The sequence below is a fragment of the Streptomyces sp. NPDC048392 genome, assembly GCF_043200575.1.
Lineage (GTDB): Bacteria > Actinomycetota > Actinomycetes > Streptomycetales > Streptomycetaceae > Streptomyces.
This window is the reverse complement of sequence record NZ_JBICYB010000019.1, coordinates 1-56,074: the sequence shown is the minus strand read 5'-3', so window position 1 is coordinate 56,074 and position 56,074 is coordinate 1. Positions and strand designations below refer to the sequence as shown.

At 72.9% G+C, this 56,074-nt stretch carries 51 protein-coding genes and 3 pseudogenes (1 of these 54 cut by a window edge); 18 read left to right on the top strand and 36 right to left on the bottom strand.

Features of this window, described 5'->3' with window-relative positions:
- The 4 genes from ACGFYH_RS23920 to ACGFYH_RS23905 all read left to right on the top strand — a co-directional run.
- Positions 1-519, top strand: the 3' portion of a protein-coding gene (locus ACGFYH_RS23920) for a VOC family protein (RefSeq protein ID WP_393805198.1). Its footprint begins 279 nt before the window's first position; 519 of the gene's 798 nt are visible here — the last part of the coding sequence; its start codon lies off the left edge, out of view; it ends in the stop codon at positions 517-519.
- 30 nt (positions 520-549) lie between these two features.
- Positions 550-1,251 carry a ribonuclease H gene (locus tag ACGFYH_RS23915; protein ID WP_393805197.1) on the top strand — a complete coding sequence of 234 codons (702 nt, stop codon included), beginning with the start codon at positions 550-552 and terminating at the stop codon, positions 1,249-1,251.
- 98 nt (positions 1,252-1,349) lie between these two features.
- The gene (locus tag ACGFYH_RS23910) at positions 1,350-2,609 is read left to right on the top strand and encodes an FAD-dependent monooxygenase (RefSeq protein WP_393805196.1); all 1,260 of its coding nucleotides are present in this window, start codon (positions 1,350-1,352) and stop codon (positions 2,607-2,609) included.
- Positions 2,610-2,621: 12 nt separating this feature from the next.
- On the top strand, positions 2,622-3,605 hold the full coding sequence (locus tag ACGFYH_RS23905; protein WP_393805195.1) for an aldo/keto reductase: 984 nt from the start codon (positions 2,622-2,624) through the stop codon (positions 3,603-3,605).
- Positions 3,606-3,629: 24 nt separating this feature from the next.
- Here the strand turns inward: ACGFYH_RS23905 and ACGFYH_RS23900 are convergent, their stop codons facing one another.
- The gene (locus ACGFYH_RS23900; RefSeq protein WP_393805194.1) at positions 3,630-3,974 is read right to left on the bottom strand and encodes a hypothetical protein; all 345 of its coding nucleotides are present in this window, start codon (positions 3,972-3,974) and stop codon (positions 3,630-3,632) included.
- 152 nt (positions 3,975-4,126) lie between these two features.
- Here ACGFYH_RS23900 and ACGFYH_RS23895 point away from each other — a divergent pair, with 152 nt between their 5' ends.
- Entirely contained in the window at positions 4,127-4,630 is a 504-nt protein-coding gene (locus tag ACGFYH_RS23895; protein WP_393805193.1) for a DUF6328 family protein, read from the top strand.
- 96 nt (positions 4,631-4,726) lie between these two features.
- Here ACGFYH_RS23895 and ACGFYH_RS23890 read toward each other — a convergent pair whose 3' ends face one another.
- The 9 genes and pseudogenes from ACGFYH_RS23890 to ACGFYH_RS23850 form a co-directional block, all read right to left on the bottom strand.
- On the bottom strand, positions 4,727-5,155 hold the full coding sequence (locus tag ACGFYH_RS23890) for an SsgA family sporulation/cell division regulator (protein WP_393805192.1): 429 nt from the start codon (positions 5,153-5,155) through the stop codon (positions 4,727-4,729).
- 92 nt (positions 5,156-5,247) lie between these two features.
- Entirely contained in the window at positions 5,248-6,225 is a 978-nt protein-coding gene (locus ACGFYH_RS23885) for an LLM class F420-dependent oxidoreductase (RefSeq protein WP_393805191.1), read from the bottom strand.
- 68 nt (positions 6,226-6,293) lie between these two features.
- A pseudogene (locus ACGFYH_RS23880) lies at positions 6,294-7,882 on the bottom strand (serine/threonine-protein kinase).
- 186 nt (positions 7,883-8,068) lie between these two features.
- A complete protein-coding gene (locus ACGFYH_RS23875; protein WP_393805190.1) occupies positions 8,069-9,028 on the bottom strand; it encodes a threonine/serine dehydratase in 960 nt (319 codons plus the stop codon).
- Positions 9,029-9,147: 119 nt separating this feature from the next.
- The gene (locus ACGFYH_RS23870; protein WP_393805189.1) at positions 9,148-9,825 is read right to left on the bottom strand and encodes an AIM24 family protein; all 678 of its coding nucleotides are present in this window, start codon (positions 9,823-9,825) and stop codon (positions 9,148-9,150) included.
- Between the two features lie 58 nt (positions 9,826-9,883).
- Positions 9,884-10,324 (bottom strand): annotated as a pseudogene (locus tag ACGFYH_RS23865) (CAP domain-containing protein); the annotation flags it as partial.
- Positions 10,325-10,518: 194 nt separating this feature from the next.
- Positions 10,519-10,872, bottom strand: a complete 354-nt coding sequence (locus ACGFYH_RS23860; protein ID WP_393805188.1) for a UBP-type zinc finger domain-containing protein — start codon at positions 10,870-10,872, stop codon at positions 10,519-10,521.
- Positions 10,869-12,356 carry an ATP-binding protein gene (locus tag ACGFYH_RS23855; protein ID WP_393805265.1) on the bottom strand — a complete coding sequence of 496 codons (1,488 nt, stop codon included), beginning with the start codon at positions 12,354-12,356 and terminating at the stop codon, positions 10,869-10,871. Before ACGFYH_RS23855 ends, ACGFYH_RS23860 begins: the two co-directional genes overlap by 4 nt.
- Positions 12,357-12,367: 11 nt before the next feature.
- Positions 12,368-14,044, bottom strand: coding sequence for an FAD-dependent oxidoreductase (locus tag ACGFYH_RS23850; RefSeq protein WP_393805187.1), 1,677 nt, complete (start codon positions 14,042-14,044; stop codon positions 12,368-12,370).
- 210 nt (positions 14,045-14,254) lie between these two features.
- Between ACGFYH_RS23850 and ACGFYH_RS23845 the strand changes: the two genes are divergently transcribed.
- Entirely contained in the window at positions 14,255-15,127 is an 873-nt protein-coding gene (locus ACGFYH_RS23845) for a universal stress protein (protein WP_393805186.1), read from the top strand.
- A 16-nt stretch (positions 15,128-15,143) separates the two neighbouring features.
- Here ACGFYH_RS23845 and ACGFYH_RS23840 read toward each other — a convergent pair whose 3' ends face one another.
- From ACGFYH_RS23840 to ACGFYH_RS23830, 3 genes are all read right to left on the bottom strand, one after another.
- Positions 15,144-16,376, bottom strand: coding sequence for a DUF4032 domain-containing protein (locus ACGFYH_RS23840; RefSeq protein ID WP_393805185.1), 1,233 nt, complete (start codon positions 16,374-16,376; stop codon positions 15,144-15,146).
- Between the two features lie 9 nt (positions 16,377-16,385).
- A complete protein-coding gene (locus ACGFYH_RS23835; RefSeq protein ID WP_393805184.1) occupies positions 16,386-17,132 on the bottom strand; it encodes an MBL fold metallo-hydrolase in 747 nt (248 codons plus the stop codon).
- Positions 17,133-17,207: 75 nt separating this feature from the next.
- Positions 17,208-17,837, bottom strand: a complete 630-nt coding sequence (locus ACGFYH_RS23830) for an alpha-ketoglutarate-dependent dioxygenase AlkB (protein ID WP_393805183.1) — start codon at positions 17,835-17,837, stop codon at positions 17,208-17,210.
- Between the two features lie 110 nt (positions 17,838-17,947).
- Here ACGFYH_RS23830 and ACGFYH_RS23825 point away from each other — a divergent pair, with 110 nt between their 5' ends.
- Positions 17,948-18,577, top strand: a complete 630-nt coding sequence (locus tag ACGFYH_RS23825) for a TetR/AcrR family transcriptional regulator (protein ID WP_393805264.1) — start codon at positions 17,948-17,950, stop codon at positions 18,575-18,577.
- 23 nt (positions 18,578-18,600) lie between these two features.
- Entirely contained in the window at positions 18,601-20,274 is a 1,674-nt protein-coding gene (locus tag ACGFYH_RS23820) for an FAD-binding dehydrogenase (RefSeq protein WP_393805263.1), read from the top strand.
- Positions 20,275-20,297: 23 nt separating this feature from the next.
- Here the strand turns inward: ACGFYH_RS23820 and ACGFYH_RS23815 are convergent, their stop codons facing one another.
- The 3 genes from ACGFYH_RS23815 to ACGFYH_RS23805 all read right to left on the bottom strand — a co-directional run bounded on the left by ACGFYH_RS23815 (position 20,298) and on the right by ACGFYH_RS23805 (position 22,045).
- Positions 20,298-20,660, bottom strand: coding sequence for a DUF488 domain-containing protein (locus ACGFYH_RS23815; RefSeq protein ID WP_393805182.1), 363 nt, complete (start codon positions 20,658-20,660; stop codon positions 20,298-20,300).
- Between the two features lie 75 nt (positions 20,661-20,735).
- Entirely contained in the window at positions 20,736-20,987 is a 252-nt protein-coding gene (locus ACGFYH_RS23810; RefSeq protein WP_393805181.1) for a WhiB family transcriptional regulator, read from the bottom strand.
- 137 nt (positions 20,988-21,124) lie between these two features.
- Complete coding sequence (locus ACGFYH_RS23805; protein ID WP_393805262.1) at positions 21,125-22,045, bottom strand: LysR family transcriptional regulator ArgP; 921 nt, start codon at positions 22,043-22,045, stop codon at positions 21,125-21,127.
- Positions 22,046-22,114: 69 nt separating this feature from the next.
- On the opposite strand from ACGFYH_RS23805, the gene ACGFYH_RS23800 reads away from it, so the two are divergent.
- Both ACGFYH_RS23800 and ACGFYH_RS23795 read left to right on the top strand, forming a co-directional pair.
- Positions 22,115-22,729, top strand: a complete 615-nt coding sequence (locus tag ACGFYH_RS23800) for a LysE/ArgO family amino acid transporter (protein WP_393805180.1) — start codon at positions 22,115-22,117, stop codon at positions 22,727-22,729.
- A 123-nt stretch (positions 22,730-22,852) separates the two neighbouring features.
- Entirely contained in the window at positions 22,853-24,163 is a 1,311-nt protein-coding gene (locus ACGFYH_RS23795; protein WP_393805179.1) for an MFS transporter, read from the top strand.
- A 6-nt stretch (positions 24,164-24,169) separates the two neighbouring features.
- On the opposite strand, the pseudogene ACGFYH_RS23790 reads toward ACGFYH_RS23795, so the two are convergent.
- The 3 genes and pseudogenes from ACGFYH_RS23790 to ACGFYH_RS23780 all read right to left on the bottom strand — a co-directional run bounded on the left by ACGFYH_RS23790 (position 24,170) and on the right by ACGFYH_RS23780 (position 25,605).
- Positions 24,170-24,625: pseudogene (locus ACGFYH_RS23790) on the bottom strand (Crp/Fnr family transcriptional regulator).
- Complete coding sequence (locus ACGFYH_RS23785; protein ID WP_393805178.1) at positions 24,576-25,154, bottom strand: hypothetical protein; 579 nt, start codon at positions 25,152-25,154, stop codon at positions 24,576-24,578. Before ACGFYH_RS23785 ends, ACGFYH_RS23790 begins: the two are co-directional and overlap by 50 nt.
- Positions 25,155-25,389: 235 nt before the next feature.
- Entirely contained in the window at positions 25,390-25,605 is a 216-nt protein-coding gene (locus tag ACGFYH_RS23780) for a hypothetical protein (protein ID WP_393805177.1), read from the bottom strand.
- A 156-nt stretch (positions 25,606-25,761) separates the two neighbouring features.
- Here ACGFYH_RS23780 and ACGFYH_RS23775 point away from each other — a divergent pair, with 156 nt between their 5' ends.
- From ACGFYH_RS23775 to ACGFYH_RS23755, 5 genes are all read left to right on the top strand, one after another.
- Positions 25,762-26,223 carry an ATP-binding protein gene (locus tag ACGFYH_RS23775; RefSeq protein ID WP_393805176.1) on the top strand — a complete coding sequence of 154 codons (462 nt, stop codon included), beginning with the start codon at positions 25,762-25,764 and terminating at the stop codon, positions 26,221-26,223.
- Between the two features lie 186 nt (positions 26,224-26,409).
- Entirely contained in the window at positions 26,410-27,282 is an 873-nt protein-coding gene (locus ACGFYH_RS23770) for a SigB/SigF/SigG family RNA polymerase sigma factor (protein ID WP_393805175.1), read from the top strand.
- Between the two features lie 47 nt (positions 27,283-27,329).
- Positions 27,330-27,575: a DUF5133 domain-containing protein gene (locus tag ACGFYH_RS23765; RefSeq protein ID WP_393805174.1), complete on the top strand. Its 246-nt coding sequence runs from the start codon at positions 27,330-27,332 to the stop codon at positions 27,573-27,575.
- A gap of 179 nt (positions 27,576-27,754) precedes the next feature.
- Positions 27,755-28,588: a DUF1206 domain-containing protein gene (locus tag ACGFYH_RS23760; protein ID WP_393805173.1), complete on the top strand. Its 834-nt coding sequence runs from the start codon at positions 27,755-27,757 to the stop codon at positions 28,586-28,588.
- Between the two features lie 28 nt (positions 28,589-28,616).
- Complete coding sequence (locus ACGFYH_RS23755; protein WP_393805172.1) at positions 28,617-29,051, top strand: hypothetical protein; 435 nt, start codon at positions 28,617-28,619, stop codon at positions 29,049-29,051.
- A gap of 23 nt (positions 29,052-29,074) precedes the next feature.
- Here the strand turns inward: ACGFYH_RS23755 and ACGFYH_RS23750 are convergent, their stop codons facing one another.
- The 10 genes from ACGFYH_RS23750 to ACGFYH_RS23705 form a co-directional block, all read right to left on the bottom strand.
- The gene (locus tag ACGFYH_RS23750) at positions 29,075-31,318 is read right to left on the bottom strand and encodes an FUSC family protein (protein ID WP_393805171.1); all 2,244 of its coding nucleotides are present in this window, start codon (positions 31,316-31,318) and stop codon (positions 29,075-29,077) included.
- Positions 31,319-31,427: 109 nt separating this feature from the next.
- The gene (locus tag ACGFYH_RS23745) at positions 31,428-32,804 is read right to left on the bottom strand and encodes an NAD(P)/FAD-dependent oxidoreductase (protein ID WP_393805170.1); all 1,377 of its coding nucleotides are present in this window, start codon (positions 32,802-32,804) and stop codon (positions 31,428-31,430) included.
- 245 nt (positions 32,805-33,049) lie between these two features.
- Positions 33,050-34,783, bottom strand: coding sequence for a PP2C family protein-serine/threonine phosphatase (locus tag ACGFYH_RS23740; RefSeq protein WP_393805169.1), 1,734 nt, complete (start codon positions 34,781-34,783; stop codon positions 33,050-33,052).
- Complete coding sequence (locus tag ACGFYH_RS23735; protein WP_393805168.1) at positions 34,780-35,844, bottom strand: ATP-binding SpoIIE family protein phosphatase; 1,065 nt, start codon at positions 35,842-35,844, stop codon at positions 34,780-34,782. Before ACGFYH_RS23735 ends, ACGFYH_RS23740 begins: the two co-directional genes overlap by 4 nt.
- A gap of 1 nt (position 35,845) precedes the next feature.
- Complete coding sequence (locus tag ACGFYH_RS23730) at positions 35,846-36,286, bottom strand: anti-sigma regulatory factor (RefSeq protein WP_393805167.1); 441 nt, start codon at positions 36,284-36,286, stop codon at positions 35,846-35,848.
- Entirely contained in the window at positions 36,286-36,717 is a 432-nt protein-coding gene (locus ACGFYH_RS23725; protein WP_393805166.1) for an STAS domain-containing protein, read from the bottom strand. The genes ACGFYH_RS23730 and ACGFYH_RS23725 overlap by 1 nt, the downstream gene beginning before the upstream one ends.
- Positions 36,714-37,613: an STAS domain-containing protein gene (locus ACGFYH_RS23720; protein ID WP_393805165.1), complete on the bottom strand. Its 900-nt coding sequence runs from the start codon at positions 37,611-37,613 to the stop codon at positions 36,714-36,716. The genes ACGFYH_RS23725 and ACGFYH_RS23720 overlap by 4 nt, the downstream gene beginning before the upstream one ends.
- Before the next feature lie 157 nt (positions 37,614-37,770).
- Positions 37,771-38,163: an STAS domain-containing protein gene (locus tag ACGFYH_RS23715; RefSeq protein WP_393805164.1), complete on the bottom strand. Its 393-nt coding sequence runs from the start codon at positions 38,161-38,163 to the stop codon at positions 37,771-37,773.
- A 119-nt stretch (positions 38,164-38,282) separates the two neighbouring features.
- Positions 38,283-40,781 (bottom strand): SpoIIE family protein phosphatase, encoded by a 2,499-nt coding sequence (locus ACGFYH_RS23710; RefSeq protein ID WP_393805261.1) that lies wholly within the window; start codon positions 40,779-40,781, stop codon positions 38,283-38,285.
- A 103-nt stretch (positions 40,782-40,884) separates the two neighbouring features.
- A complete protein-coding gene (locus ACGFYH_RS23705) occupies positions 40,885-44,880 on the bottom strand; it encodes a HAMP domain-containing protein (protein ID WP_393805163.1) in 3,996 nt (1,331 codons plus the stop codon).
- A 385-nt stretch (positions 44,881-45,265) separates the two neighbouring features.
- Here ACGFYH_RS23705 and ACGFYH_RS23700 point away from each other — a divergent pair, with 385 nt between their 5' ends.
- Together ACGFYH_RS23700 and ACGFYH_RS23695 are read left to right on the top strand one after the other, a co-directional pair.
- On the top strand, positions 45,266-45,631 hold the full coding sequence (locus ACGFYH_RS23700) for a PRC-barrel domain-containing protein (RefSeq protein ID WP_393805162.1): 366 nt from the start codon (positions 45,266-45,268) through the stop codon (positions 45,629-45,631).
- Between the two features lie 42 nt (positions 45,632-45,673).
- Positions 45,674-46,138 (top strand): ATP-binding protein, encoded by a 465-nt coding sequence (locus ACGFYH_RS23695; protein ID WP_393805161.1) that lies wholly within the window; start codon positions 45,674-45,676, stop codon positions 46,136-46,138.
- A gap of 9 nt (positions 46,139-46,147) precedes the next feature.
- Here ACGFYH_RS23695 and ACGFYH_RS23690 read toward each other — a convergent pair whose 3' ends face one another.
- The gene (locus ACGFYH_RS23690) at positions 46,148-46,582 is read right to left on the bottom strand and encodes an ATP-binding protein (protein WP_393805160.1); all 435 of its coding nucleotides are present in this window, start codon (positions 46,580-46,582) and stop codon (positions 46,148-46,150) included.
- 183 nt (positions 46,583-46,765) lie between these two features.
- Positions 46,766-48,676 carry an AMP-dependent synthetase/ligase gene (locus ACGFYH_RS23685; protein WP_393805159.1) on the bottom strand — a complete coding sequence of 637 codons (1,911 nt, stop codon included), beginning with the start codon at positions 48,674-48,676 and terminating at the stop codon, positions 46,766-46,768.
- Between the two features lie 163 nt (positions 48,677-48,839).
- Here ACGFYH_RS23685 and ACGFYH_RS23680 point away from each other — a divergent pair, with 163 nt between their 5' ends.
- Positions 48,840-49,073: a DUF6480 family protein gene (locus ACGFYH_RS23680; RefSeq protein ID WP_393805158.1), complete on the top strand. Its 234-nt coding sequence runs from the start codon at positions 48,840-48,842 to the stop codon at positions 49,071-49,073.
- 31 nt (positions 49,074-49,104) lie between these two features.
- Here ACGFYH_RS23680 and ACGFYH_RS23675 read toward each other — a convergent pair whose 3' ends face one another.
- The 5 genes from ACGFYH_RS23675 to ACGFYH_RS23655 form a co-directional block, all read right to left on the bottom strand.
- On the bottom strand, positions 49,105-50,196 hold the full coding sequence (locus tag ACGFYH_RS23675; protein ID WP_393805157.1) for a glutamate--cysteine ligase: 1,092 nt from the start codon (positions 50,194-50,196) through the stop codon (positions 49,105-49,107).
- A 112-nt stretch (positions 50,197-50,308) separates the two neighbouring features.
- Positions 50,309-52,531 (bottom strand): 1,4-alpha-glucan branching enzyme, encoded by a 2,223-nt coding sequence (glgB, locus tag ACGFYH_RS23670; protein ID WP_393805156.1) that lies wholly within the window; start codon positions 52,529-52,531, stop codon positions 50,309-50,311.
- A 3-nt stretch (positions 52,532-52,534) separates the two neighbouring features.
- Positions 52,535-53,896 carry a maltokinase gene (locus ACGFYH_RS23665; RefSeq protein ID WP_393805155.1) on the bottom strand — a complete coding sequence of 454 codons (1,362 nt, stop codon included), beginning with the start codon at positions 53,894-53,896 and terminating at the stop codon, positions 52,535-52,537.
- Between the two features lie 27 nt (positions 53,897-53,923).
- The gene (treS, locus tag ACGFYH_RS23660) at positions 53,924-55,642 is read right to left on the bottom strand and encodes a maltose alpha-D-glucosyltransferase (protein ID WP_393805154.1); all 1,719 of its coding nucleotides are present in this window, start codon (positions 55,640-55,642) and stop codon (positions 53,924-53,926) included.
- A partial coding sequence (locus ACGFYH_RS23655) for a DUF3459 domain-containing protein (RefSeq protein WP_393805153.1) occupies positions 55,639-56,074 on the bottom strand: 436 nt, incomplete at its 5' end. The genes ACGFYH_RS23655 and treS, both read right to left, overlap by 4 nt.

The window sequence follows — 56,074 nt, the reverse complement described above, 5'->3', positions numbered from 1 at the left end:
CTCCTCGATCCGATGCGGGTCGGCGACTTCGGCACCATGTGCCTGGCCCGGGACCCGAGCGGCGTCGTCTTCGGCGTCTGGCAGGGCGGCACCCACGAGGGCTTCGAGGCGACGGCCGTGCCCGGCGCCTACTGCTGGGCCGAGGTCTTCACCCGCGAGCCCGCGAAGTCGGACGCCTTCTTCCCCGCCGTCTTCTCCTACAGGTCCCAGCAGATGCGGGACGACCAGGTGGACTTCCGCCTCTTCGACCTCGGCGACCGCACCGTCCTGGGCCGCATGGCCATGACGGATGACTTCCCGCCCGAGGTTTCGCCCTACATCAACGTCTACTTCACCGTCGCCGACTGCGACGACGCCGTGGCCCGCGCCACGAAGCTCGGCGGCGTCCTGCGGTTCGGTCCGGTCACCACCCCGTTCGGCCGGTTCGCGGCGCTGAGCGATCCGCAGGGCGCCAGCTTCTCGGTGATCGACATCACGACCGCCGAAGGGGAGATGCCCGAGGTCACGGACGTGTCCTGAGACCTGTCCTGGCATCCCGCCGGGCATGGCATGATCGGGCGCATGCGTGAACGAGTTGTGGCCGCGTGCGACGGGGCTTCGAAGGGAAACCCGGGTCCGGCCGGCTGGGCCTGGGTGGTCGCCGACGCGTCGGAGCTCCCGGTCCGCTGGGAGGCCGGCCCGCTCGGCAAGGCCACCAACAACGTCGCCGAACTCACGGCGCTCGAGCGCCTGCTGGCGTCGACGGACCCCGACGTACCGCTCGAGGTCCGCATGGACTCGCAGTACGCCATGAAGGCCGTCACCACCTGGCTGCCCGGCTGGAAGCGCAACGGCTGGAAGACGGCCGCCGGCAAGCCGGTCGCCAACCAGGAGCTCGTCGTGCGCATCGACGAGCTGCTCGACGGCCGCTCGGTCGAGTTCCGCTACGTGCCCGCCCACCAGGTCGACGGCGACCGGCTCAACGACTTCGCCGACCGCGCCGCCAGCCAGGCGGCCGTCGTCCAGGACGCGGCGGGCAGCGGCCTCGGCTCCCCGGAGCCCCCGCCCGCACCGGACGTCCCGGCGGCCCGCAAGCCGTCGCGCCGGACGTCGGGCACGGCCCGCAAGAGCGGCGGCGCCCCGGCGCGCACCATCAAGGCGAAGTTTCCCGGACGCTGCCTGTGCGGCCGCTCCTACGCGGCCGGCGAGTCCATCGCCAAGAACGACCAGGGCTGGGGCCACCCGGAGTGCCGCACGGTGGCCGCCGGGTAACCCGCGCCGGCCCGCGGCCGCGCAGCACCGGCCCGCCACCCCTCTCTTGCTACTCTGCGTGTCCGAATGACCGCGACGAGTGCGTAACAGGGGTGTGTGTGAAGGTCGCCTGCGTCGGCGGTGGACCCGCCGGACTGTATCTGTCCATCCTGCTGAAGCGGCAGGACCCGTCCCACGACGTCACCGTGTACGAACGCGACCCGGAGGGCTCCACCTACGGCTGGGGCGTCACCTACTGGCGCGGCCTGCTCGACCGGCTGAAGGAGCACGACCCCGTGTCCGCGCGCGCCGTCGAGGAGCACTCCGTGCGCTGGCGGGACGGCGTCGCCCACGTCGGCGACCGCGCCACCCGGCACCACGGCGACGAGGGCTTCGGCATCGGCCGCCACCGCCTGCTCGCCATCCTCGCCGCACGCGCCCGCTCCCTGGGCGTACGCCTGGTGTTCGAGCACGAGATCACCGGCGCGAACCCGCCCGCCGCCGACCTCGTGGTGGCGGCCGACGGAGTCGGCAGCGCGCTGCGCGCCCACCACGCCGGCCACTTCGGCACCGAGATCAGAAGCGGCCGCAACCACTATGTGTGGCTCGGCACCACCAAGGTCTTCGACGCGTTCACCTTCGCCTTCGTCGAGACCCGCCACGGCTGGGTCTGGGCGTACGGCTACGGGTTCGGCCCCGAGGGCAGCACCTGCGTCGTCGAGTGCGCGCCCGAGACCTGGACCGGCCTGGGCCTGGACCGCGCCGACGAGGCCGAGGGGCTGGCCCTGCTGGAGCAGCTCTTCGCCGGCGTACTCGACGGACACCCGCTCACCGCGCGGTCCGCGGGCCGGGCCGGCGCTCAGTGGCCGACCTTCCGCACCCTCACCAACCGCTCCTGGTCCCGCGGCAACCTCGTCCTGCTCGGCGACGCCGCGCACACCACGCACTACTCCATCGGCGCCGGCACCACGCTCGCCCTGGAGGACGCCATGGCGCTGGCCGCCGCGCTGCGCGAGCGGGACACCCTCCCGGACGCCCTCGCCCACTACGAACGCGAACGCAGGGCAGCCCTGCTGCCGGCGCAGAGCGCGGCCCGGCACAGCGCCCAGTGGTACGAGAACCTGCCCCGCTACATCCACCTGCCGCCGGAGCGGATGTTCGCCCTGCTCGGCCAGCGCCACTCGCCGCTGCTGCCGTACGTCCCGCCGCAGCTGTACTACCGGATCGACCGGGCGGCCGGCCGGCTGGAGACGCTGCGCCGGCTCAAGCGCTGGCTGGGACCGAGGATCGCGCGCACGGTACAGGCACGCAGACTCGCCACCGGCGACGGACCCGGCCGCGCCGGGCGTCCCGACGCGGTGCCCGCGCACCGCGGATGACAGACTGACCGCATGGACGAGCGCACTTTCAACAGGTCGGACCAGCACGCGTCGGTGGTCGGCCTCGGCACCTGGCAACTGGGCGCCGACTGGGGAGACGTGAACGACAAGGAAGCCCTCGCGGTGCTGGAGGCGGCGGCCGAGTCGGGGGTGACCTTCTTCGACACGGCGGACGTCTACGGCGACGGCCGCAGCGAGCAGACCATCGCGACCTTCCTCGCGAGCAGGCCCGACCTGCACGTGCTGGTCGCCACCAAGATGGGCCGCCGGGTCGACCAGATCCCCGAGAACTACGTCCTGGACAACTTCCGGGAGTGGAACGACCGGTCCCGCCGCAACCTCGGCGTGGACCGTCTCGACCTGGTGCAGCTGCACTGCCCGCCGACGCCCGTCTACTCCACCGACGAGGTGTTCGACGCCCTGGACACCCTCGTCGAGGAGGAGCGCGTCGCCGCCTACGGTGTCAGCGTGGAGACCTGCGCGGAGGCGCTCACCGCGATCGCCCGGCCGAACGTGGCGAGCGTGCAGATCGTCCTCAACCCGTTCCGGATGAAGCCCCTGCGCGAGGTGCTGCCCGCGGCCCGACAGGCGGGCGTCGGCGTCATCGCCCGGGTGCCGCTGGCGTCCGGCCTGCTGTCCGGCAAGTACACCAGGGACACGGTCTTCGCCGCGAACGACCACCGGAACTTCAACCGGCACGGCGAAGCCTTCGACCAGGGCGAGACCTTCTCCGGCGTCGACTTCGCCACCGGCGTGGAGGCCGCCGCCGAGTTCGCCGCGCTCGCCCCCGGGGGATGCACTCCGGCCCAGCTGGCGCTGCGCTGGGTCGTCCAGCAGCCCGGTGTGACGACGGTGATCCCGGGTGCCCGGTCGCCCGAGCAGGCCCGCGCCAACACGGACGCCGCCCGGCTGCCGGAGCTTTCCGACGCCACCCTCACCGCGATCCGCGACCTCTACGACCGCCGGATCAAGGACCAGGTCGAGAGCCGCTGGTAGGCGCCGCGCTCCGCCGCACGGGTCTCACGGCACCAGGAGCAACTGCCGTTCCCGCTCCTGGTCGCCGGAGGCCGCGCCCTCGCCGCGCGCCGTGAAGGCGCGGGCCAGCGTCTCACTCGCCGCCTCGACGGCCTGCGGTGTGCCCTGAACGGTGACCGTCACCGGCGCGGACAGCGTCTCGCCCGCCGCCGGTGCGGCGGAGGCCTCCGGGGTGTCCGGGGAGTCGAAGGTCGCGGTGCGCACCGTCGCCCCCTCGTCGGAGGGCAGGCTGTCGGGAGCACCGAACACGCCCTCCAGTGCGCGGACGATCGCCCGCGCGTCGTCGATGCCGCCGCCGTCGAGCGTGACGGTGAGCTGAGTGTCGGACATTCCTGGCCTTCCTTGCCGCACGTCGGTCGGTCCCGGCCGTGTAACCGTCCGGCGCTCGGCCAAACCGGGCGACGCCGCCCCGGCCCGGCGCCTGAGTGCGGGGAACCAGGGAAGAGGGAAGAGGACGCAGGAGACGGTCACCGGGAGGAAAAGTGAGGGACGGGGATTCGGCCGAGGGCTCCGGCCGGCGCAGGGGCCGCAACGAGAGCGAGGAGGAGCGGGCGGACCGCATGTGGACGGAGCTCATCCAGGAGGTCCGCGTCGCGCAGATGGGCGTGCAGATCCTGTTCGGCTTCCTGCTCACGGTCGTGTTCCAGCCGAAGTACGAACACCTCTCGGACACCGACCAGACGATCTACCTGGTCACGGTGGTCCTCGGCGCCGTGACGACCGGCGCGCTGATCGGACCGGTGTCCCTGCACCGCCTCGTTTCCGGGCGGCGGGTGAAACCCCATGCGGTGCGGTGGGCGTCCCGGCTGACCGTGCTCGGCCTGGTGCTGCTGCTCGCCACGACGGCCTGCTCGCTCCTGCTGATCCTGCGCGTCGCGACCCACGACGGTTTCGTGCCCTACCTCGTCACCGGTGTGGTGCTCTGGTACCTGCTGTGCTGGTTCGGGATCCCGCTGTGGACCCGTCACCGTTACATGGCGCGCTGAGAGCCCCCGGCGCGCCATGTGGCGCCGGCGTCCCGTGTGCACCCGGCATGGGGGCCGTCGAGGGCGTTGTAGACCTTGGCGGCGTCGGTGCCGCCCTCAGTTCTCCGCCGTCAGCTCGGCGAGGAAGTCGTCGACGCACACCTCTTCCTCGCCGGGCCGCACCACCGAGCGGGTCTCGCGCAGGAAGGCCTCGACGGCGGCGGCCCACACGAACACCACGGCGCGATGGCGGCCACCGTCGCCGCGGTCGTCGCCCAGCAGTTCGATGCGCAGCTCGTCCCACGAGCCCCGCGACTCGGGCCGCAGCCGCACGTCGCCCACCCCGACCGGGCGGGTGAGTCCCTCGCCCACCATCTCCCGGTCCAGCGTCCAGCGGGCGAGCACCCGGCCGTCGTGGCTGAATACCACGGTGAGGGCGAACGGGTCCGCCGCGTCGTACGAGAGGTGGGCGAGTACGGGGAACCGGTCGTCGGTGTCGCCCGCCTGGAGCTGAACGACCAGGGTCTTGTGCACGACGGTGTTCACGAGGACCTCCACAGGACGGACGTAGAGCCCTCTAGTACCCCGCCCACCGGCAAGATGCTCAGTCGAACGGGTGATTCGCCCGTGGCCGGGTTTCAGTCGCTGCCGAACGCTTCCCGCAGCGCGGGCAGCAGGGTCTTCTCCGACCAGTCCAGGAAGGCGGGCTGCGACTCGCCGCCGATCTGTACCAGGGCGATCTCGCTGAACCCGGCGTCGACGTACGGGCGCACGGCCGCCACGAAGGCGTCCGGATCGTCGCCGCAGGGGATGGACTCGGCGACGTCGTCGGGCGTCACGAACTGGGTGGCCGCCTCGAACGAGTCGGGGTGCGGGAGTTCGGAGTTGACCTTCCAGCCGCTGCCGAACCAGCGGAACTGGGAGTGGGCCCGCTTGATCGCCGTGTCCCGGTCCGGGTCGTAGGAGACGGGCAGCTGACCCACGCGCGGCTTGCCCCGGCCGCCGTGCCGGTCGAAGGCTTCCAGCAGTCCAGCCTTCGGCTCGGTGGCGATCACCAGGTCGGCGAACTCGCCCGCCAGCTTGCAGGAGCGCTCTCCGGAGACGGCGACACCGATGGGCGGTGCGCTGTCCGGCAGGTCCCACAGCCGGGCCGACTCCACGTCGAAGTGCGCGCCCCGATGGTTCACATGGCCGCCCTCGAACAGCGCACGGATGATCTCCACGGCCTCCTGGAGCATCTCGTGCCGCACGTCGACGGACGGCCAGCCGCCCCCCACCACGTGCTCGTTGAGGTTCTCGCCCGAGCCGAGACCCAGCCGGAACCGTCCCTCGGACAGCAACTGAAGCGTCGCCGCCTTCTGCGCCACCACCGCCGGGTGGTAGCGGAACGACGGACACGTCACGTACGTCATCAGCGGGATGCGGGAGGTCGCCTGCGCCGCGGCGCCCAGCACGCTCCAGGCGTAGGGCGAGTGGCCCTGCGAGCGCAGCCAGGGGAAGTAGTGGTCCGAGGTCACCGAGAAGTCGAACCCCACCTCCTCGGCCCGCACCAGATGGCCGACGAGCTCACGCGGTCCGGCCTGCTCGGTCATCATGGTGTATCCGATGTGTGCCATGGCGGCCGAGTCCCCGCCCACCCGCAGTGAAAACAGGCGGAAACGGGACACAAGCGCAACAGAAGCGGTCACTCCGTGTCCTCTCGGAAGGTCCCGAGGAAGGCGGCGAGCGCCCGCTCGTTCGCGGTGTCGTCCCAGTCGCCGGCCGGTGTCGTCCAGCGCAGCGAGAAACTGCGTCCGCCGCCGAGCAGGAAGCCGCGGCCGAAGGTGCGCAACCGGGAGCGGCCGTCCCGGCCCAGCCACTCCATGTCGGCCGCCTCGCGCCCCCGGTAGGTGGTCGCGCGGATGTCGCCGATCCGCCGGTAGCCGCCCGAGCGCTCGAGCCCCGGCTCGACGTCGTCGCGCCAGACGGCCACCGGGTCCGCGCCCGCGCGGGTGCTGTAGGTGACCGCGAGGGTGCGCGGGTCGCCGGACGCGCCGAAGACCACCCGGTACGCGCCACCCGGCACGCGTGAGGTGTCCAGGCGTCGCCAGTCCCCGGGAAGGGCGACGGAGAAGCCCTCCGGCGCGTCGTAGCGGCGGAACCCGTGCGGGGGGCCCCGGCCGGGGCGGAGGAACCGGACGCCGAGGGCGAGGCGCTCGCGCTCGGCCGGGGAGCGGGGGAGGAGGGAGCGGGTCCGGTGGGCGGGACGGCGGGAGCGGAGGGGCGTTGCCGGGAGCCCGTGGCGGAGCCGCCGTCCGCGCCGGGGAGTCCGTCCGTGGCGGCGAGGACGGCGACCGTGACCGTGACGAGGGCCAGGGCGGTCCCGGCGGCCATCGTCCGCCACCGCCACCGGCCCGCGCCCGGGGCGGCGGCGTACGTGCCGCGCAACCGGGGGCGGGGCATCTCGCGCGCGGTCGAGTCCGGGTCCTCCGCCAGCGCCCGGGTGAGGGCCGCGCGCACCGCCGGGCGGGTCAGCCGCTCCCGAGAGTTCTTGCGCAGCAGCCCCTGCACGGCCTGGGCGAGTGGACCGGCGCGCACCGGCGTGCGCAGCGGCAGCCGGTCCACGCCCCTCAGCGTCGCCTCGGACCGGCCCCGGTCACGGAAGGGCGGACGGCCCTCGACCATCGTGTAGAGGATCGCGCCCAGCGTCCACAGATCGGCCGCGGGCCCGATCCGCTCGTCCCTGGCCTGCTCGGGCGAGGCGTACGAGGGCGCGGTCAGCCGCGGAGCGAGGGTGGCGCCGGCCAGGCCGAAGCCGGAGACGACGACGGATCCCTCCTCACGCACGAACACCTGCCCCGGGCTCAGCTCGCCGTGCGTGACACCGTGGCCGTGCGCCGCCTCCAGCACGGCGAGCAGTTCCAGACCGATGCGCGCCGCCCTGGCGTGGTCGAACGCGCCCTGCCGGTCGAGGAGGTCACCGAGCGGAACACCGCCGGCCCATTCGGTGACCGTCCACAGCATGCCGTCCGCCATCACCGCGTCGAGCACCGCGGCGATCCGCCCGGGGCACAGCGACGCCATGGTCTCGCTGGTGCGGATCACCCTGCCGGTGGCCCGGCGGGCGCCCTCGCCGGCCGGCAGCGCTGTCCGGGTGACCAGGCACGGCCGGCCCGTCGTGGCGTCCTCCCCGGACCAGCAGACACGGTTCGTCTCGCCGTGGACCACCTCGAGCAGGCGGTAGCGTCCGGCGACCAACTCGTGTGTGGAGACGTGCGCCCTGCCCATGGCCATCCCTCGTTCGCACCGCCGGCTCTCGGCTTGAGCACAAGTACGTCGAGGGGGCCGGGCCGCGTTCAGCGAACGCGGCTGCGCGCCCGCTTTCTGACCCATCTTCAAAAGCGGCGAACAGGCGTACGGCCAGGGGTGCGCGCGGGATGGCAGCTGTGCAGGCGCCCACCCGGGCCGGGAGGCCGGACGTCAGCGCAGTCCGAAGCGGTCCGCCCACGCCCTCATGTCGGCGATCGCCGCGTTGCCCCCGCACACCACCAGCCCGAGCCGGGCCTCGTCCCCCACCCGCTCCACCACACGCCGGGCCGCCGGCAACAGACAGCCGGCGGCCGGCTCGGTCCACACCTTCGCGTGCTCGGCGAGCGCGAGCGAACCCTCGACGGCCTCCCGGTCCGGCACCACGAGCACCTCGGTGACCAGCTCCGACACATGGTCGTACGTCACCTGCGAGACGGACGGTGCGCTGAGTGTGGTGACGACCGAGGACAGGGGCACCGCAAGCGGCCCGCCCGCCGCCAGCGCCCGGGACATCGCCTCGGCGCCCTCCGTCTCCACGCCCCAGACCCGCACGCCGGGCCGCAGCGTCCGCAGCGCCGCCGCCACACCGGCGATCAGACCACCGCCCCCGATGCTCACCAGCACGTCGGTGAGCTGCCCGGCGTCCTCGGCGAACTCCAGGCCCACCGTGCCCTGCCCCGCGATCACCACCGGGTCGTCGAAGGGGTGGACCAGCGTCAGACCCTCCTCCCGGAGCCGGGTGACGAGCGCGAAGGCCCCGTCCATGCCGTCGGTGAGCCGCACCAGCGCGCCCGCCTCCTCGGCGGTCTGCACGGAACGGGCCGGCGCCGTGCGCGGCATGACCACGGTGGCCTTCACGTCGAGGGCGGCGGCCATCACCGCCACCGCGATGCCGTGGTTGCCGCCGCTGACCGCCACGACCCCGGCGGCCCGCTCGGCCTCGGTCAGCGACAGCAGCTTCGCCGTCGCGCCACGCACCTTGAAGGAGCCGGTGCGCTGGAGCAGCTCCAGCTTCGCGGTGACCGGGACGCCGAGCAGCGCGGACAGCCCCGGGCTTGGCACGGTCGGGGTGCGTACGACATGTCCGGCGATCCGCTCGGCCGCGGCTTCGATCTCCGTGATCCCGATCAAGGCAGTCTTCCTTCCGGCGCGGGCGGTGATCCGCACCCCCACGCACCCTTTCGCGCGAAGCCTCCGAGGTCAACAAGCATGTCGGGGACGGCGCGCGCCGGGCCGCGGAGCCGGGTCGCTCAGTGCTGCTGCGTCTTGTGCGGCGTCGCCTCACTCGGCCGTACGACGACGAGGCCCTCTCCCTGGAGCAGCAGCTGGACCGCCTCGCCCGAACCGCCGCGCAGCATCGAGCCGATCGACTGGGAACGGTGCAGGGAGGTCTCGAGCCCCGCGGACCAGCCGACGATCGCGTCCGTGTCGACGTGGACCGGGTACCGTGGCGAGACCGGGATGACCAGCGGGTCGCCCTCGCACACCAGCCCCAGCCTGCCGTGCCCGGTGAAGACGCTGTTGAACAGTCCGCCGCCGGCGATGCCCGAGCCCTTCACGGTGGCGATGCGGTACGACAGGGACGCGTCGAAGCACAGGACGTTGCGGCCGTTGACCGTGAACTCGTCGCCGGGTTCGACCTCCACGATGAAACAGTTCTGGGCCTCGTTCGCGAACCAGGCCTCGCCCTGCCCGCGCACCGCCATCAGCGGCAGCCCCTCCCCGGTGACCGCGCGCTTGAGCATGCCGCCCACGCCCTGGCCCTTGCGCTCGAACTGGAGGCCGCCCCGGTAGGCGATCATCGCGCCCTGCCTGGCTAGCATCTCGCCGTTCACCGCGTAACGGATGCACTTGGAGTTCTCGACGGTCATGCCCGGCGCGGTCGCGGGCTGCACCATGTGTTCGCTGGAAAAGAGGTCACCCTTCATACCGGCATCCTGGCCCGGAGTGTCCCGTTCCGCCAGGATCCGGTGCCGGGGGCCGGGTTCAGCCGCCCAGGAGCTGCGTCCAGTACGTGCCCGCCCGGCCGCCGCCGGCCAGGCCGACGCCGATGTGGGTGAAGGCGGCGGTGAGGATGTTGGCGCGGTGCCCGGGGCTGTTCATCCAGCCCTCCACCACGTCGGCGGGGGAGTGCTGACCGCAGGCTGTGTTCTCGCCGACCGCGCTTTGGCCGGCACCCGCGGCGGCGGCCCGGTCCCGGGGCCCGCCCCCGTCGGGGTCGGTGTGCGAGTAGAAGTCGCGGGCCACCATGTCCGCGCTGTGGGCCTGGGCGGCGGCGGTCAGCCGGGCGTCGACGGCCAGGGCGGGCAGCCCGGCCCGGGCCCGCGCCCGGTTGGTGAGGCCGACGACCTCCGCCGTGGCGCGGGCCAGGCCCTCCGGGGTGAGCGGCACGGCCCACAGCACCGTCCAGTACGTGTCGGTTGCCCGGTTGCCCGGTTGCCCGCCTGCCCGGACCGGCCGCAGGGTGCCCCGGACCGACCGGTGGGGGATCGGCCGGCGGCCGGTCCCGGGTCCGGTAGGAGCCAGGCGGCGCCCGGTGTCCGGGCGGGGCGGTGCCCGGGGGTGTGTGGAGTGGTGCCCCCGGGGCCGTCCGGGCGCGCGTCCGAGCGGCCGGCGGGCGGTCAGCGACGCAGGGTGGCCGCCCAGTCCGCCGGGACCCGGCCCGCCGGACCCGGCGAGGGCTGGTCCTCCGGGTGGCTGCCGGGCGGCGCGAGGTCCGGGCCGGACTCACTCATCTCGTTCGTCGCGTAGTCCCAGTACCAGTCCTCGCCCGGCTCGAAGCTCTGCGCCACCGGATGCCCGGTGGAGCGGAAGTGGTCGGTCGCGTGCCGGCCCGGCGAGCTGTCGCAGCAGCCGACGTGACCGCAGCTCGCGCAGCGTCGCAGGTGGAACCACCAGCCGCCCGTCGCGTCGCACTCGGCGCAACCGGTGCCGCTGGGCGGAACGGTGGGGTCGATTCCGGTGTCGCTGGTCATACCGGCTCCTCGGTCGGATCGGTCGGGTCGGACGGATCGGTCGGATCGGTCGGGTCGGTCGGGTCGGGTAGCGCGGCGGTCAGCGGCAGGAGCACCTGGAACCGGGTGTCACCCGGCACGGACTCGACCTGGAGGCTGCCGTGGTGCTTGTTGACCACGATCCGCCAGGAGATGTCCAGGCCGAGCCCGGTGCCCTCGCCCACCGGCTTGGTGGTGAAGAACGGGTCGAAGATGCGCTCCCGGATCTCCGGGGCGATCCCGGGACCGGTGTCGCGGAACTCCACCAGGAGCCGGTCGTGATGGAGCGCGGTGCGCACGGTCAGCGTCCCCTCACCACCCGCGCCGTTCACCGCGGCGACCGCGTTGTCGATCAGGTTGGTCCACACCTGGTTCAGCTCCGCCGGATACGCCGGGATCTGCGGGACCGAACGGTCGTACTCCTTGACGACTGCGATCCGCGGGCCGATCTTCCCGGAGAGCATCAGCAGGGTGCTGTCGAGGAGTTCGTGGACGTCGACCGTCCGGTAGGGCGCCCGGTCGAGCTGCGCGTACTGCTTGGCCGCGTCCACCAGGTGCGAGACGCGGGCGGTGGAGTCCGCGATCTCGTTCATCAGCAGCTCGGTCTCGACCGTGTAGTTGAGCCAGCCGACGGCTCCCGGCAGGATCTCCTCGTCCACGGCGGCCGCGACCTGCTCCAGCCACTCGGTGTCCAGACCGGCCTGCACGAAGGTCGGCGCGAGCTGCCAGCCGTGCTCGATCCCGTGGTCCGCCAGCCAGTCGCCGAGGGCGTCCTCCCGGTCGGCGGCCTCCAGCGGGCTGAGCGAGGGCGCCTTGACGACCCGCTCCGCCGTACGCTCCTGTATCTCGATGAGTCCCGCGAGCGCGTCGCGGGAGAACGGGCCCTCGGCGATCACGGCGAGCTTGTGCCGCATCTTCGCCACCCGCTCCCGCAGCGTCGAGGTGGCCCGGACCGCGGCCGCCGCGGGGTTGTTCAGCTCGTGTGTGAGACCGGCGGACAGCGAGCCCAGCGCCAGCAGCCGCTCGCGCTGACCGATGGCGCGCTGGGTGTTCTCGGACCCGAAGAACAGCCCCTCCAGCAGATGCACCGCCATGGGGAACCACTCCCGCATGACGGCCGCGAACGTGTCCGCCGGAAGGACGAAGAACCGCGTCGGTCCGGTGACCCGCATGGAGTTGTTGTAGACCTGCGGCACCCGGTCACCGGCGTACGCCTGCATCGCGCCCGCGTACACACCGCGCTGCGAGGTGCGGTTGGTCTCCACGTCGTCCCCGCCGACCCGGCGGGACAGCACCACCGTTCCCTCCAGCAGCACGTAGAAGCACGTGGCGTCCTCGCCCTCGGTGTACACCGGGCCGGGCTCGAACAGTTCCACCCGGCCCTCGGCGCACAGCCGGCCCAGCTGCTCCGGCGTCAGCTTCTCGAACAGGAACAGCTTCCCGATCTCCTCGGGGCTGCACGGCATCGGCCGCCCGCTCACGACTGCTCCAGGTACCGGTGGACGAGCATGACGGCCATGGCTCCCTCTCCGACGGCGGACGCGACCCGCTTGGCGGACTCGGCGCGGGCGTCGCCCGCCACGAACACGCCCGGGACGCTGGTCTCCAGGTGATACGGCGGCCGGTCCAGCTCCCAGTCGGCCGGCGGCCGCCCGTCCGGGGTGAGGTCCGGCCCGGCGAGGATGAACCCGCGTTCGTCGCGCAGCACCGTGCCGTCCAGCCAGTCCGTGAGCGGGGCCGCGCCGATGAAGACGAACAGCCACTGCGCGTCGACGAGTTCGGTGCCGCCGCTCTCCGCGTCGCGCAGCGTCAGCCGCTCCAGGTGGCCGTCGCCGTGCGCGCTGTCGACGACCATGCCGCAGCGCACGCGGATGTTGGGCGTCTCCTCGATCTGCTGGATCAGGTAGTGCGACATCGACGCCGTCAGGGAACCGCCGCGCACCAGCAGCGTCACCGACTTGGCGCCGCGGGCCAGGTACATCGCCGCCTGCCCGGCCGAGTTGGCACCTCCGACGATGTACACGTCGTGGCCCTGGCAGGAGGCCGCCTCGGTCAGCGCCGAGCCGTAGAACACACCGCAGCCGGTCAGGTCGCCCGTGCCGGGCGCGGTCAGCTGCCGGTAGGAGACGCCGGTCGCCAGGATCACGCTGTGCGCGGCGATCGCCGAGCCGTCCGAGAACCGTACGGTCCGCGCCGCCCCGTTGGCCTCCAGACCCGTCACCTCGCGCGCGGTGAGGATCTCGGCGCCGAACTTCGCCGCCTGCCGCCGGGCCCGTTCGGTGAGCTGACCGCCGGAGACACCGTCGGGGAAGCCGAGGTAGTTCTCGATGCGGGAGCTCTGCCCCGCCTGGCCGCCGGTCGCCGACCGCTCCACCAGCACCGTCCGCAGCCCCTCCGAGGCCCCGTACACGGCCGCGCCGAGCCCGGCCGGGCCGCCGCCGATCACCACCAGGTCGTAGAAGCCGGCCGTCGGCGTGGTCGCCAGACCCACCCGCGCGGCCAGGTCGGGCGCCTCCGGCTCCACCAGCGGGGTCCCGTCCGGGGTGATCACCACCGGCAGCCGCCGTCCGTCCTGCCCGGCCGCCGACAGCAGCCGCCGCCCCTCCGGCTCGTCGGAGGAGTACCAGCGGTACGGCACCTGGTTGCGGGCCAGGAACTCCCGGACCTCCGAGGACCGTGCCGACCAGCGGTGCCCGACGACCTTGGTGCTGGGTACCGGCCGGTGATCGCCGGTGCGCCAGGCCTGGAGCAGGTCGTCCAGGACCGGGTACAGCTTCTCCTCGGGCGGGTCCCAGGGCTTGAGCAGGTAGTGGTCCAGATCGACGACGTTGATGGCGTCGATCGCCGCGTCGGTGTCGGCGTACGCCGTCAGCAGCACCCGCCGGGCGCCCGGGTACACGTCCAGGGCCTGTTCGAGGAACTCGATGCCGTTCATCTGAGGCATCCGGTAGTCGGCCAGGAGCACGGCCACGAGGTCGCCGCGCAGCTTCAGCTCGCGCAGCGCCCCCAGTGCCGACTCGCCGGACTCCGCCCGCACGATCCGGTACGTGGCGCCGTAGCGCCGCCGCAGGTCGCGGGCGACGGCGCGGGAGACCCCGGGATCGTCGTCCACGGTCATGATGACGGTCCGTGTCTCCCCGTCGGGCTGTGCCATGCGTCCCCCACGTCGAGCGGCCGGATTCACGGCACGGCGTCCCCGTCACCGCACCGGCCTGTGGCCCATCGTATGTTCGATCGCGGGTCCTCGCTCAGGCGGCGGGAGGGGTCGCCGGTGTCCGTCCGCTCCCCTCGCGGGGTCTTGGGGACCGCTTGGGGAAGACTGGGCTCCATGAACGACGTGACCGCGACACAGGGAGGGGCCCGCATGACGCGCCCGATCACGGCAGGGCTGGACGGTTCCGAGGAGAGTGCGGCCGCACTGGCCTGGGCCGCGAGGGAGGCGGTCCGCCGCGAAGCCCCGCTGCACGTGGTGCGCGTCTGGCGGGCCGAGCCTGACCCGGCCGGCGCGGGGGACCGGGACGCGCAGGAGCGGTGGATCCGGGGCTCGGTCGCCGAGTCGGTCAGGACCGTCACCGAGCGGCACCCGGAACTCACGGTGACCACGGACGTCAGCGAGGCCGACGACGCCGTCGCCGTGCTGCTCGCCGCCGCGGCCGACGCGCGGACGCTGGCGCTCGGCTCGCGCGGCCAGGGAGCGGTCGTCGGCTTCCTGCTCGGCTCCGTCGGCCAGCAGGTGATCGCCGAGGTGCCCCGGCCCGTCGTCCTCGTGCGGGCCGGGGACGAGGCCGCGGCGGAGGCCGCCGGCCGCGAGGTCGTCGTGGGCCAGCAGGGGGAGCCGGAGGACAGTGCCGACGTGATCGGGTTCGCCTTCGAGGCGGCCGCCGCGCGCGGCGCCACCGTGCGTGCCGTGCGGGCCTGGACCCTGCCGACGGTGTTCACCTACAGCCCGGGCTCGATGCGGCTCGCCGACGAGGCCGGCGGCCTGGAGCAGTACGAGAAGAAGGCCCTGGGCGAGGCGCTCGCACCGTGGCGCGAGCGCTTCCCCGATGTCGCGGTGATCGAGCACGTGGAGATGGGCAGCGCGGGACAGGTGCTGCTGGCGGTGGCCGCCGACGCCCAGCTCGTGGTCGTCGGCCGCCGCGCCCGCCGCACGGCCGTCGGCGCCCGGATCGGTTCGGTGGCGCACGGCGTGCTGCACCACGCGCAGTGCCCGGTGGCGGTGGTCCCGCACACGTGAGGACCCGGTACGCCGCTCAGTCCGCCGTCGGCTGAAGGGTCTCCCGGGCCTTCGGCAGGATGTTGACGATGTAGTCCTCGACGGCCTTGTCCAGGCCGATGTCGTGCTGGGACCGCTCGGACAGGTACCAGCGGTGCTCCAGCAGCTCGTGGTAGATCTCCGCCGGATCCATGGCGCCGCGCAGCTCCACCGGCACGGCGCGCACGGTGGGCCGGAAGACCTCGCGCACCCAGCGGTGGGCGAGGACCTCCGGGCGGGCGCCGAGGGGGTCGCCCGGTGCGTAGTCGTCCTGGGTGGCCATCCAGCTCTCCAGGTCGTTGAGCAGCCGGCGGGCCTGGTTCTCCTCGGCGTCCAGGCCGGTCAGGCGGAGCAGTTGGCGCTGGTGGTGACCGGCGTCGACGACCTTGGGGACGAAGGTGACCGTGTCGCCGTTGGAGGCGTGCTCGATCTGCATCTCCGCCACGTCGAAACCGAGGTCGTTGAGCCGCCGGATCCGGCGCTCGATGTAGTGGTACTTGCCCGCCGGATAGACGGACGTGCGGGTCAGCTCCTCCCACAGGCGCCGGTAGCGGGCGCAGATCTCCATGCCGAAGTCGACCGGGTCGACGGAGGGGTGCAGTGCCCCGGACGCCTCCAGGTCGAGCAGCTCGCCGCTGATGTTCACCCGGGCCAGGTCGAGGTCGTAGTCGCGCTGCCCGGGGCTGAGCCGGGGATGCAGTTCACCGGTCTCTGCGTCGACCAGGTAGGCGGCGTAGGCGCCCGCGTCGCGCCGGAAGAGCGTGTTGGACAGCGAGCAGTCCCCCCAGGCGAACCCGGCCAGGTGCAGCCGGACCAGCAGCACCGCGAGGGCGTCCATCAGACGGTGCATGGTCGCCGGGCGCAGCGTCGTCTCGAACATCGACCGGTACGGAAGCGAGCCGCCCAGGTGCCGGGTGACCAGCACCGGTTCCAGCGCGTCGCCGGAGGTGCCGGTACGGCCGGTGACCACGGCCAGCGCGTCCACCGCCGGGATGGCGAGCCGGTCCAGGTCGCGCAGCAGCTGGTACTCGCGCAGCGCGGGCCGCTCGGCCAGCTCCTTGACGGCGATCACCTCGTCCCCGGCGCGCGCGTAGCGGACCACGTGCCGGGAGATGCCGCGCGGCAGCGGCACGAGGTACTCCTCGGGCCACCGCTCCAGCGGCAGCTGCCACGGCAGTTCGAGCAGGAGCGCGGGATGCTCCGGATTGGTGGCGCTGAATTGCAAGGCCATGCCCCGACTCTAGAACGCCCGTTCCCGGGCCAGTGCCGCGGCGTCCTTCACCGGCCCGTGGTGGACGGGACCGTGTCCGGGCAGCAGGACGTCGCCCTCGAGACCGGCGAGGACGTCGAGCGAGGCGATCGCGCGCGCCCGGTCGTGGTGGAACAGGTCGGGCAGCAGCTGCGGTCCCCGGATCCGGGAGACGGCGTGCCCGCTCACCAGCGCGTCGCCCGAGATCACCACTCCGGCGTCGGGCAGGTGGTAGACGCAGTGGCCGTCGGTGTGGCCCGGGGTGTGCACCGGCACGGGGTGGCCGGGCAGGTCGAGGGGGCCGTCGGCCGGGAAGGGCGCGGGCGCGGTCACCGGGTGCTGTTCGGTGCCGCCGGCGCGCAGCACGTGCGCCATCCACGGCAGCACACCCGGGCGCCAGGCGTTGCGCAGCACCGTGCCGACCGACACCTGCTGGAGGAAGTCGCGCCGGGCGTGGGGCACCTCGTCCTCGTGCAGCAGGACCGGGGTGCCGTGGGCGGCGCGCAGGTACTCGGCCGAGCCCAGGTGGTCGTTGTGCGCGTGGGTGATCAGCACCGCCGCCACCGCCTCGGGCGCGCTCCCGACGGCGGCCAGGGAGTCGAGCAGCAGTCGGCGGTCGCCGGGGTAGCCGGTGTCGACGAGGGTCACCGCGCCGCCGTCGGCGAGGATGACCCAGTTGGTGCTGCCGCCGTGCACCAGGTAGGTGCCTTCGGCCACTTGCCGTACGTCCGCGCTCATGATCTCCCGCATTCCAGGTGGTTGCCCCGTGCGGGACAGCCAACCAGAAGCGGTGCGCGGACGGCCGCCCGGCCCTCAGCGCACGCCGTGCGGACGGAACTGGACGCTGATGCGGGGTCCGGCGGCCCGGGTGCTCTTGGGGACGCAGTGCTCCCAGGTGCGCTGACAGGAGCCGCCCATTACGATCAGGTCGCCGTGGCCCAGGGGGCGGCGCACGGTCTCGCCGCCCCCGCCCGCCGGGCGCAGCAGCAGGTCGCGGGGCGCGCCGACCGAGAGGATGGCGACCATCGTGTCCCGGCTCGCGCCGCGCCCGGTCCGGTCGCCGTGCCAGGCGACGCTGTCCCGGCCGTCGCGGTAGTGGCACAGCCCCGCGGTGGTGAAGGGCTCGCCCAGCTCCTCGGTGTAGTGGGCCGTCAGCGCCTCTCGCGCCTGCGCCAGCAGCGGGTGCGGGAGGGTGTCGCCCGCGCCGTAGAAGGCGAGCAGCCGGGGCACGTCCACCACCTGGTCGTACATGGCACGCCGCTCGGCCCGCCACGGGACCTCGGCGGCCAGGTGCTCGAACAGCGCGTCGGCGCCGCTCAGCCAGCCCGGGAGCAGGTCGATCCAGGCCCCGGCGCCCAGACGGGTGCGGCGCAGCCCTCCGAGCGAGCCCAGCCGGACCTCGTCGGCCTGGTCGAAGAGCGAGCCCTGGAGATGCGTGGTCATGGGACCAGCGTACTCCTGATTCGAAAGGGTGTTCTATCGACGTCGTCGCCCCTGTCGATACGCCGGTGTATCCGATACATTCGCGCATCGGACTGGCGAAGGGGCAGGGCATGGCGGTGGAGGCGACGGCAGGGCGGGTCACCAGACGGCGCGCCCACACCCGCGCGAACCTGCTGGACGCCGCGTTCGCGGTGTTCGCCGCCAAGGGGTTCGGGCGGGTGTCGATCGAGCAGGTCTGCGAGGCGGCCGGATACAGCCGGGGCGCCTTCTACTCCAACTTCGACAGCCTCGACGAGCTGTTCTTCGCCCTCTACCGGCAGCGGGCCGAGCTGATCGCCGAGCAGGTGTCCGCGGCCCTCGCCTCCGACGGACCCGACCTGGACGTGCCGGCCGCCGTGGACCGGGTCACCGGGGTGCTGCTCCTCGACCGCGACTGGCTCCTGGTGAAGACGGACTTCCTGGTGCACGCCGCCCGCGACCCCGCCGTGGCCCGGACCCTGCTGGAGCACCGGGCACGGCTCAGACAGGCGATCGCCGACCGGCTCGCCCGGCACGGCGGGAACGGGGACACCCCTCTGCCCGCCGTGCCGGGCGACGCCGCGGGCGCCGCGCACGCGGTGGTCGCCGCGTACGACGGAGTCACCACCCAGCTGCTCCTGGACCGGGACGTCGGGCATGCCCGGGTCTGGCTGGGACAGCTGCTCACCGCGCTGCTCACCGAAGGCGGCACGCGCCAATGACGGAACAGGAAGGGACGGTCGCCATGGATGCCGACGTCATCGTGGTCGGAGCGGGTCTGGCGGGGCTGGTCGCGGCGCACGAGCTGACCAGCCGCGGCAGAAGGGTCGCCCTGGTCGACCAGGAGAACGCGGCCAACCTCGGCGGCCAGGCCTTCTGGTCCTTCGGCGGCCTCTTTCTCGTCGACTCCCCGGAGCAGCGCCGCCTCGGTGTCAAGGACTCCCTCGACCTCGCCTGGAACGACTGGCAGGGCAGCGCCGGCTTCGACCGGACCGACGACGAGGACTCCTGGGCGGTGCGCTGGGCCCGTGCGTACGTCGAGTGGGCGGCGGGGGAGAAGCGGTCCTGGCTGGCCGGGCACGGCATCACCTTCCTGCCCACCGTCGGCTGGGCCGAACGCGGTGACCTCGGGGCGGGCGGTCACGGGAACTCCGTGCCGCGCTTCCACATCGCCTGGGGCACCGGCACGGGAGTCGTCGAGCCGTTCGTCCGGTACGCGAGGCAGGCCGCGCGCGACGGACTGCTCACCTTCCACCACCGCCACCGGGTCGACCACCTGGTGGTCGAGGACGGCACCGCGCGCGGCGTACGCGGCACGGTCCTCGCCGAGGACCGCTCGCCCCGCGGCGTCGCCTCCAGCCGCGAGGTGGCCGGTGAGTTCGCCTTCACCGCGCAGGCGGTGATCGTCACCTCCGGCGGCATCGGCGCCGACCACGACATCGTCCGCCGCCACTGGCCCGAGCGCCTCGGCACCCCGCCCGCCGAGATGGTCACCGGTGTCCCCGCCTACGTCGACGGGCGGATGCTCGGCATCAGCGCCGAAGCGGGGGCCCGGCTGGTCAACCGCGACCGGATGTGGCACTACACCGAGGGCGTCCGCAACTGGGACCCGATCTGGCCCGGCCACGGCATCCGCATCCTGCCCGGACCCTCGTCCATGTGGTTCGACGCCCTCGGCCGCCGTCTTCCCGGGCCCTGCCTGCCCGGTTACGACACCCTCGGCACCCTGCGGCACCTGCGCACGGCCGACGGTCTCGCGGGCCACGGCCACTCCTGGTTCATCTCCACCCGGAAGATCGTCGAGAAGGAGTTCGCGCTCTCCGGCTCCGAGCAGAACCCCGACATCACCGCCAAGGACCGCGCCGGCTTCCTGCGCGAACGCGTCCTCGGCAGGGGCGCCCCGGGGCCGGTGGACGCCTTCCTGCGCCGGGGCGCCGACTTCGTGACAGCGCCGGACCTGGAACAGCTGGTCGACCGGATGAACGGGCTCACCGGCAAGCCGCTCCTGGACGCCGCCTCGATCCGCCGCCAAATCGAGGCCCGCGACCTCCAGATGGCCAACCCGTACGCCAAGGACGCCCAGGTGCAGGGCATCCGCAACGCCCGCCGCTACATCGGCGACCGCCTGGGCCGGGTCGCGGCCCCGCACCGCATCCTCGACCCGGCGGCGGGCCCGCTGATCGGCGTCAAGCTGCACATCCTCACCCGCAAGACCCTCGGCGGCATCCAGACCGACCTCGACTCCCGCGCCCTGGGCGCCGACGGCAGTCCGGTCGAGGGCCTGTACGCGGCCGGCGAGGTGGCGGGCTTCGGCGGCGGCGGGGTGCACGGGTACAACGCGCTGGAGGGCACCTTCCTCGGCGGCTGCCTGTTCTCCGGGCGGGCGGCGGGCCGGGCGGCGGCGCGGCAGACGGCCTGAGCGGCACACGACCCGGCGGCTGCTCAGGCCGTCCGCCCCCGGTCGAGGAGGCGGAGCAGCACGGCGGCGTGGCTCTCCTCGGGGGACTTGGACGCGGTCAGCAGCGTCACGTCCCCCTCATCCGCCAGCTCCCGTACACGGCCGAGGAGTTCCGTCGCCTCCGGGGCGGCCAGCTCGGCCTCGTACCGCCGCGCGAACTCCTCGTAGGAGCCCTCGCCCGCGTGGAACCAGCGGCGGAGTCCGGCCGACGGGGTCAGGCCCTTGGGCCACTCGTCCACGTGTGCCGAGTCCTTCGCCACGCCCCGGGGCCACAGCCGGTCCACGAGGACGCGTACGCCGTCGTCCGGCTCGGGCGGGTCGTAGACACGGCGCACTCGCGCGCTCATGGCGCTCCTCCCGCGGCCGACGACGCTCTCGCGAGAATACGTCCGGTGCCGGTGCCCGGCACCTTCGCGGCGGGATCAGCCGGAGCGCCGGCGCACGGCCTCGCGCCGCTTGAGCGCACGGCGCTCCAGCTCGCCGGTCCCGCCCCAGACGCCGATGGACTGCCCCGTGTCGAGCGCCCACCGCAGACACTGCTCCTGAACCGGGCAGCGCCGGCAGACCGTCTTCGCCTGCTCGGTCTGCAAAGCGGCCGGGCCGGTGGTGCCGATCGGGAAGAACAGCTCGGGGTCCTCCGTCCGGCATGCGGCGTACTCTCGCCAGTTGTCCATCAAAGTCACCTGCGATCGGTATCGTTCGGGCCCTCGTGCATGGCTTGCTCCGTTGCGGGTGACCTGTCGACAGCGGGGCGAAACCGGCGACTTGCCCCCGGTGAACGAGCGGGTGTGCCGTACGCGGCGCCGCGTGCCTACGGTCGGAGCGTCTCCCCGGCCGCCGTCGCCACCGCGTCCGCCACCGTGACCAGCGCGGGGGAGTCGAGCTTCCACTGCTGCCAGTACAACGGGACGTCCACCGCCGCATCCGGGGCGAAGACGACGAGCCGGCCGGTGCGCAGCAGCGGCTCGGCCTGCGGCTGCGGCACCATGCCCCAGCCGAGACCGGCCACGACGGCCTCGACGAAGCCCTCCGAGGTCGGCACGTAGTGCCGCGCGGCACTCGCGCCGTCGTGGCCGAGCCGCCGTGCGAAGGCGTCCTGGAAGTCGTCCCGCCGGTCGAAGACCACCACGGGAGCCCCGGCGACCGCCTCGCGCGGCGGTCCCTGAAGGTGCCGCGCGGCGAAGTCGGGAGCGGCGCAGGGGAGATAGCGCATCCGGCCCAGCGCCCGGACAGTGCAGCCCGGCACCGGTTCGGGTGACGACGTCACCGCCGCCATCACCACGCCCTCCCGCAGCAGCGCCGAGGTGTGGCCCTCGTCCTCGCGGCGCAGCTCGAAACAGAGCGCGGGCTCGTGGGGGAGGCGGGTGAGGGCGGACAGGAACCAGGTGGCCAGCGAGTCCGCGTTCACCGCCACCGACACGCGGGTCGGCTCGCCCTCCCCCCTCAGCCCCAGCTCGGCCGAGGCGTCCCGCTCCAGCCGCGCCACCTGACGGGCCAGCCGCACCAGCACGGCACCGGAGTCGGTCGCCCGCACCGGCTTGGTGCGCAGCAGCAGCACCCGGCCGGTGCGCTGCTCCAGCGCCTTCACCCGCTGGCTGACCGCGGACGGCGTGACGTGCAGCGCGGCGGCGGCCGCGTCGAACGTGCCCTCGTCCACCACGGCCAGCAGGGTGCGCACCTGCTCCAGCGGCAGATCCGCGAACACCGCGGATCCCGTCCTACCGGCTGTCATCACGAGGGCTAATGATACGTAAGAATCTTTAGCTGTACGCCCTGTGATCGTCCGCTTAGCGTCAAGGGCATGACCAACGCCCTCACGGCAGCGGCGGCCGGTTTCGGCACCGGCCTCTCGCTCATCGTCGCCATCGGCGCGCAGAACGCCTTCGTCCTGCGTCAGGGGGTGCGCCGGGACGCGGTCCTCGCCGTGGTCGGGATCTGCGCGCTGTCCGACGCCCTGCTGATCGCCCTGGGCGTCGGCGGGGTCGGCGCCGTGGTGGTGGCGTGGCCGGGCGCGCTGACCGCCGTCGGCCTGATCGGCGGCGCCTTCCTGCTCTGCTACGGCGCCCTGGCCGCCCGGCGGGTGTTCCGCCCGGCCGGCGCGTTGCGGGCGGAGGGGGACGCCGCGGGCTCGCGCCGCCGGGCCGTCCTCACCTGCCTGGCGCTGACCTGGCTCAATCCGCACGTCTACCTCGACACCGTGTTCCTGCTGGGCTCGGTCGCCGCCGACCGGGGGCCGCTGCGCTGGACCTTCGGCCTCGGCGCCGCGGTCGCCAGCCTGGTCTGGTTCGCCGCGCTCGGTTTCGGCGGCCGCTACCTCGGCCGCTTCCTGGCCCGGCCCGCGGCCTGGCGCGTGCTGGACGGCCTGGTGGCCGCCACCATGATCGCCCTCGGCGTCTCCCTCGTCGCCGGGGCCTGAGCGGGCCGCGTCCGGCCACGCACGCCGCTAGTAGGGCTGCCTAACGAAGCCCGACCAGGACTCGAACGGAACTGCGATAGTGATCCCCGTAACCGAAAGATGTACCTAGCATGTAGGAAGCGCGTGGACACGAGCGAGAGCAGTGCCGAGAGCGGCGCCGAACCCGGGACGAAAGCCCCGGCACCGGACGGGGCGCGCCGACGGGGGTGGCGCCGCTGGGCCATGGACACCCGCCCCCTGCGCCGCCCGGCCTACCGCAGACTCTGGTCCTCGACCATCGTCACGGCCGTGGGCAGCCAGCTCACAGCGGTCGCCGTGCCCCAGCAGATCTACGACATCACCGGCTCCTCGGCCTGGGTCGGCGCCGCGAGCCTCGCGGGTCTGCTGCCGCTCATCGTGTTCGCGCTGTGGGGCGGCGCGGTGGCGGACACCATGGACCGCCGCAAGCTGCTGCTGATCACCAACGTCGGCATCGCCGTGACCTCGCTGCTCTTCTGGACACAGGCGGCCACCGGCCTGGAGTCGGTGGCCGTCCTGATGCTGCTGCTCGCCCTGCAGCAGGCCTTCTGGGGCCTCAACGCCCCCGCGCGCAACGCCTCGATCGCCCGTCTGGTGCCCGCGGACCAGCTGCCCGCCGCGAACGCGCTGGGCTCGACCGTCATGCAGACGGGGCAGGTGGTCGGCCCACTGCTCGCCGGGGCGCTGATACCGGTGATCGGGCTGCCCGAGCTGTACCTCGTCGACGCCCTGGCCCTGTGCGTCACCGTGTGGGCGGTCCACCGGCTGCCCGCCCTCCCGCCGCTTGCGGGCACGGCGGTCCGGCGGGCGGGCGTGCGCGAGGTCGTGGCCGGTTTCCGCTACATCGCCGGGCACAAGGTCCTGCTGCTGTCCTTCCTGGCCGACATCGTCGCCATGGTGTTCGGCATGCCCCGGGCCCTCTTCCCGCAACTCGCCGCCGAGACGTACGTCCCGTACGGCGAGGGGCTCGCCCTCGGTCTGCTGTTCGCGGCGATCCCCATCGGCGCGGTGGCCGGCGGGCTGTTCTCCGGCACCTTCTCGCGGGCTCGCCGGCACGGCTGGATGGTGATCGGCGCGGTCGTCGTCTGGGGGGCCGCCATCACCGGGTCCGGACTGAGCGGAAGCCTGTGGCTCGCGGTGGCGTTCCTGGCCGTGGCCGGTGTGGCCGACATGGTCTCCATGGTGTTCCGCGGGGCGATCCTGCTGTCCGCCGCCACCGACGAGATGCGCGGACGCATGCAGGGCGTGTTCACGGTCGTCGTGGCGGGCGGCCCGCGGCTGGCCGACGTGCTGCACGGCGGCGCGGGCGCCGTCTTCGGCGCGCGGGAGGCCGTGGCCGGCGGCGGGCTGCTGGTCGTGGTGGTGATGCTGGCCCTGGCGGCCGCGGTGCCGGCGCTGCGGCGCTACCGCGTCTGAGGAAACTCACAGGGAGCCGCGTCCGTGCAGCGCGTAGTGCTCCATGAGCCGGCTCCTGGTGCTCTCCAGCCGGTGCGCGAGGATCTCGGCGACCGACCGCACCAGTACGATGCCCAGCCGCGGGTCCTCCTCGCACAGTCCCAGCACCGCGGCCGCGTCGAACTCCTAGGCGCGCACCGGGCTGAACGCCTCGGCGCCGAAGTCCCACTCGTAGGGCGGGAACAGCCAGGACCAGCCGAGCAGATCGCCCACGCCGAGGCTGGCGACCGTGACCCGCTGCAGTGACGTCACCCGCTGGGTCAGGGAGACCGCGCCGGAGCGGATGACCCAGAAGCGGTCGGCCCTGCCCCCCGGCTCGAAGATCCGTTGGTCCTCCGGGAAGGAGACCTGCCGGGCCAGCGCCATCAGCCGCTCACGCTGGGGCAGGGGGAGGGCGGTCAGGAGTTTGATCGCTTTGGTCATGGCACGGGGCTCCTCGCCGGCGATTCGGTTCCGGGGCTTTCCCTATGCCCATTTCAGTCGCTGCGGGCGCCCCGAGCACCTCGGCGGACGGCGGATCCCGTGCGGATTCCGTGCCGGAACCGGTGACGGTGGCGCGAGGGCATGAAGAAGCCCTGGCCGGACGGGGGAGGCCGGCCAGGGCCGTAAGCGGTGACCGCGGAGGACGCTCCGGTCGACTCCGTCGCCACTTATGGATGAACGCTAAACCATCTCCGTGCGTTCCGCGAAGCCGGTACCGCGACACGTGATCCGTTTCACTCGCGTTTCCTCCGGCCTGTGCGCGCGTCCCCAAGCGCCGTGCTCCGCGACGGCCCTGATCGCTTCCAGAGGCGGATCCGCCGGGCTCGGGAGAAGTGCATTCCGGCGTCCTGGCCGCTGCGCGGGCAGCGCGGGGCGGGCCGGTCGGCCGCTCACCCGGCGGGGCGGCCGGAACGCCGGGCGGACACGGCGTGATCGTCTCCGCCGCGATCCGGCCGTCCGCCCGGTTCACGGGCACGCCCTCGGTGGGACCCGAGAACGTGTCCCGTGGCAGCCCCGCCTGCGGCGTCCGCGGCTCGGACGGCGACGGCACCGCCACGCGCGGGGCGGGGCCCAGGCCGGGGCGGCGTGGGCGAGGCCCCCAGGCGCGCCGAGCGGTTGGCCGGCGGTCCGGCGCTCCGTCCCGCGGCCCGTCACCCCGAGTGCCGTCCCGCGGCCCGTCACCCCGAGTGCCGTCCCGGGGCCCGTCACCCCGAGTGCCGTCCCGGGGTCAGCACCTCGTCGAGCACCCGCAGGACGGCCTCGTACGCCACCGTCCGCACGGCGGCCTCCCGCGAGCCCTCCGGGTCGGTGGGCCGCAGCTCCTCGCTGCGCGCCAGCCAGGCCCGCCTCTCCTCCAGCGCGCAGCCCCTCGCGCGGTGCATGCGACGCAGCAGTTCGTCCGAGTCCACAACATCCGTCATGCACTCCGCGTACCCCCGCAGGCCGCCCGGATGGCCCCTGGGCCGCGAGGGGGACAGGAGGTTTGCCGGTACGGGCGGAGGTCAGCCGACAGTGACGAGGCCGCCCGGCGCGCAGCCGGCCGGAGCGGACCGTCCCACCGACCAGGGAGCTGACGGATGTGTGACAGGGACACAACCGAACCCGTCGTCGTCGACCAGCGCGGCACGGACCCGCACCACCGGTACCGGCCATGCCGGCCCGCCGACGCGCGCAGGGCGGTCGAACGGGCCGTCACCGAGTGCCGTGCCACCGGCGGCCATGCGACGTGCGACGCGGGCGCCCTGTCGGACGCCGTGCTCGTGGCCTCGGAGCTGACCACCAACGCCATCCTGCACGGCGGCGGCATCACCGATTTCCGGGTCGACGTCGTGGAACCCGGAGCGGGACCCGGCGTGCGCCTGTCGGTGTGCGACCGCAGCCACGACCTCCCGGTGGCCGTGCCGCCCACCGACGACCGGGGCCGCCGGCGCCTCGGCGGCCGGGGCTGGCCGATCGTCTGCCGGCTGGCCCGCGAAGTACGCGTGGCAGATCTTCCCTCGGGAGGCAAGTGCATCACGGTGGTCGTTCCGCTGTCCTGATGAGTTTTCGAAAAGCGGAGTTTGTTCCACCGGGGCGGGGGCAGTCGCAGATTCGTGCTTCGGACCGGAGGCGCAGCAGCGGGAAAGGTATGGCTGCTTCGGTGCTCCGGCTTTCGCCGGGGTGGCCGGGACAGCGCCCGTTCCCGCGGAAAGTCCCCTGAGACCACCGTTCAGGAGCGAAGCCGCATGCTCATCGAAACACCCACCATCCGTCCCGGTACCCCCGAGTCCACCAACGCTTCTGCCGGTTCCACCGCTCCCACCCGCCGTCGGCACGACGACGCCCCCGACACCATGGCCCTCTTCGGCCGCCTGGCGGAGCTGGCGGACGGTCCGGAGCGCGACGCAGTCCGCGACGAACTCGTCACGGCCTGGCTGCCCATGGCCCACCGGATCGCCGGGCGGTTCCGGGACCGCGGGGAATCCCTCGAAGACCTCCGGCAGGTCGCGGCACTCGGCCTGGTCAAGGCCATCGACCGCTTCGACCCCGAGCGGGGAGCCTTCGAGAGCTACGCCGTGCCGACCATCACGGGCGAGGTCAAGCGCCATTTCCGCGACCGGATGTGGGCCCTGAGGGTGCCCCGCCGGGTCCAGGAACTGCGCAACAAGGTGCGCGTCGCCCGACGCGAGCTCACGCAGAACCCGGGCAGCCCCGAACCCTCGGTGGCCGCCCTCGCCGCCCACACCGGTCTGACCGAGGACGAGGTCGGCGCCGGCATGGAAGCGCTGGAGAGCTTCAGCACGCTGTCGCTGGACGCCGAGCTGTCGGCCGGGGACGACGGCTACAGCCTCGCGGACACGCTCGGCGCGGCCGACAACTCGTACGACACCGTGATCGACCGCGAGTCCGCCAAGGAGGGCCTGCGCCGGCTGCCCGAACGCGAGCGCGCCATTCTCTACATGCGCTTCTTCGAGGACATGACACAGAGCCGGATAGCCGACTGCCTGGGCATCTCGCAGATGCACGTCTCGCGCCTCATCAGCCGCAGCTGCGCCCGGGTGCGCGACGAGGCGATGGGAGAGCGGGCGGTCCGCTCCGGCCGTCCGGTGCGTACCTGATGAACGACGAGCCGGGCGGACCGGGGACTGAGGGAGGGAAGGGACGGATGCTGATGCCCCACCCCGCGGTGCTGCGCAAGCTCCTGGAGGAGTACGAGGCGGCCGCGGTGAGCGAACCCGTCGACGCGAGCGGCGAACCGGGGCCGCGCACCCGGGACCTGGCGTACACCCTGTGCGTGTCCACCGGGACGCGTGACGTGCGGCAGGCTCTGGAGACCGCCCGGCGCCGGCTCGCGGACGCGTCGGCGCCGGCGCCCGTGCGCGACGGCGCGCACGCCGGCGTGGCGGACTGACGCGAGGGACGAACAGGGGCGCGAGAGAGCGACTGCCCGTATGCCGCCACGCGGTGTACGGGCAGTCGCACGTCGGCAGCCGCCTGTCGACCGCCGCTCGCCGGCGCTCGTACGCCGACGACCGCACTGGTGTGCGCGGAGGATGCCGGGGCATGCGGAGTCCGGGAGGGGAGGTCCACATGAACGCACGCGTCCTCGCACGTACCGGCCGCGGTCACGCCCGGCGGGCCGCGAACGGGTCGGCGGCCGAGGGGGCCGCCCGGGCCGGGCTCACCGCTCGCGGCGTCATCTACCTGCTGGTCGGCACCCTGGCCCTGCAGATCGCCCTCGGCACCGGAAACCGGCAGGCGGACCGGGGCGGTGCCCTGGCCGAACTGTCGGACAAGCCGTTCGGGGCCGTGCTGCTGTGGGCGCTCGGTGCCGGGCTGGTCGGCATGGCCCTGTGGAGGCTGTCCGAGGCGATCTTCGGCGCCACGGGGAAGGACGGCCACACGGCCAGGAAGCGCCTGCCCGCCGCCGCCCGCTGCGTGTTCTACGCGTTCGTCGCCTACTCCGTACTGGCCTTCGCGGCCGGGGCCGGCGGCAGTGGCTCCAGCGACCGGCAGTCACGGGACGTCACGGCGCGGGTGATGGAGATGCCCGCGGGCCGATGGCTCGTGGGCGTCGCCGGGGCCGCGATCGTCGTCGCCGGAGTGGTGATCGCCGTACAGGCACTGCGCCGCGGCTACCACAAGAAGATGAAGCTCGGCGCTCTGCGCCCCCGGACCCGGCGGCTGGTCGACGTCACCGGCGTCGGCGGCGGCACGGCCCGCGGCCTCGTGTTCGCCGGGGTGGGCGCCTTCACCGTACGGGCCGCCGTCGACTACGCGCCGGACCGGGCCAAGGGACTGGACGACACCCTCCGCTCCTTCGCCGACACCCCGCTCGGCCCCTGGCTGCTGGCCCTGGTCGCCGCGGGTCTGGTGCTGTTCGGTGTCTTCTCCTTCGCCCTCGCCCGCTGGCGTAGGGTCTGAGCGGCCCGGCACGGGGAACACGGGGCGAATGAACGAACACGAGATTCCTCCGCCGGACGGACGTCCCGTGGACGTCTACCTCGACCTCCTGCGCGTTCGCATGGCGAACGACGACTACCAGCTGCTGCTCAGCGTGGTGGAACCGGTCCTCCAGGCGATCGACGAGCAGCAGATGCCGACCATCGACTTCTCGCTCGACGGGGACAACGCGGAGGCGCTGCCCCAGGAGATCAGGGACGAGGCCGCACTGGTCATCGCCACCGCCGTCACCGGCCGTCTCGACAACGAGGTCGTCGAGATCAACACCGACGAGACCGGCCCCGTCCGGGTCGTCACCGACGCCACCACCGCCTCCGACCCCGAACGCCTCGGCGAGATAGCCGACTACCTCAAGGAACGCCACCAGCAGAACGAGGAGCTGCGCGGCATCGCCGAGGCCAGCGGTCTGCCCAGCGACTTCTGACCCTCACGGCCCCGGCGCCACCGTCACTTCGGCGTCCTGACGGACACGCCCAGCGGCCGGGCGAGGCCCGTCACCGCCTCGTCCAGCCGCTCCAGGTGCCGCAGTACCCGGCCGGTGATCCTGCCGTACCGGGGCGCCCCGGCGGTGTCCGGCTCCAGCAGCGAGGCGATGCTGGGCCCGGTCTCCACCTCGGTCTCCGCGTCCTCGTCGGCGACACGGGCGGCGATCGCCTCGATGTTGCGCACCGTGCGCCGCACCGCACCGCGCAGCCGGGGGTCGGCCGCGATCGAGGGATGGGTGGGCAGCAGCTCGGCCGTCGCGGCCAGCGACCGCGCGTGATAGGCGCAGGTCTCCAGCAGCGCCACCACGTACCGGGCCGTGTCGCGCCGCGCCCGCAACGGCGTGATCGGGTGGGTCAGCGGCTGGGTGGCGGCCCGCAGGTCGCCCAGCGCCTGGTCCAGCTCCCGCGCGGTGTCCAGCAGGTCGGCCGCCGGCCCGCCGCTGAGCTGGTCGACGGCACCCTCCGTCACATCGGTGAGCCGCTCCAGCACCGTGCCGAGGAGTTCGTTGGTACGCCGGTCGGTGCGTATCGGCAGCACCAGCGCCGCCGCCACGATCCCGCAGGCCGCGCCCAGCGCCGTCTCCTCCACCCGCAGCAACAGCACCGACAGGCTGTAGGTGTGCAGCAGCGTGTACAGCAGCCCGAGCATCGCGGTGACGAAGAACGACATCAGTGTGTAGGACAGCGGTGCCGTGTAGAACATCGCGAAGATGAGCACCAGCACCAGCCCGAACGCCGTCCAGGTGTGGTTCCCGACCACACCGGCCAGCACGATGCCCGCCACCACCCCCAGCACGGTGCCGAGCAGCCGTCGGTAGCCCTTGACCAGGATCTCGCCGGTCGAAGCGGTGTTGATGAAGACGATCCAGCAGGTGAGCACCGCCCAGTACCAGCGCTGCGTGGACAGGAACTCCCCGCCGACGATGGCCAGCGAGGAGCCCACGGCCACCTGCACCGCGGCGCGCGTGGTGGGCCGCCGCAACCCGGTCCGCTTCTCCTCCGGCGCCGTCTCCTCACCGGCGTCGATGGCCGCGTCCTCGGCGTCCAGCTCCTCCCGGGAGCGGGTCGTGGCGGGTGTGTCGTCCGACTCGTCCTGCGGCCCGTCCAGGGCGATCCTGAGGCCCATGACCGCGCGCGCCGTCTCACCGATGCCGCGGAACACGTCCTGGACGGCCGCGGTCGCCTCCGGCAGGTTCTCCTCGTCGCGGTAGCCGACCAGCCGGTTGCGCAGATGGGACAGCGCGATGCCGCGCGCCTCCGCGGGCGGCCGCAGCACCAGGGTGCGCAACGCCGCCAGGTCACGGCGCAGTATCTCGGTGGCCTCGCCGGGCGCCGGTGAGCGGCCCACCGAGGGGGCGGGCGCGCCCGGCAGGTGCAGGGTCAGGGTGTCCGCCCGCTCGGCGCTGCGCGCGGTCAGCAGCAAAAGGCCCAGGCGCTCGGCGGCGATCTCGGCGTCCGCGATGCGCCGCTGCACCAGGCGCGCCGTGGACTCGTCGGGCGTGCCCTCCTCCAGCCGGGACTGGATCATCAGGGCCGTCTCGTGCAGCCGCGCGGTGCCGTCACGCAGGCGGTCCAGGACCTTCTCGATCTCGTCGGGCCCGGCGTCCAGCAGCTCGCTCTGGGTGGCGATCAGCTGGGCCAGCCGCGCCCGGAAGGCCTGCCGCAGCAGCCGCAGGATACGCGCGGGCGTCGCCGGGACCACCGCGAAGCGCACCACCGCGCTGGACGCGAAGGCCACCGCGACGGCGGTCCACAGACCCGGCAGCCCCGACGCCTCCGCGCCGACGAACAGGGACACGAAGTAGACCTGGAAACCGATCAGCCCCAGTGCCGTGCCCCGGTCGCCGAACCGGCGGACGAAGACGGCGCAGAAGATCAGGACCACGAAGACGGCGTCCCCGATGACGACCCGTGAGGCGAGCAGCGTGCTCAGCGTCATGGAGGCCAGGGCGACGGGCAGACCCAGCGCCAGCGTGACGGCCTGCGGGCCCCGCTCCTTCTCCCGGATGGCGAAGGTGGCGACCATCGCGGCGATGGCCCCCGCCACCAGGTGCTTGACGTCCACGCCGAACACGGCGAGCACGGCGAGCGTCAGCGCGATCGCGCCCACCGTCCGCAGCCCCGCCGTCAGCCGCAACAGCCCGGGGTCGGACGCGGCGACGCGGTCCCGCAGCCGTGTCCGCACCGAGCGCCCCGCTGCCTTCACGCCGCCGTACACTCTCCCGATTCACTACCGTTGACCGCCGGTCCCGACCGGTTCACGCCGAGATCCACTTCTCAGCATGTCATGCCCCGAGCCGGTACCGGCCGCGGGGTCACAGCTCCGCCCGGCCCGCCCCGCTCACCTGGTCCCGCACCTGCTCCGGGGTCAGATAGGCGTCGGTGTACTCGAAGTCCTTCAGCTTGGCCGGCTTGCGGGCCTGGAAACCGGTACGTACGAAATCGTCGCCCGCTACCGCGTTGAGCGCCCAGTTGGTCGCCACCCTCGCCTTGGCCACGCCCGTGCGCAGCGCCGACCAGTGGTAGCCGCGGGCCACCGCCTGGGCGGGCAGACCCTTCAGCTCGACGCCGAGCGGCTTGGAGACCGCGTCGGTGCCGCCGAGGTCGACGACGAGACCCAGATCCTTGTGGACGTACGGCCGCATCGGCTGGTTGCGCAGGGTGGCGATGAGGTTCTCGGCGACGTGCCGCCCCTGCCGCATCGCGTGCTGGGCGGTGGGCGGGCACACGGCGCCGTCCTGGCCCTTGGCGAGATCGGGCACGGCGGCGGAGTCGCCGAGCGCGAAGACCCCGTCGTGGTTCGGCAGGCACATCTCGGCGGTGACCGCGAGCCGCCCCTTGACCGTCTCCGCGCCGAGCGTGGCCATCAGCGGGCTCGCCACCACGCCCGCGGTCCAGATCAGCGTACGGGTGGGCACCACCCGGCCGTCCGTGAAGGTGACCTCCTCGGGTCCGGCCTTCTCGATGGACACGCCCAGGGAGATGTCGATGCCGCGCCGGGTGAGGACCTCCTGCGCGTCACGGCCGAGCTTCTCGCCCAGCTCGGGCATCAGTTTCGGGGCGATGTCGATCAGATGCCACTTGATCAGGCTCGGGTCGAGCCGGTTGTAGCGCTTGACGGCCGCGTGCGTCAGCCGCTGCAGACAGGCCGCGGTCTCGGTGCCCGCGTAACCGCCGCCGACCACCACGAACTGCAGCCGGGAGGCACGCTCCACGGGGTCCTGGCTGGCGTCGGCGAGGTCCAGCTGCGAGATGACGTGGTCGCGGATGTACGCGGCCTCCGCCAGAGTCTTCATGCCGAAGGCGTTGTCGGTGAGCCCCGGAATGTCGAAGGTGCGGGTGATGCTGCCGGGCGCCAGCACGATGTAGTCGTACGGCTCGTTGACGATCCGGTCGGTGATGGTGCGCACCACGCAGACCTTCGCCTCGAGGTCCACCCCGATGGCACCACCCGGGATGATCCGGGTCCGGTACCTGCTGCTGCGGCGCAGGGAGAGCGCGATCGACTGGGGCGTCAGCACCCCGGAGGCGACCTGGGGCAGCAGCGGCAGATAAAGCTGATACGAGAACGGCGTCACCAGGGTGACGTCGGCCTCGTCGGGGGAGAGCCTCCGCTCCAGACGACGGACGCACTCCACGCCGGCGAAACCTGCGCCGACCACCAGGATCCTGGGTCGTGTCACGGTGTTCATCCCTTTCTGCGGCTCCGGGCGGTCTGCCGCGAACGCCATTCGCCTGCCCCTGGATCGCCGCTTCGCACCTCACCGATCCCACCGCGCCCACACCGGTCCGGCCAGCCGGGTGCGGCAGGCAGGCGACACTCCGGTGCGCCCGGCGGGACCACTTCCTGATCACCACCATGCCCCGCCCGGGCCCGGAGCGCACCGGGCCGGAGTGAACGGCGTGGAACGGAACCGTGGGGGAACGGTGCCGGTGCTCAGCCCGGACCGCGCAGATGACACAGCAGCAGACACACGTCGTCGTCCCGCTGGGAGTCGCTGAGCAGCGGACGCAGGATTCCGTCGGCCGCGCCCTCCAGGTCCGCCGCCAGCTTCGCCGGGCCGAAGGAACCGAGCGCCTCGGTCAGCCGCGCGATGCCCGGGTCTATGCCCAGGGCGCGGCGCTCCACCAGGCCGTCCGTGTACAGCGCGAGCGTGGAACCCGGCGCCAGCCGCTCCGTGTGGTCGGAGATCTTCTGCTTCAGCGGGATGCCCAGCATGGCACCGGGTTTGGCGTCCAGGGTGCGCACCCGCCCGTCCGGGGTGCGCAGAACCGGCGGTGGATGCCCGGCGGCCGCCCACGTCATGGTCGGGTCGCCGGGGCGGAAGCGCGCGATGACGGCCGTGGCGAACAGATCGGGCTGGAGGTGGTGCAGGAAGGTGTGCAGGCGGGTCAGAAGCTGCCCGGGGCTGCCGCCGTCGACGGCGTACGCGCGCAGGGCGGTGCGCAGCTGACTCATCATCACGGCCGCGCGCAGTCCGTGTCCGGTGACGTCCCCGACGACGGCGATGACGCTGCCGTCGGGCTGACGGAACGCGTCGTACCAGTCGCCGCCGATGTTCAGCCCGTGGGTCGCCGGCAGATAGCGAGCGGCCAGGGCCAGGCCGGGCGGGGCCGGCAGCTCCGTCAGCAGAGCCCGCTGGAGGGTCTCGGCGATGTCGCGGTTGTGCTGGTAGCGCTGGGCGTGGTCGATCGCGATGCTGGCCCGCCGGGTCAGCTCGACCAGCATCACGGCGTCGTCCGGGTCCCAGCGCTCACCCGGTGGAGACAGGGTCACCACACCCAGGGGCGCCTGCCGGGTCGGCAACGGGATGCACAGCAGGGGCCGGTCCGGGGCCAGCGCGGAGGGCGGCTGGTCGTCGACACCGGGCAGTCCGCCCGGGTGCGCGGCGGCGTACTGCGGCCGTCCGGTGCGGGCGGCGACCACCGCGGCCGCCGCGTGGGCGGGGCCGGGCCGGTCGCCGTCCTGGTCGAACAGCCAGACGTCGACACTGGCCGCGTACTCGGGCACCAGCAGTTCCGGCAGCCGCCGCACGATCTCGTGATGGTCGAGCGACGCGGTCAGCACCGCGCTCGCGTCCGCCAGGAACGTCAGCCTGCGCCGGGCGTTCTCCGCCTCCGTGCGCGCCTTGCGTTCGGCGGCGAACGCCTCACGCTGGGCCCGCCCGGCGGCGTCCAGCTCGGCGTGCAGCGCGACGACGCCCTGGTTCGTCTGCTGCAGCTCCTCCCGGTGGAACTCGACCAGGCCCTCCTGCTCGGTGAGCCTCTCCAGCACCAGCGCGGTGTCCTCGTCGGCACCCAGCAGGGCCTCTTCCGGCCCCGCCGGGTCCTCCGCCACGGCGTCGGCGTCGACGTCCGCCGTCGCCTCCGGGCACGGCACCGTGACCCGCCACGGCGGCTGACCCGCGGCAGCCGCCTCGGGCGACGGCGTCACCACGGCGTGCAGCACGCTCTCCCCGGTTCCTGCCCCGGGGCGCAAGACGGTGCCCGTCTCCAGGGTGAGCCGCCAGGAGCCGCCTTTGGTCAGGCACAGCCGCAACTGCGCGCCGACCAAGGCCGTCAGCCGCGTGCGCTCCAGGGGCGGCACGCCGTAGGCCGCGGCCAGGCGCCCGGTGGCGACGCGCGCCCGCACCGCGTCGCCGACATCACTGATCTGCCAGGTACGGGTCATGGATGGTCCGGCGGGGTCGGGGCCAGCACGGCGACCGCGGTGTCGTCCCGTACGGGCCGGGCCGGGCTGCTGGCGTCACGGATCGTGACGGCGGCGGTCACCGCCGGGTCGGTCGCCGCTCGGTACGTGTCGGACGTCGGCGACCAACGGCTCGGCAGGCCGTCACTGTGCAGGACCAGCACCCGGTCCTCCGCCCAGGTGGTCTCCTCCTGGCGCAGGGTGGTGGGCCGGTGGGTGCCGACGATGCCGGGCCGCGACACCAGGTGCCGCCAGGTGCCGCCCTCGCACAGCCGCGCCCCGATGTTGCCGACACCGGTGAACGTGAGCGCCCCGGCCCGCGTGTCGACCTGGGCGACCGCGACGGCCGCGCCGCGGGTGCCGGCCAGTGCCCGGTCCAGCCGCCGCACCGCCTCGGCCGGCGCCACGTGGGCGCAGGCCCGCAGTGCCTCCACCGCGGCGGTCGAGGCACGGGCGGCCTCCGGGCCGTGGCCCAGCCCGTCGGCCAGCATCAGCGTGACGAGGTCCCCGTCCCGGACCCAGGCCCAGGCGTCACCCGAGTACTCCGCACCGCCGAACGGGACGTTCACCGCGCCGGCCCGCAACCGGCCCGCCGGGCCGGATTCGGTGACGCGGGCCTCCGGCACGGCGCCGACCCGGGCGACCACCACCGTGCCCCGGCCGGGGACGCTGTGGAGGTCGAAGTCGTCGGCGAGGCGCGCACAGGTGCCGAGACCGGCACCGAGGGAGCGCGTGGTGGTGAAACCGTCGCGCAGCGCGGCGGACACGTCGGTGATCCCGGGCCCGTGGTCGATCGTGGCGATCTGCACGTGCCGGGGCCCCACCCGGCCGGCCGCGAGGACGGCCGGGGCGACCACGTCGACGAGGACCTGGCCGCCCCCGGCGTGCTTGAGCAGGTTGGTGGCCAGCTCGGTCGCCACCAGGGCCGCCGTCGAGGTCCGCTGCTCGTCCAGGCCGGCCAGGGCCGCCGCGTGTTCCGCGGCCACCCTGGCGTCGCGCACCCGGGTCGAGTCGTGCACCGGCACGTCCCACACACGTGGCATGTCAGTACTCCTCACGCGGGCGCGGCGGCCGGCCCACCCAGGACGTCACCCGCACGGTCGTCCCCGCGCCCGGGGCGCTCTCGATCCCGAACTCGTGCACCAGGCGACGCGCGCCGCCCAGCCCCATGCCGAGCCCCTCGCCGGACGTGAACCCGTCACTGAGCGCCTGCTCCAGGTCCGGGATGCCGGGCCCCTCGTCGCTGAAGGTCAGCCGCAGCCCGTGCGTGGTGCCCTCGACGAGCGGCTCCGTCTCCATGGTGCCGCCACCGCCGTACACGAGCGTGTTGCGGGCCAGCTCACTGGCCGCGGTGACCAGCTTGGTCTGGTCCACCAGGCCGAAGCCGAGCTGGGCGGCCGCCTGTCGCACATGCTGTCGCACCCACACCAGATCCATGTCCGAACGGATCGGCAGGCGGGCCTGGGAGCCCGCGGCAGTGTGCATCACTGACTCTCCTGGCGCAGGCCGCCGAAGCGGGACGACGGGGCCTGCTGCCTGAGGAGCTCCATGGCCACCTCGGTACTGAGCGCCGTGTGCACGCTCGGCAGCGTCAGACCCAGCTCCACCAGGGTGATGGCGACCGCCGGCCGCATGCCGACCAGAACGGTCCGCGCGGCCAGCAGGCCGGTCTGCCCGGCGATCTCGGCCAGGATCCGGCCGAGGTAGGAGTCGACGATCTCCACGCCCGAGACGTCTATGACCACACCCGTGGCACCACTGCGCACGATGGTCTCGGCGAGATCCTCCTGAAGCTGCTGTGCCGTACTGTCGTACAGATCCCCCTGGAGGGTGACCAGGAGAACCTCTCCGAGCCGGAGAACCGGAACGTGCCCTGTCACCGGAACCCCGTGGGGCCCGGGAAACACCTCGCTCACCGCTGGACCGCACCGTTCGTGCCGGGCGTCACGATGCCGACCCCGAGCTGGTGCAGCACGTAGCCCAGTGCGTCGGCGAGGCTCGCCCGGGTGACCACCGTGCCCAGGTCCAGACCGAGATGGACCATGGTCTGCGCGATAGCGGGGCGGATGCCGGAGACGATGCACTCGGCGCCCATGAGCCGGGCCGCCGCGACGGTCTTCATCAGGTGCTGGGCCACCAGCGAGTCGACTGTCGGTACACCGGTGATGTCCAGGATCGCGTAGCGCGCCTGCTGCTCCACGATGGACTGCAGCAGGGTCTCCATCACCACCTGGCTGCGCTCGCTGTCCAGCGTACCGATCAGCGGAACGGCCACGATGCCGTCCCACAGCTTGATGACCGGTGTGGCCACCTCCATCAGCTGCAGCCGCTGACGGTCGATGAGCGCCTGCCCCTCACTGAGCGCCGTCTGCATGACGACGACCCGCAGGGTACCCATCAGCACGCTCAGCGTGGTGACACAGGCACGGGCGTGCTCGGCCGGCGCGTCCTCCGGCAGGTCGGACAGGAGCAGGTTCTCGACGGGCGGGCGCAGGGTGGCCAGCTCGCTGGACACCTGGGCGGTGCTGAGACCGGCCCGGGAGCGGGCGGCGCCCATCCGCGCCAACTGCTCGCGCACCGACGTGAATCCGGCGGCGTCCGGGTCCTCCGCCCGCTCCGCGTCCGCGACTTGGGCCAGCGCGTCCACCACGGCCTTGCCCGCCTCGACCGCCTCGTCGCGCGAGACGGTGAACACGGCCCTGAACAAGGGCTCGTCCGCCCAGCGTTGGGCGATCTGTTCACGACGGTGCCGCAGAAAGTCCCTGACCTCGGTCGTCGGCGATCCCGCTGTTCCCTCCGCCTGTTCCGGCACCTGTTCCACTCCTCATCCGCGTTGCGCCGCACAGCCCCGCGAGGAGGTGTGTGCCGGCGATGTGACTCTGCCGGGCGACAACTTTAACGACCCGCCGACCTCGTACGACACCTGCTTCCGCACGACCGGTCCGGATGAGCGGCGGAGCGGGGACGACTCAGGCCTCCGGCACCCGCGGACCCTCCGGGTGCGCGTCGACGCGGGAGAGGGCCTCCTCGACGCTCTCCGAGACCGGCACCGTGATACTCACCCCGGTCAGGTCCAGGACGCGCCGCACCGCCTGGGCGGGCGAGATGATGTGCACGCTGCCCGGCAGCTCGCGCGCCTCCTGGTAGACCCGCAGGATGATGTTCATGCCGGACGAGTCCATGAACGGCACCTCGGACAGGTCCAGCAGGAAGTGGCGTCGGCCGTGGTGGAGTTGGTTGGCCAGATGGTGCTGGAACTCGGTCGCCGTGTCGACGTCCAGGTAACCCGCCACCTTGAGCAGCGCGACATCCTCCCGCGGCAGCGTCACCTCGACGGACAGCGGGTTCTGGGCTATGGGCACGTGTACCTCCAACAACGCGGCGGCGCGGCGGGCCGTTCGGTGGCCCGCCGCGCCCCGCGATTACCCCCGAATCGCGTCCCCATGCATGCCGGACGGCCCCGGTTCGCGCGGGCCCGCGGTCACCCCACCCGGATACCCACCAGACACGTGTCGTCGTCCGTGTCCGACCTGCTGTAGGTGAGCAGCCGGTCCAGATGCTGGTCCAGGGTGTTCGGTGTCGGGCGCACGGTGCTCAGCAGCTGGGACAGCGCCTCCTCCACCGGACGGTCACGGCGTTCGATCAGGCCGTCGGTGTACATCAGCAGCGTGTCACCCGCGGCCAGCTGCGCCTCCGCCTCCTCGTACGCCGCCTCCGCCACCGCCCCGAGGAGCATGCCCCTGACCAGCGGCAGCGGCTCCGCGGCCGGTCCCCGCACCAGCACCGGCGGCAGATGGCCCGCCCTGGCCCAGCGCAGCGTGCGCCGGGCGGGGTCGTACAGGCCGCACACCGCCGTGGCGGTGACCCCGCCCGTCAGATGGTGCGCCACGATGTTGAGCCAGGACAGCAGCTGACCCGGTCCGGCGCCGGTCACCGCCAGGCCGCGCAGCGCGTTGCGCAGCACCACCATGCTGGTCGCCGCCTCCATCCCGTGCCCGGCGACATCGCCCACGCACAGCAGCACCAGCCCGTTCGGCAGCATCACCGCGTCGTACCAGTCGCCGCCCACCAGCTGCTCCGTCTCCGCGGGCCGGTACCGGACGGCCACCTGGAGGTCCGGCACCCTGAGCGGGGTCTGGGCGGGCGGCATGATGGCGTGCTGCAACCGGAGCGTCAGCCGGTTGCGCTCGATGGCCTGCTGCTCGGTGTGCGCCAACTGGTCACGCGTCGCGGCGAGCGCCACCTCCGTCCAGTGCTGGGCCGAGATGTCCTGACAGGCGCCCCGGACGAGGAGCAGCCGGTCGTCCGTGTCCAGGACCGGCTCGGCCACCACCCGCACGTGCCGGGTCACCCCGTCGGGCCGCCGCAGCCGGAACGCCGCAGACGCCGGCCGGCGGTGGTGCAGCAGCGTGCGCAGGAACCGGCCGATGGCGACGGCGTCGTCCGGATGGGCGTGGGCGGCCAGTTCCTCCAGCGGGACCGGCGTACTGGAGCGCGGGCGGCCGTACAGGTCGAAGAGCTGCCCGTTCCAGGTGATCTCGCCGGTCAGCAGGTTCTCCTCGAAACCACCGATGCGGCCGAGCCGTTGCGCGTGCTGGAGCAGACTGGCCAGCCGGGCCGCCTCGTCCTCGATGCGCCAGATGAGCAGGACGGCGTTGCCGTGCCGGCTCACGCTGATGTCCGCGACCGCCGACAGCGGTACCTGGTCCACCAGAGCGGTCAGGTTCATGTGCCGGGCCCGGAACGGCTCGCCCGTGGCGTACACCCGTTCCACGTTCTGGAACAGCTCGCTGTCCCCGGCGGCCATCGGGTAGGCCTCCAGCAGCAGCGCACCGCCCACCACGGCACGCGGCCGGCCGGCCGGGTCCAGGAAGCGCTTGTTCACATGCTGGATGCGGAAGTCCGCCAGGTGGCCCGCGGCGTCCAGGTGCGGTACCAGGACCAGGGCGGGGTCGTGCAGCCCGTCGGCCAGGTCCATCAGCTCCACCGCGTCCGGGATGACCCGCGGATCCTGCTCGGTGCCGCGCGGCGGCGTGTACGACTCCAGGGTGTGCGCGCACAGCTCCGCCAGCGCCTCCACCTGACGCACCACCTGGGGCGGCTGCGCGGCCAGCGGCACCGGCCAGGCGATCTCCAGCACGCCGTGGATGCGTCCCCCGGTACCGGCGGGCACGGCGACCCTGCCACCGTCCGGGTACTGGTGCCGGCCCACGCTGGGCAGCCCCGTCCGGGCCAGGGACGTGATCCACTGCCCCGTCCGCTCGGTCAGCCCGCGCCGGGCCACCGTCGCCACGTCCGGCGGCACGTAACGCCAGCGGGCCGCCTCGGCCGGGGGGAAGCCGGCACTGCCCACCAGGGTGAGCGAACCGTCGTACCCGACCGCCCAGATGGCCACCGCGACCGCGCCGAGCGGGCGCAGCGCCTGTTCGAGCAGCGCGTCGGCGACGGCCTGGGTGTCGTCCGCGGCCAGTGCGCCGCTCTCGGCGGCCCGCAGACGGACGGCGGCCGACTCGGCCACCGCCTCCCCGGCCCCCGCACCGTCCTCGGCGTCCGCGGTCCGCACGGCGGCGGTGGCCGCGAGAAACGCGTCCGTCACCTCCGACATCCGGTCCCGGGCGGCCTGGTTGATGACGTCGACCGCGAACTCCAGTGGCGTCACCCGGGACTGCTCGGCCAGTTCGGCGAGCTGCCGGGCGGCCTGGGCCGGACCGCAGCCGAGCCGCGCCACCAGGACACCCTTGGCCAGCTCGATCAGCGCCCGGCCCTCGGCCCCCGCCTGGGCGGCCCGCACCTCGCGGCTGAGCCGGTCCACCGTGGCCGCCAGTCTGCCCACGGGCGACAACGGAGCCAGTCCGCGCAGGCCGTCACCCGGCCCGTCGACCGCGCAGGACCGCGGCGGCCCGGGGACGCGGGGCGGCCCGGCGGAGGCGTCCCGCCGGGCGTCGTCGGCCGCTTCACCGGGCTGCTCGGACCCGCTCACCATGGGAACACTCCTCGGCCGGGGGCGAGGGCCGCCGAGGTGCGCGACCGGAGGTGCCGCGCACCGCCCGGCGCACTCCGGTACGGGGCGGGGGCCGGCGCGCTCATGCGGGCAGCCACCGTCGGACGCAGGCGATGAGGTCCTGGGTGTCGACGGGCTTGGTGACGTAGTCGCTGGCGCCCGAGGCGAGACTCTTCTCGCGGTCGCCGGGCATCGCCTTCGCCGTGACCGCGATGATCGGCAGCTGGGCGTACCGCGGCATCCGGCGGATCTCGGCCGTCGCCGTGTAGCCGTCCATCTCCGGCATCATCACGTCCATCAGGACCAGCGCCACGTCCGGGTGGTCCACGAGCGCCTCGATGCCCCGGCGGCCGTTCTCCGCGTGCAGGACCCGGAAACCGTGCAGTTCCAGGATCCCGCTGAGGGCGAAGAGATTGCGCGCGTCGTCGTCGACGACGAGTACGGTGCGCCCGGCGGGCGGGTCCTCACCGGCCTGCGGGGCCGGGCGCGGCGGCTCCTCGGGCCGGACCAGGGACAGCACGTCCCCGGGTTCCTCGGCGGCCAGGAGCAGGGCGATGCGCTCACGCAGTTCGTCGAGGCTGGACAGGAACTCCAGCGCCCCGCCGGCCGCGCCCGAGCGCAGGTTCTCCTCCAGGGCGGCGTCCGCCCGGCGACCGCTGTGCACGAGCACCGGCACACCCGCCAGCGCCGAGTCGCCCCGCAGCGCGCGCAGGAAGCGGGACGCCTCGTCGTCCGGCATGCCCAGCTCCAGTACGACACAGTGGCACGGTTCGGCCGCCAGCGCACCGGCGGCCTCCTCCGCCCCCACGGCCGTGATCACGTCCAGCGGGGGCCGGTCGCCCGCGTCGTCGCGCCCGTGCGTGAGATCCGCGATCACGCTCTCCGCGACGAGGGTCAGCAGCCCGCGGGGACGCTCCTCCACGACGAGCAGGCGGCGCGGCCGCTGCCGGTGACCGCCGGTCAGCTCGGCAGCCGGCGCCGGACGGTCCAGCGCGTCCGCGTACGCCCCGGCCGTGAGGTGTTCGGGGCCCCGGGCCAGGAGGTCCTCGAAGTCGGGCCGGGTCACCGGCAGGTACAGCGTGAAGGTGCTGCCCCGGTCGGGCGTGCTGTCCACCGTGACCGCGCCGCCCAGCAGCTGGGCGATCTCGCGCGTGATGGAGAGACCGAGCCCGGTGCCGCCGTACTTGCGGCTCGTCGTGCCGTCCGCCTGCTGGAAGGCGCCGAAGATCGACTCCAGGTTCTGCTCGGGGATGCCGATGCCCGTGTCCTTCACCCGGAAGGCCACCACGGCACCGCCCCGGACCACGCCCCTGGGCACCTCGTCGTCCGGCGCCGGCTCGACCGCCAGCTCCACGCCGCCCCGCTCGGTGAACTTCACCGCGTTGGACAGCAGGTTGCGCAGCACCTGACGCAGCCGCGAGTCGTCGGTCAGCAGGTCCGCCGGCGCCCCGGCGGCCGTCGACACCGTGAACTCCAGGCCCTTCTGCGTCGTCATCGGCCGGAAGGTGGCCTCGACGTACTCGATGAGCTGCCGCAGCGTCACCCGCTCCGGGGAGACGTCCATCTTCCCCGCCTCGACCTTCGAAAGGTCCAGGATGTCGTTGATCAGCTGGAGCAGGTCCGAGCCGGCGGAATGGATGATGCCCGCGTACTCGACCTGCTTCGGGGTGAGGTTGCGCGAGGGGTTCTGGGCGAGCAGCTGGGCGAGGATGAGCAGGCTGTTGAGCGGGGTGCGCAGTTCGTGGCTCATGTTGGCCAGGAACTCCGACTTGTACTTCGAGGCCAGCGAGAGCTGCTGGGCCCGTGCCTCCAGCTCCTGCCGGGCCTGCTCGATCTGCAGGTTCTTCGCCTCGATGTCCCGGTTCTGCGCCGCGAGCAGGGACGCCTTGTCCTCCAGCTCGGCATTGGAGTGCTGCAGTTCCTCCTGCTGCGCCTGCAGCTCCGCGGAACGGGCCTGCAGCTCGGCGGTCAGGCGCTGGGACTCGGCGAGCAGTTCGTCGGTACGGGCGTTGGCCACGATCGTGTTGACGTTGACGCCGATGGTCTCCATCAGCAGTTCCAGGAAGTCCTGGTTGATCTGGGTGAACGCGGTGACCGAGGCGAGTTCGATGACCCCGAGGACCTGGCCCTCGACCACGATGGGCAGCAGCACCAGAGCGGCCGGTGCCACCTCGCCGAGCCCCGAGGAGATGGTCAGGTAGCCCGGCGGCAGCTCGTTCACCATGATCGTGCGCCGGCTGCGCGCGGCCTGGCCGACCAGGGTGCGGCCGAAGGCGATGCGGGTGGGCCTGGCCGTGTTCTCCGGGTAGCCGTAGGAGCCGACGAGGCGCAGCTCCGGCCCGTCGTCCCCGTCCTCGGCCAGGTAGAAGGCGCCGTACTGGGCCGACACCAGCGGGACCAGCTCGTCCATGATCAGCTCGGCGACCACGGGCAGGTCCCGGTGCCCCTGCATCAGGCCGGAGAAGCGGGCGAGGTTGGTCTTGAGCCAGTCCTGCTCCTGGTTGGCCCGCGTCGTCTCGCGCAGGGACTCCACCATGGAGTTGATGTTGTCCTTCAGCTCGGCGACCTCGCCGGACGCCTCCACGTTGACCGAGCGGGTCAGGTCGCCCTCGGCGACGGCGGAGGTGACCTCGGCGATCGCGCGGACCTGGCGGGTGAGGTTGCCGGCCAGCTCGTTGACGTTCTCCGTGAGCCGCTTCCAGGTGCCGGAGACGCCCTCCACCTCGGCCTGGCCGCCGAGCCGGCCCTCGGTGCCGACCTCGCGGGCCACCCTGGTGACCTCGTCGGCGAAGGCGGAGAGCTGGTCGACCATCGTGTTGATCGTCGTCTTGAGTTCGAGGATCTCGCCGCGCGCGTCGACGTCGATCTTCTTCGACAGGTCGCCCCGGGCCACCGCGGTCGTCACCAGGGCGATGTTGCGCACCTGGTTGGTGAGGTTGTTGGCCATCGAGTTGACGTTGTCGGTGAGGTCCTTCCAGGTGCCGGCGACGTTCGGCACGTTCGCCTGGCCGCCCAGGCGTCCGTCGGTGCCGACCTCGCGGGCGACACGGGTGACCTCGCCGGCGAACGCCGACAGCGTGTCGACCATCGTGTTGATCACGTCGGCCAGCGCCGCGACCTCGCCCTCGGCGTCGACGGTGATCCGCTGCGAGAGGTCGCCGCGCGCCACGGCGGTGGCCACCTGGGCGATGGAGCGGACCTGACCGGTCAGGTTCGACGCCATCACGTTGACGTTGTCGGTGAGATCCTTCCAGGTGCCCGACACACCGCGCACCCGGGCCTGTCCGCCCAGGTTCCCGGCCGTGCCGACCTCGCGGGCGACGCGGGTGACCTCGTCGGCGAAGGCGGAGAGCTGGTCGACCATCGTGTTGATGGTGTTCTTCAGCTCCAGGATCTCGCCGCATGCGTCCACGGTGATCTTCTGCGAGAGGTCGCCCTTGGCCACGGCGGTCGCCACCTGGGCGACGTTGCGGACCTGGTTGGTCAGGTTGCCCGCCATGAAGTTCACCGAGTCGGTGAGGTCCCGCCACGTGCCCTTGACGCCCTGGACGTCGGCCTGGCCGCCGAGCCTGCCGTCGGTGCCGACCTCGCGGGCGACGCGGGTGACCTCGTCGGCGAAGGCGGAGAGCTGGTCGACCATCGTGTTGATGGTGTTCTTGAGTTCGAGGATCTCGCCGCGTGCGTCCACGTCGATCTTCTGCGAGAGGTCGCCCTCGGCGACCGCGGTGGCCACCTGGGCGATGTCCCGGACCTGGGTGGTGAGGTTGCCCGCCATGGCGTTGACCGAGTCCGTCAGGTCGGCCCAGGTGCCGGAGACCCCCGGCACCCTCGCCTGCCCGCCCAGGGTCCCCTCGGTGCCGACCTCGCGGGACACCCGGGTCACCTCGGAGGTGAACACGGACAACTGGTCCACCATGCCGTTGAAGACCTGGGCGATGTCACCCATCAGGCCGTCCGCGTCGTCCGGCAGACGGGTGCCGAAGTCGCCGTCCCGCACGGCCGTCAGGCCCGCCAGGAGGCGGCGCAACTCCTGATCGCCCGGAACCGCGTCGACGGCTCCCGCGCTGTCGCTGGTCATGCGTATCCTCGTTCCGCTCCCCGGAAGTCCTCGCGGCGAGGACTCACGACCCCCTCCGGACCGTTCGGGCGGCCCGGCCTCCCGTGTCCGCGTTTGCGCAGTTCACGGATCTGCTCCCGGGAGAAAAATACGTCAGAGGCTAACCCAGGTCCCGGGCGTGTACAAAGCGATGTGTCACCCGGAGGAACACGCACCCCCGGACGGGGCACGCCGGGCGGGCGGCGCCGGCGTGACAGCCCGGCCGGTCCCGTCTCCACCGAATGGCCCGCCGGGCCCGAATGCGGCGGCCCCGGCCGGGTATCCGCTGCCGTGGAGCCGGTCCGGCCCGCCGCGCCGGCTCGGCCCCACGGTCGTCACCGACGCGGGAGGAAGGGGCAGGGTGCCGATGGAGAGCATCTGGTCGTACACGGCGGACAGCGGTCACAGGGTGGAGCAGGACCTGACGGGCTGCACCGTCGTCGCCCACGACGGCACCATCGGGCACGTGGACCGGCAGGCCGAGCACTTCGGTATGCGGCACCTCGTCGTCGACAGCGGCGTCTGGGTGTTCGGCCGCAGTGTGCTCGTGCCGGTCGGAGTGGTCCGGAGCATCGACACCGAGGCCCGTACGATCACGCTGACCTGCACGCGGGCGCAGGTCAGGGCCGCGCCCAGGTTCCGCACCGACAGCGAGACGATGGACCGCGGCTACCTGGCGTCCGTCGGCGACTACTACCACCGGCTGCCGCCGCGGCAGAGCACCGCGACCTGACCGGCAGCAAACGACAGCACGCGGAAACCGGGGAACACGGACATGGAACAGACCGACGGAATCACCACGGCCACCTCGGCCCCGCCCTCCGTCGCGCCGTCCGGCGTACCCGCGCCGGGCGGCCGGGGCGGCGCCGCCGCGGCACGGGCCTACGCGGAGTCGGTGGCGCGGGCGCGTTGGGGCGGCCCCGGCCGCGACGTGCGCGAGGAGGATGTGGCCGACCTGCTGCTCGTGGTCTCCGAGCTGGTCACCAACGCGATCCGGCACGGTGAGGGACTGACCGGCTTCGAGGTCCGGCCCACGGACGAGGGACTGTGGATCGCCGTCAGCGACGGCAGCTCGGTGGTGCCCCGGGCCGCGTACGCGTTTCCCACCACCCACCCGGGCGGCGGTTACGGCTGGCCGCTCGTCACCCTCCTCGCCCGGGACATCGCCGTCGCGGCGCACCCGGGGGGCGGCAAGACGATCAGCGCGCTGGTACCGCTGCGCGCCGTGCCCGCCCCGTGACCGCGGCGGTCACCAGGGCAGGAAGACGTGGATGTCCTTGCCCTGTTCACCGGTGACGACGCTCACCTGGTCGGACAGGGTGTGGATCAGATGCCAGCCGATACCGCCACCGCCGCTGCTCGGGTGGAAGGGACGCGGCGCGGGCTCCGTCGTGCTGGTGTCGTGCATCACGACGTGGACGCCGTCGAAGGTACGGCGCAGCCGCAGCTGGAACGGCCCAGGGGCGTACTGCACGGCGTTCGCGGCCAGCTCCGTGACCACGAGGAGTATGTCGTCCCAGTGCTCGGGCGCCGCGGGCGGTGCCGCACGGGCCAGATCGTAGAGGAATTCCTCCGCGACCAGCCGCGCACCGGTCACATTGTGCAGCTCCCCAGTGAAGCTGGCGGTGCGGTTCGTGATCTCCTCGGAAGCCAGTGTCCTGTCCCAACGCGACTCGGCTGCCATTGCGCCTTCCCGGCCCGGCGCCGGCCGGGCGTCGTCCTTCTTCGCTTTCCCTTCGTTGGTAGGTTCCCGTGCCGGCCGAACCTAGTCGCGCCCGTGGACCGGTTCCGGGTGCGAGAACCGCGGGTGACGGCCCCGTCACCATGAACGGGACCGGAGCGGGCCCCCATCGGAGCGGGCCGCGGATCACCGCGTGAACACGTTGTCCGCGTCCTCCCAGCCGGCCGGCTCCTGCGGCGGGGGCTGTGCCGGCCGGTGGTGCGACCGCGCCTCGTACATCGCGTCGATCTCCAGGGCGTAGGTCCGTACGATCTCGTCCCGCCGGAGCTTCATCGACGGGGTGAGCAGCCCGCCGGCCACGTCGAAGGCGGCGGGCAGGACACGGAAGACCCGGATGGACTCCGAGCGCGACACGGCGCTGTTGGCCGCCGCCACGGCCCGCGCGATCTCCTCCCGCAGCGCGTTCTCCTCCCGTGCCTCACGGGCCGGGGCGTCGCCCTGCAGGGCCAGGGCCGCCCTCCAGTGCGTCAGGAACTCCGGGTCGAGCGTGATCAGCGCGCCGACACAGGGCCGGTTGTCGCCCACCACCACCGCCTGGTGGACCAGCGGGTGCATCCGCAGCCGCTGCTCGAGGGCGGCCGGTGCCACGCTCTTGCCGCCGCTGGTGATGATGATGTCCTTCTTGCGGCCGGTGATCGCCAGGTAGTTCTCGTCGTCCAGGTGCCCGAGGTCGCCGGTGGCCAGCCAGCCGCCGCGCATCACCTCCCGGGTGGCGGTCTCGTCACCGATGTATCCCTGGAACAGCGACGGCCCGCGCACCAGGATCTCCCCGTCGTCGGCCAGCCGGATCTCCATACCGGGCAACGGCTGCCCGACCGTGCCGGACTTCTCCCGGCCCAGCGGCTGCATCGTCAGTCCGCCGCTGGTCTCCGTCAGACCGTAGCCGTCGTGCACGTAGACGCCGACACCCTCGTAGAAGAGGGAGAGTTCGCGGCTGAGCGGCGAACCGCCGGACGTCGCCCGGTTCACCCGGCCCCCCAGGGAGGCGCGCAGCCGCCGGTACACCGTCCGCTCGTACAGGGCGTGCTGGAGCCGCAGGTCGAGGCCGGGTCCTGAACCCCTGTCCAGCCGCTGGCGCTCCAGCGCGGCCGCGAAGTCCCGTGCCGTGTCCGCCGCCCGCTCGAACAGGGCACCGCGCCCCGCCTGCTGGGCCGTGCGCAGGAAGTTCTTGTAGAACTTCTCCAGGACCGACGGGACGGCGTACAGATACGTCGGACGGAAGGAGCGCAGGGCCGAGGAGAGCGCCTCACCGGTCATCGCGGGTTCGTGCGCCATGAGGAAGCCGCCCCGGACGCACAGGCTCTGGATCATCAGCCCGTACACGTGCGAGAAGGGCAGGTAGGCGAGGACCGCGCCCTGCTCTCCGGGCGGCGCCACCGTGTGCCCCCAGCCCGCGAGCAGCGTGTCGCACGGACCGGCCAGACCGCGGTGGCTCAGCGCGCAGCCCAGGGCGCGGCCCGAGGTGCCCGAGGTGTAGGCGACCACCGCCGTGGAGTCCGGCAGCACGATGCGGCGCATGGAGTCGACGGTGGCGAACGGCAGGAACGCGCCGCGCGCCACCAGCGTGTCCAGCGCGCCCGCGTCCAGCTGCCAGACGTGCCGCAACGCCGGCAACGACGCGCACACGGAGCCGACGGTCATCACCGCCTGCTCGTCCTCGACCAGCACGCCCACACAGCCCGCGTCGCGCAGGATCCACTCGACCTGATCGCGCGAAGAGGTCGGATAGACCGGCACGACCTCGGCGCCCACGGTCCACAGGGCGTAGCTGAAGACCGTCCACTCGTACCGGGTGCGGGCCAGGATCGCCACCCGGTCACCCGGCGAGACCCCGCTCGCGATCAGGCCCTTCGCCAGGTCGGCCACCTGGTCACGGAACTCCACGGCCGTCACCTCGTCCCACACCGCCGAGCCGGGAGAGCGGCGGCGGGCGAGCATCGGCAGGGTCGGCCTGCGGGCGGCCGTCTCGAAGAGGCTGTCGGCGAGTCCGCCGGTCAGCGGTGGGACGGCCGGCGGAGCGAGGGCGAGGTCGCGCATGCGCTGGCTCCTGAGGTGTACGGACGGTGGCCCCGCCGCCGGGCACCGACGAGCACCGTGGTCGGCGGTGCTCGGAATCTAGCCCAGCCGCAGGCGGCGGGGGGCCGGGACGGCAGAAGTGTTCCCACCCGGTGATCTCGGCGGAACGGGGGACCCGGAGGGCATGAGCTTCACGAACCCCGACCCCGATCCCCGAAGCACCACCGGTCTGGAGCCGGGCGGCGGTGTGCCGCCCGGGGAGACCCCGCCGGCGGAGAGCAGCATGCCCGAGGCCGGCCCGCAGGAGCTGCACAATCCGCCCAAGGGCTGGGCCAAGGGACCGCTGACCCTGATCCTCGCGGTCGTGCTGGTCGTCGCGGCGGGTCTCCTGGGCTACGCCCTGGTCCTGATCTACTGACCGGCGTCCGGGCGAGCCGGCACGGGACGTCTCAGGCCGCCTGAGTGCGCCGTACGCACTCGGCGACCACCTCCCGCAGGCTCCCGGTGCGCTCCAGCAGGTCGCGCTGCACCCGGGCGCCGTTGCCGTGCCGCAGCAGCTCGTCGACGCCCTCGCGCACCCGGTCGAGGTCGCCCGAGGCGGCGAGTGCCTCCCCGGTGTGCTCCAGCAGGGCCCGTACGACCGTCTCGGCGGGCATCCGCCGCATCGTCGCGGGGTGCAGCAACTCCTCCGTCAGCCCGGACCGGGCGGCCCGCCAGGCCGCGAGGCGCAACAGGCTCACACTGTGCCCGGCCGGCTCCGTGCCCCGGCGCCACTCGCGCGCGGCCGTTTCGACCAGCGCGCGGGCGAGCGTGGCGAGGACGACGGCTGTCCCGGCGTCCAGGCAGACGTCCGCGACCCGGAACTCGACCGTGGGATACCGCTGGGAGAGCCGGACGTCGAAGTAGACCATCCCGTCGTCGAGGATCGTCCCGGTGGCGAGCATGTCCGCGACCCGGCGGTGGTAGCGCTCCGCCGAGCCGAACAGCTCCGTGGGACCGGCCGACGGCCAGCGCTGCCAGACCCGGCTGCGGTAGCTGCTGTACGCGGAGTCCCGGCCCTGCCAGAACGGGGAGTTCGCGCTGAGCGCGGTCAGCACCGGCAGCCAGGGCCGCACCCGGTCGATCACCGCGACGCCCTCCTCGTCTGACTCGACCGAGACGTGCACGTGGCAGCCCAGGACCAGTTGTTCCTGGACCACGACGCCGTACTGGTCGGCCATCCACTCGTAGCGGCGGTTCACGCCGATGGACGGGGTGACCGGAAGCGGTGACGTGGCGAGTGCGGCGACGGCACACCCGATACCGCCGGCATGCCGCCCGGCCTCCTCACGGCAGCGGACGATCTCCGCGCGCAGCCGCTCCATGTCCGCCTGCGGATGCGTGGCGAACTCGAGCATCTGCTCGTGCAGTTCCTTCTCGAACACGTCCTGTTCGGCGTCGTCCAGCGACGCCCGCGCGAGCACGGCGGCGGACAACGCCCGCGGCTCGCCCGTCGCGGGATCGACCAGGAGGAGCTCCTCCTCCACTCCGACGGTGCGCACGTGATGCCGCCTTTCTGTGGGCCCGGACGCGACGACGACGAGGTCTTCTCGGTCGTAGGACCACCGACTGCCCCCGAAGGGCGGCCGGACACCTGGTCGCGCCGCGGACGTCTCACAGGGCGTACGGCATCAGCCACACCGTCGCCAGCGGAGGCAGCGTGACGCGGATGCTCCCGTCCTCCGGTTTGACCGGGTCCGGGTTGGCCGCGCCGCTGCCGCCGTACTCCTCGGCGTCCGTGTTGAGCACCTCCTGCCAGGCGACGGTCTCGTCGCCGACGGCGAGCCCGTACTCGTGCCGGACGACCGGGGAGAAGTTCGACACCGCCAGCAGGGGGGAGCCGTCCTCGCCGAACCGCAGGAACGCGAAGACGTTGTCCTCCGCCGCGTCCACGGCGACCCACCGGAAACCGGCCGGATCGGTGTCGCGCTGCCACAGGGCGGGGGTGCGGGCGTAGCGGGTGTTGAGCTCGCGCACCAGGTCCTGGACGCCCCGGTGATCGCCCGCCGAGTGGTACCCCTCGTCCAGCAGCCACCACTCGGGCCCCTGCTTCTCCGACCACTCGGCGCCCTGCGCGAACTCCTGCCCCATGAACAGCAGTTGTTTACCGGGGTGGGCCCACATGTAACCCAGGTAGGCGCGCACGTTCGCTCGCCGCTGCCACCAGTCGCCCGGCATCTTCGTCACCAGCGCCTGCTTGCCGTGCACCACCTCGTCGTGCGAGATCGGCAGCACGTAGTTCTCGCTGTACGCGTACACCATCGAGAAGGTCATCTCGTGGTGGTGGTACTTGCGGTGCACCGGCTCGTGCGCGGCGTACTCCAGCGAGTCGTGCATCCAGCCCATGTTCCACTTCAGGCCGAAGCCGAGCCCGCCGGTGTCGGTCGGCCGGGTCACCCCGCCCCACGCGGTCGACTCCTCGGCGATGGTCACCACGCCGGGGCAGCGCCGGTAGACGGTCGCGTTCATCTCCTGCAGGAACGCCATGGCCGCCAGGTCCTCCCGGCCGCCGTACCGGTTGGGCTCCCACTGACCGGAGTCGCGGGAGTAGTCCAGGTACAGCATCGAGGCGACCGCGTCCACGCGCAGCCCGTCGATGTGGAACTCCTCGCACCAGTACACGGCGTTCGCCACGAGGAAGTTGCGCACCTCGGTCCGGGCGAAGTCGAAGGTGTACGTCCCCCAGTCCGGGTGCTCCGCGCGCCGGGAGTCCCCGGGCTCGTACAGCGGGTCCCCGTCGAAGCGGCCCAGCGCCCAGTCGTCCTTCGGGAAGTGCGCAGGCACCCAGTCCATGATCACGCCGAGGCCGGCCCGGTGCAGCGCGTCGACCAGGAAGCGGAAGTCGTCGGGCGAGCCGAGTCGGGCGGTCGGCGCGTAGAAACCGGTGACCTGGTAGCCCCAGGACGGACCGTAGGGGTGCTCGGCGACCGGCATCAGCTCGACGTGGGTGAAGCCCATGTCCTTGACGTAGGCGGGCAGCTCTTCGGCCAGCTCGCGGTAGGACAGCCCCGGCCGCCAGGACGGCAGGTGCACCTCGTACACCGAGAACGGTGCCTCGTGCACGGGTGTGTCGGCGCGGGTGCGCATCCACTCGGCGTCGTTCCACTCGTAGCGCGAGGCGGTCACCACGGACGCGGTGTTCGGGGGCTCCTCGGCCGCGCGGGCCATCGGGTCGGCCTTGAGGAACCGGTGGCCGTAGCGGGAGTGGATCTCGAACTTGTACCGGGTGCCCTCGCCGACGCCCGGCAGGAACAGCTCCCACACCCCGGACGAGCCCAGCGAGCGCATCGGGAACGCGGTGCCGTCCCAGTGGGTGAGGTCGGTGGCGACCCGGACCCCCTGGGCGTTCGGCGCCCACACCGTGAACCGGGTGCCGGTGACACCCCCGTGGGTCATCGGCTCCGCGCCGAGCGCCCGCCACAGCTGTTCGTGCCGGCCCTCACCGATCAGGTGCAGGTCGAGTTCGCCGAGCGCGGGCAGGAAGCGGTACGGGTCGTGCGTCTCCCGCTCGCCCCCCTCGTACGCCACCACGAGGGTGTACGCCGGGACCTCCGTCAGCGGCAGGACGCCGGAGAACAGGCCGTCCTCCTCCGACACGAGGACGTGGCGCTCGCCGTCGACGACCACGCTCACCTCGCGGGCGAAGGGGCGCAGCGCCCGGAAGGCGATGCCGCCGGGCGCCGGGTGGGCACCGAGCAGGGAGTGCGGGTCGTGGTGGGCGCCCGCCAGCAGGCGCCCCCGGTCGGTGGGGTCCAGGGGCGGTGCGGCCGGGCAGGCACCGGGTGCGGGCGGGACGGGTCCTGACGGCTCGGGGATCGAAGTGTCGCGGAGGGCCACGGGTCAGTCTCCTCTCACGGCGAGTCGTTCGATCGCCGCCATGGGTACGGGAAGCCAGTCGGGGCGGTGCCGCGCCTCGTACAGCACCTCATACACGGCGCGGTCCGTCTCGTAGGCGCGCAGCAGGCCGTGCTTCTTACGGGGGTCCCACCCGGCGCGGGCGGCGTAGCCGGCGCAGAACGCCTCCCGGCAGCGGCGCGCCCACTCGGGGCGCCACGGGCGGCGCTGCCGGGCGGCGTAGTCGAAGGAGCGCAGCATGCCCGCGATGTCGCGGACGGGGGAGTGGGCGCTGCGCCGTTCGGACAGCGGGCGGGACGGCTCGCCCTCGAAGTCGATGACGAACCAGTTCCGGCCGGCCCGCAGCACCTGGCCCAGGTGCAGATCGCCGTGGATGCGCTGGGCGGGCGGTCCTGAGTCGCAGGTGGACAGCGCCGCGAAGGCCGCCCGCAGACCCGGTACGAAGGGCTGGAGCGCCGGCACGCACTGCGCGGCCGCGGTGAGCCGCTCGGTCATCGCCGCAGCCGTACGGCCGTTCTCGCCGGGGGCGCCGAGCGGGAAGGCGGAGGCCAGCGCGAGGTGCACGTCGCCCATCGCCTGCCCCAGTTCGTGGGCCCGCACGGTGAACTCGTCCCCGGCCGCCAGGGCGTTCAGGGCAAGCGTCCAGCCGTCGGAGGCGCCGTGCAGGAACGGCTGGAGCACGCCGAGCGTCGCCTGGTAGGGATGGGTCGTGCGCATCCACGCCACCGGCGCGGGGACCCGGCCGCAGCCCTGCCGGGCCAGCGCGTCCGGCACCTCCAGGTCGGGGTTGACGCCGGGCTGGACGCGCCGGAACAGCTTCAGGATGAACTCGTCGCCGTAGATCAGCGACGAGTTGGACTGCTCGGCGTCCAGCAGCCGCGGCGCCAGACCGCCGGGTACCGGCCGCGCGGGGTCGGCCTCGAAGCGCAGCGGTCCCGCCTTGCCCGGGTGCCGGAGCCGTTCCAGGAGCAGCTGGGCGGTCCGGGGGTCGTGCAGCGCGTCGTAGACCGTCCGCCCGGCCAGCGGCCCGTCCTGCACCTGGCCGATGATCGCCCGGCCCAGGCGCGGCGACGGCTGCTCGCGTACGCCCAGCAGCAACTGATAGCAGTCCGCGGCCGGGGGAGCGCCGCCGGGAGAGGATACGGAGCCCTGCCCGGTGTGCATCAGGAGGTGCAGGCAGCCGGGGAAGAGTTCGGTCATCGACAGCAGACCCAGCTCGGCCACGGGCCGGTCCTTGCCCGCGAACCAGCGCTGGCGCGGCAGCCACTCCCGCAGCAACTCGCCGAGCGAGGCCATCGGCTCGGCGAGCTGCCCGCGTCTCGGGCGCAGGGATGCGGTCTTCGGCATGGTGCGCGTCCTTTCCTCGGCCCACGCTCAAGCGCGGCGGCCGATGCGGGATGCGACTCGGGTGAGCCGGAACCAGTAGAAGCCGTGGCCCCCGAGGGTCAGCAGATACGGCAGTTCACCGATGGCGGGGAAGCGGACCCCGCCGAACAGCTCGACCGGGTGGCGGCCGGCGAACTCGCGCAGGTCGAGTTCGGTGGGCTGGGCGAACCGCGCGAAGTTGTTCACGCACAGGACCAGGTCGTCCTCGTACTCGCGCAGGAAGGCCAGGACCGCGGGGTTGGAGGACGGCAGCTCGGTGTAGGTGCCCAGGCCGAAGGCGGGGTTCTGCTTGCGGATCTCGATCATGCGGCGGGTCCAGTGCAGCAGGGAGGACGGCGAGGCCATCGAGGCCTCGACGTTCGTGACCTGGTAGCCGTGGACCGGGTCCATGATCGTGGGCAGGAACAGGCGCCCCGGGTCACAGGTCGAGAAGCCGGCGTTGCGGTCCGGGGTCCACTGCATCGGGGTGCGCACGGCGTCGCGGTCGCCGAGCCAGATGTTGTCGCCCATGCCGATCTCGTCGCCGTAGTAGAGGATCGGCGAGCCCGGAAGAGCGAGCAGCAGCGCGGTGAACAGCTCGATCTGGTCGCGGTCGTTGTCCAGGAGGGTGGCGAGCCGGCGCCGGATGCCGATGTTGGCGCGCATGCGCGGGTCCTTGGCGTACTCCGCGTACATGTAGTCGCGCTCTTCGTCGGTGACCATCTCCAGGGTCAGCTCGTCGTGGTTGCGCAGGAAGATGCCCCACTGGCAGCCGGACGGGATCGCGGGGGTCTTGGCGAGGATCTCGGAGACCGGGTAGCGGGACTCGCGCCGCACGGCCATGAAGATCCGCGGCATGACCGGGAAGTGGAAGGCCATGTGGCACTCGTCGCCGCCGGCGGCGTAGTCGCCGAAGTAGTCGACGACGTCCTCGGGCCACTGGTTGGCCTCCGCCAGCAGCACGGTGTCCGGGTACTGAGCGTCGATCTCACGGCGCACCCGCTTGAGGAACGCGTGACTGGCGGGCAGGTTCTCGCAGTTGGTGCCCTCTTCGGCGTAAAGATAGGGCACGGCGTCCAGCCGGAAACCGTCCACGCCCAGGTCCAGCCAGAACTTGAGGGCCGCCAGCATCTCCTCCTGCACGGCCGGGTTCTCGTAGTTGAGGTCCGGCTGGTGGGAGAAGAACCGGTGCCAGTAGTACTGGCCGCGGACCGGGTCGTAGGTCCAGTTGGAGGCTTCGGTGTCGACGAAGATGATGCGGGCGTCGGCGTACCGGGTGTCGTCGTCGGCCCAGACGTAGTAGTCGCCGTACACGCCGTCCGGGTTCTTCCGGGACTCCTGGAACCACGGGTGCTGGTCGCTGGTGTGGTTCATGACGAAGTCGATGATCACGCGCATGCCGTGCTGGTGGGCCGCGTCCACGAACTCCACGAAGTCGGCGAGGTCGCCGAACTCGGGCAGGACGGCGGTGTAGTCGGAGACGTCGTAACCGCCGTCGCGCAGCGGTGACTTGAAGAAGGGCGGGAGCCACAGGCAGTCCACGCCCAGCCATTGCAGGTAGTCCAGCTTGGCGGTGAGGCCCTTGAGGTCGCCGACGCCGTCGCCGTTGCTGTCCTGGAAGGAGCGGACGAGGACCTCGTAGAAGACGGCTCGTTTGAACCAGTCCGGGTGCCGGTCCCTGGCGGGGGTGTCCTCGAAGGTGTCCGGCACGGGCTCGTTGACAGTCATGAGGCTCCTGGCCCTCCGTTCTGCGGCGCGGCGGCGGACGGCCGTCGGACGTGGAAGACGTGGGCGGGTGCCCGGCCGGGCTCGAGCCGCACGTAGTTCGTCCGGCCCCAGTGGTAGGTCCGACCCGTGAGTTCGTCGTGGACCGAAACGGTGTCGTGCCAGTCCAGGCCGAGCTGCGGCATGTCGAGCGAGATCGTTGCCTCCTGGGTGCGATGCGGATCGAGGTTGGCGACCACCAGGACGGCATCGGACCCGGCGCGCTTGCTGTACGCGATCAGCGCGTCGTTGTCGGTGCGGTGGAAGCGGAGGTTCCTGAGCCGGTGCAGTGCGGGGTGGGCGCGCCGGATGGTGTTGAGCTTGGTGATGAGGGGGGCGATGGTGGTGCCCCGGCGGGCGGCGGTGGCCCAGTCGCGGGGTTTGAGCTGGTATTTC

Excerpts from the sequence above, each read along its gene's own strand:
- ACGFYH_RS23830 (WP_393805183.1), bottom strand. The coding sequence starts at position 17,837 with ATGACCACGCATCTCCAGGGCTCGCTCTTCGACCAGGCCGACGAGGTC.
- ACGFYH_RS23815 (WP_393805182.1), bottom strand. The coding sequence starts at position 20,660 with ATGAGCGCGCGAGTGCGCCGTGTCTACGACCCGCCCGAGCCGGACGAC.
- ACGFYH_RS23770 (WP_393805175.1), top strand. The coding sequence starts at position 26,410 with ATGCTCATCGAAACACCCACCATCCGTCCCGGTACCCCCGAGTCCACC.
- ACGFYH_RS23780 (WP_393805177.1), bottom strand. The coding sequence starts at position 25,605 with ATGACGGATGTTGTGGACTCGGACGAACTGCTGCGTCGCATGCACCGC.
- treS (WP_393805154.1), bottom strand. The coding sequence starts at position 55,642 with ATGACTGTCAACGAGCCCGTGCCGGACACCTTCGAGGACACCCCCGCC.
- ACGFYH_RS23735 (WP_393805168.1), bottom strand. The coding sequence starts at position 35,844 with ATGCCACGTGTGTGGGACGTGCCGGTGCACGACTCGACCCGGGTGCGC.
- ACGFYH_RS23755 (WP_393805172.1), top strand. The coding sequence starts at position 28,617 with ATGAACGAACACGAGATTCCTCCGCCGGACGGACGTCCCGTGGACGTC.
- ACGFYH_RS23805 (WP_393805262.1), bottom strand. The coding sequence starts at position 22,045 with ATGACAGCCGGTAGGACGGGATCCGCGGTGTTCGCGGATCTGCCGCTG.
- ACGFYH_RS23820 (WP_393805263.1), top strand. The coding sequence starts at position 18,601 with ATGGATGCCGACGTCATCGTGGTCGGAGCGGGTCTGGCGGGGCTGGTC.
- ACGFYH_RS23905 (WP_393805195.1), top strand. The coding sequence starts at position 2,622 with ATGGACGAGCGCACTTTCAACAGGTCGGACCAGCACGCGTCGGTGGTC.
- ACGFYH_RS23825 (WP_393805264.1), top strand. The coding sequence starts at position 17,948 with ATGGCGGTGGAGGCGACGGCAGGGCGGGTCACCAGACGGCGCGCCCAC.
- ACGFYH_RS23705 (WP_393805163.1), bottom strand. The coding sequence starts at position 44,880 with ATGACCAGCGACAGCGCGGGAGCCGTCGACGCGGTTCCGGGCGATCAG.
- ACGFYH_RS23700 (WP_393805162.1), top strand. The coding sequence starts at position 45,266 with ATGGAGAGCATCTGGTCGTACACGGCGGACAGCGGTCACAGGGTGGAG.
- ACGFYH_RS23835 (WP_393805184.1), bottom strand. The coding sequence starts at position 17,132 with ATGAGCGCGGACGTACGGCAAGTGGCCGAAGGCACCTACCTGGTGCAC.
- ACGFYH_RS23685 (WP_393805159.1), bottom strand. The coding sequence starts at position 48,676 with ATGCGCGACCTCGCCCTCGCTCCGCCGGCCGTCCCACCGCTGACCGGC.
- ACGFYH_RS23765 (WP_393805174.1), top strand. The coding sequence starts at position 27,330 with ATGCTGATGCCCCACCCCGCGGTGCTGCGCAAGCTCCTGGAGGAGTAC.
- ACGFYH_RS23855 (WP_393805265.1), bottom strand. The coding sequence starts at position 12,356 with ATGCCGTGCAGCCCCGAGGAGATCGGGAAGCTGTTCCTGTTCGAGAAG.
- ACGFYH_RS23810 (WP_393805181.1), bottom strand. The coding sequence starts at position 20,987 with ATGGACAACTGGCGAGAGTACGCCGCATGCCGGACGGAGGACCCCGAG.
- ACGFYH_RS23870 (WP_393805189.1), bottom strand. The coding sequence starts at position 9,825 with ATGAAGGGTGACCTCTTTTCCAGCGAACACATGGTGCAGCCCGCGACC.
- ACGFYH_RS23885 (WP_393805191.1), bottom strand. The coding sequence starts at position 6,225 with ATGGCACACATCGGATACACCATGATGACCGAGCAGGCCGGACCGCGT.
- ACGFYH_RS23915 (WP_393805197.1), top strand. The coding sequence starts at position 550 with ATGATCGGGCGCATGCGTGAACGAGTTGTGGCCGCGTGCGACGGGGCT.
- ACGFYH_RS23745 (WP_393805170.1), bottom strand. The coding sequence starts at position 32,804 with ATGAACACCGTGACACGACCCAGGATCCTGGTGGTCGGCGCAGGTTTC.
- ACGFYH_RS23730 (WP_393805167.1), bottom strand. The coding sequence starts at position 36,286 with ATGCACACTGCCGCGGGCTCCCAGGCCCGCCTGCCGATCCGTTCGGAC.
- ACGFYH_RS23690 (WP_393805160.1), bottom strand. The coding sequence starts at position 46,582 with ATGGCAGCCGAGTCGCGTTGGGACAGGACACTGGCTTCCGAGGAGATC.
- ACGFYH_RS23665 (WP_393805155.1), bottom strand. The coding sequence starts at position 53,896 with ATGCCGAAGACCGCATCCCTGCGCCCGAGACGCGGGCAGCTCGCCGAG.
- ACGFYH_RS23845 (WP_393805186.1), top strand. The coding sequence starts at position 14,255 with ATGACGCGCCCGATCACGGCAGGGCTGGACGGTTCCGAGGAGAGTGCG.
- ACGFYH_RS23695 (WP_393805161.1), top strand. The coding sequence starts at position 45,674 with ATGGAACAGACCGACGGAATCACCACGGCCACCTCGGCCCCGCCCTCC.
- ACGFYH_RS23740 (WP_393805169.1), bottom strand. The coding sequence starts at position 34,783 with ATGACCCGTACCTGGCAGATCAGTGATGTCGGCGACGCGGTGCGGGCG.
- ACGFYH_RS23860 (WP_393805188.1), bottom strand. The coding sequence starts at position 10,872 with ATGACCAGCGACACCGGAATCGACCCCACCGTTCCGCCCAGCGGCACC.
- ACGFYH_RS23800 (WP_393805180.1), top strand. The coding sequence starts at position 22,115 with ATGACCAACGCCCTCACGGCAGCGGCGGCCGGTTTCGGCACCGGCCTC.
- ACGFYH_RS23680 (WP_393805158.1), top strand. The coding sequence starts at position 48,840 with ATGAGCTTCACGAACCCCGACCCCGATCCCCGAAGCACCACCGGTCTG.
- ACGFYH_RS23840 (WP_393805185.1), bottom strand. The coding sequence starts at position 16,376 with ATGGCCTTGCAATTCAGCGCCACCAATCCGGAGCATCCCGCGCTCCTG.
- ACGFYH_RS23850 (WP_393805187.1), bottom strand. The coding sequence starts at position 14,044 with ATGGCACAGCCCGACGGGGAGACACGGACCGTCATCATGACCGTGGAC.
- ACGFYH_RS23760 (WP_393805173.1), top strand. The coding sequence starts at position 27,755 with ATGAACGCACGCGTCCTCGCACGTACCGGCCGCGGTCACGCCCGGCGG.
- ACGFYH_RS23775 (WP_393805176.1), top strand. The coding sequence starts at position 25,762 with ATGTGTGACAGGGACACAACCGAACCCGTCGTCGTCGACCAGCGCGGC.
- ACGFYH_RS23900 (WP_393805194.1), bottom strand. The coding sequence starts at position 3,974 with ATGTCCGACACTCAGCTCACCGTCACGCTCGACGGCGGCGGCATCGAC.